At 35.0% G+C, this 57,671-nt stretch carries 35 protein-coding genes and 1 pseudogene (2 of these 36 running past the window's edge); 15 read left to right on the top strand and 21 right to left on the bottom strand.

Annotated features, from left to right (window positions below; genetic code table 11):
- On the bottom strand, positions 1–1,310 hold the beginning of the coding sequence (locus tag ASE21_RS08060) for a SusC/RagA family TonB-linked outer membrane protein (protein ID WP_057122088.1). It extends 1,795 nt beyond the left edge of the window; only the first 1,310 of its 3,105 coding nucleotides appear in the window; the start codon lies at positions 1,308–1,310; the stop codon falls past the left edge of the window.
- Between the two features lie 492 nt (positions 1,311–1,802).
- Between ASE21_RS08060 and ASE21_RS08055 the strand changes: the two genes are divergently transcribed.
- The 5 genes from ASE21_RS08055 to ASE21_RS08035 all read left to right on the top strand — a co-directional run bounded on the left by ASE21_RS08055 (position 1,803) and on the right by ASE21_RS08035 (position 7,446).
- Positions 1,803–2,519 carry an NUDIX hydrolase gene (locus ASE21_RS08055; protein WP_057122087.1) on the top strand — a complete coding sequence of 239 codons (717 nt, stop codon included), beginning with the start codon at positions 1,803–1,805 and terminating at the stop codon, positions 2,517–2,519.
- A gap of 19 nt (positions 2,520–2,538) precedes the next feature.
- A complete protein-coding gene (locus ASE21_RS08050; RefSeq protein WP_057122086.1) occupies positions 2,539–3,276 on the top strand; it encodes an NUDIX hydrolase in 738 nt (245 codons plus the stop codon).
- Between the two features lie 164 nt (positions 3,277–3,440).
- Entirely contained in the window at positions 3,441–5,237 is a 1,797-nt protein-coding gene (gene lepA, locus ASE21_RS08045) for a translation elongation factor 4 (protein ID WP_057122085.1), read from the top strand.
- Between the two features lie 521 nt (positions 5,238–5,758).
- A complete protein-coding gene (locus tag ASE21_RS08040) occupies positions 5,759–6,373 on the top strand; it encodes an outer membrane beta-barrel protein (protein WP_057122084.1) in 615 nt (204 codons plus the stop codon).
- Positions 6,374–6,486: 113 nt separating this feature from the next.
- Positions 6,487–7,446: a helix-turn-helix transcriptional regulator gene (locus ASE21_RS08035; protein WP_057122083.1), complete on the top strand. Its 960-nt coding sequence runs from the start codon at positions 6,487–6,489 to the stop codon at positions 7,444–7,446.
- A gap of 37 nt (positions 7,447–7,483) precedes the next feature.
- Here ASE21_RS08035 and ASE21_RS08030 read toward each other — a convergent pair whose 3' ends face one another.
- Together ASE21_RS08030 and ASE21_RS08025 are read right to left on the bottom strand one after the other, a co-directional pair.
- Positions 7,484–7,981 (bottom strand): DinB family protein, encoded by a 498-nt coding sequence (locus ASE21_RS08030; RefSeq protein WP_057122082.1) that lies wholly within the window; start codon positions 7,979–7,981, stop codon positions 7,484–7,486.
- 52 nt (positions 7,982–8,033) lie between these two features.
- Positions 8,034–8,513, bottom strand: a complete 480-nt coding sequence (locus tag ASE21_RS08025) for a DinB family protein (RefSeq protein WP_057122081.1) — start codon at positions 8,511–8,513, stop codon at positions 8,034–8,036.
- A gap of 358 nt (positions 8,514–8,871) precedes the next feature.
- Here ASE21_RS08025 and thiL point away from each other — a divergent pair, with 358 nt between their 5' ends.
- A complete protein-coding gene (gene thiL, locus ASE21_RS08020; protein WP_057122080.1) occupies positions 8,872–9,918 on the top strand; it encodes a thiamine-phosphate kinase in 1,047 nt (348 codons plus the stop codon).
- Positions 9,919–10,000: 82 nt separating this feature from the next.
- Here the strand turns inward: thiL and ASE21_RS08015 are convergent, their stop codons facing one another.
- From ASE21_RS08015 to ASE21_RS07995, 5 genes are all read right to left on the bottom strand, one after another.
- Positions 10,001–10,699 carry a response regulator gene (locus tag ASE21_RS08015; RefSeq protein WP_057122079.1) on the bottom strand — a complete coding sequence of 233 codons (699 nt, stop codon included), beginning with the start codon at positions 10,697–10,699 and terminating at the stop codon, positions 10,001–10,003.
- Entirely contained in the window at positions 10,689–12,746 is a 2,058-nt protein-coding gene (locus ASE21_RS08010) for a tetratricopeptide repeat-containing sensor histidine kinase (protein WP_057122361.1), read from the bottom strand. Before ASE21_RS08010 ends, ASE21_RS08015 begins: the two co-directional genes overlap by 11 nt.
- A 93-nt stretch (positions 12,747–12,839) precedes the next feature.
- Entirely contained in the window at positions 12,840–13,115 is a 276-nt protein-coding gene (locus tag ASE21_RS08005; protein WP_057122078.1) for a hypothetical protein, read from the bottom strand.
- Positions 13,116–13,291: 176 nt separating this feature from the next.
- Positions 13,292–14,149 carry a LytR/AlgR family response regulator transcription factor gene (locus ASE21_RS08000; protein WP_057122077.1) on the bottom strand — a complete coding sequence of 286 codons (858 nt, stop codon included), beginning with the start codon at positions 14,147–14,149 and terminating at the stop codon, positions 13,292–13,294.
- Positions 14,150–14,403: 254 nt separating this feature from the next.
- The gene (locus ASE21_RS07995) at positions 14,404–15,942 is read right to left on the bottom strand and encodes a glycine--tRNA ligase (protein WP_057122076.1); all 1,539 of its coding nucleotides are present in this window, start codon (positions 15,940–15,942) and stop codon (positions 14,404–14,406) included.
- 227 nt (positions 15,943–16,169) lie between these two features.
- On the opposite strand from ASE21_RS07995, the gene ASE21_RS07990 reads away from it, so the two are divergent.
- From ASE21_RS07990 to ASE21_RS07980, 3 genes are all read left to right on the top strand, one after another.
- Positions 16,170–17,408, top strand: a complete 1,239-nt coding sequence (locus tag ASE21_RS07990; RefSeq protein WP_057122075.1) for a hypothetical protein — start codon at positions 16,170–16,172, stop codon at positions 17,406–17,408.
- A 33-nt stretch (positions 17,409–17,441) separates the two neighbouring features.
- On the top strand, positions 17,442–18,509 hold the full coding sequence (locus ASE21_RS07985; protein ID WP_057122074.1) for a trypsin-like peptidase domain-containing protein: 1,068 nt from the start codon (positions 17,442–17,444) through the stop codon (positions 18,507–18,509).
- A 66-nt stretch (positions 18,510–18,575) separates the two neighbouring features.
- Entirely contained in the window at positions 18,576–19,259 is a 684-nt protein-coding gene (locus ASE21_RS07980; RefSeq protein WP_057122073.1) for a ComF family protein, read from the top strand.
- Positions 19,260–19,374: 115 nt separating this feature from the next.
- Here the strand turns inward: ASE21_RS07980 and ASE21_RS07975 are convergent, their stop codons facing one another.
- Entirely contained in the window at positions 19,375–22,041 is a 2,667-nt protein-coding gene (locus tag ASE21_RS07975) for a reprolysin-like metallopeptidase (protein WP_057122072.1), read from the bottom strand.
- 198 nt (positions 22,042–22,239) lie between these two features.
- Here ASE21_RS07975 and ASE21_RS07970 point away from each other — a divergent pair, with 198 nt between their 5' ends.
- The 4 genes from ASE21_RS07970 to ASE21_RS07955 all read left to right on the top strand — a co-directional run bounded on the left by ASE21_RS07970 (position 22,240) and on the right by ASE21_RS07955 (position 25,939).
- Positions 22,240–23,178 carry a bifunctional riboflavin kinase/FAD synthetase gene (locus ASE21_RS07970; RefSeq protein WP_057122071.1) on the top strand — a complete coding sequence of 313 codons (939 nt, stop codon included), beginning with the start codon at positions 22,240–22,242 and terminating at the stop codon, positions 23,176–23,178.
- Between the two features lie 113 nt (positions 23,179–23,291).
- On the top strand, positions 23,292–23,729 hold the full coding sequence (locus ASE21_RS07965) for a hypothetical protein (RefSeq protein WP_057122070.1): 438 nt from the start codon (positions 23,292–23,294) through the stop codon (positions 23,727–23,729).
- A 173-nt stretch (positions 23,730–23,902) separates the two neighbouring features.
- Entirely contained in the window at positions 23,903–24,991 is a 1,089-nt protein-coding gene (gene bioB, locus ASE21_RS07960) for a biotin synthase BioB (RefSeq protein WP_057122069.1), read from the top strand.
- Between the two features lie 81 nt (positions 24,992–25,072).
- The gene (locus ASE21_RS07955; protein WP_057122068.1) at positions 25,073–25,939 is read left to right on the top strand and encodes a cupin-like domain-containing protein; all 867 of its coding nucleotides are present in this window, start codon (positions 25,073–25,075) and stop codon (positions 25,937–25,939) included.
- A gap of 62 nt (positions 25,940–26,001) precedes the next feature.
- Here the strand turns inward: ASE21_RS07955 and ASE21_RS21740 are convergent, their stop codons facing one another.
- The 5 genes from ASE21_RS21740 to ASE21_RS07925 form a co-directional block, all read right to left on the bottom strand.
- Positions 26,002–30,660, bottom strand: coding sequence for a T9SS sorting signal type C domain-containing protein (locus ASE21_RS21740; protein ID WP_128414671.1), 4,659 nt, complete (start codon positions 30,658–30,660; stop codon positions 26,002–26,004).
- Positions 30,661–31,145: 485 nt separating this feature from the next.
- The gene (locus ASE21_RS07945; protein WP_242410237.1) at positions 31,146–34,955 is read right to left on the bottom strand and encodes a T9SS sorting signal type C domain-containing protein; all 3,810 of its coding nucleotides are present in this window, start codon (positions 34,953–34,955) and stop codon (positions 31,146–31,148) included.
- A gap of 208 nt (positions 34,956–35,163) precedes the next feature.
- Positions 35,164–38,217: a T9SS sorting signal type C domain-containing protein gene (locus tag ASE21_RS07940; protein ID WP_082603448.1), complete on the bottom strand. Its 3,054-nt coding sequence runs from the start codon at positions 38,215–38,217 to the stop codon at positions 35,164–35,166.
- 149 nt (positions 38,218–38,366) lie between these two features.
- Positions 38,367–42,935, bottom strand: a complete 4,569-nt coding sequence (locus ASE21_RS07935) for a T9SS sorting signal type C domain-containing protein (RefSeq protein WP_057122064.1) — start codon at positions 42,933–42,935, stop codon at positions 38,367–38,369.
- A 401-nt stretch (positions 42,936–43,336) separates the two neighbouring features.
- Positions 43,337–43,816: a regulatory protein RecX gene (locus ASE21_RS07925; protein ID WP_057122062.1), complete on the bottom strand. Its 480-nt coding sequence runs from the start codon at positions 43,814–43,816 to the stop codon at positions 43,337–43,339.
- Between the two features lie 276 nt (positions 43,817–44,092).
- Between ASE21_RS07925 and ASE21_RS22455 the strand changes: the two are divergent.
- Positions 44,093–47,843, top strand: a pseudogene (locus ASE21_RS22455) (beta strand repeat-containing protein); the annotation flags it as partial.
- A 2,070-nt stretch (positions 47,844–49,913) separates the two neighbouring features.
- Positions 49,914–51,065, top strand: a complete 1,152-nt coding sequence (locus ASE21_RS22450) for a T9SS sorting signal type C domain-containing protein (RefSeq protein ID WP_410503562.1) — start codon at positions 49,914–49,916, stop codon at positions 51,063–51,065.
- A 70-nt stretch (positions 51,066–51,135) separates the two neighbouring features.
- On the opposite strand, the gene ASE21_RS07905 is transcribed toward ASE21_RS22450, so the two are convergent.
- The 7 genes from ASE21_RS07905 to ASE21_RS07875 form a co-directional block, all read right to left on the bottom strand.
- Entirely contained in the window at positions 51,136–52,305 is a 1,170-nt protein-coding gene (locus ASE21_RS07905; protein ID WP_057122058.1) for a beta-ketoacyl synthase N-terminal-like domain-containing protein, read from the bottom strand.
- Positions 52,306–52,429: 124 nt separating this feature from the next.
- Complete coding sequence (gene bioA, locus ASE21_RS07900) at positions 52,430–53,701, bottom strand: adenosylmethionine--8-amino-7-oxononanoate transaminase (protein ID WP_057122057.1); 1,272 nt, start codon at positions 53,699–53,701, stop codon at positions 52,430–52,432.
- A gap of 20 nt (positions 53,702–53,721) precedes the next feature.
- Positions 53,722–54,354, bottom strand: coding sequence for a dethiobiotin synthase (gene bioD, locus ASE21_RS07895; RefSeq protein ID WP_057122056.1), 633 nt, complete (start codon positions 54,352–54,354; stop codon positions 53,722–53,724).
- 135 nt (positions 54,355–54,489) lie between these two features.
- Positions 54,490–55,353 (bottom strand): TraB/GumN family protein, encoded by an 864-nt coding sequence (locus ASE21_RS07890; RefSeq protein ID WP_057122055.1) that lies wholly within the window; start codon positions 55,351–55,353, stop codon positions 54,490–54,492.
- Between the two features lie 135 nt (positions 55,354–55,488).
- Entirely contained in the window at positions 55,489–55,896 is a 408-nt protein-coding gene (locus ASE21_RS07885; protein ID WP_057122054.1) for a putative signal transducing protein, read from the bottom strand.
- Position 55,897: 1 nt separating this feature from the next.
- Positions 55,898–57,037 carry an aminotransferase class I/II-fold pyridoxal phosphate-dependent enzyme gene (locus ASE21_RS07880; RefSeq protein WP_057122053.1) on the bottom strand — a complete coding sequence of 380 codons (1,140 nt, stop codon included), beginning with the start codon at positions 57,035–57,037 and terminating at the stop codon, positions 55,898–55,900.
- 75 nt (positions 57,038–57,112) lie between these two features.
- Positions 57,113–57,671, bottom strand: partial view of an NAD(P)-dependent oxidoreductase gene (locus tag ASE21_RS07875; protein WP_057122052.1) — the 3' portion only. The gene runs 80 nt beyond the window's last position; the window shows 559 of its 639 coding nt (coding positions 81–639); its start codon lies off the right edge, out of view; the stop codon is at positions 57,113–57,115.

The raw sequence follows: 57,671 nt of genomic DNA, 5'->3' as shown, positions 1-57,671 counted from the left end.
TTAGTCTGATTGAAGTTGTTATAGTATAATGATCCAACCGGATTGCTGATATCTGCTGAAATAACAGAATGGGCAAAATCTCCGTTTGCATCATACGCTGCATCGATTGGTGCTGCGTTTAAAAAGCTTCTGATTCCGTTGCTGTAAATTCCGTCATCAGCAATTCCGCTGCTTTTTACATTTGCAAAAGTGAAGTTTTCTCCAATTTTCAAATGATTTTCAATAACTTCCGAAGTTGAATTTACACTAAAAGTAATACGGTCATATTGCGATTGATTGGCAACTCCGCCAATCATTCCTTCTTGTCCGTAGTAAGATAATCCGGTTGCAATTGTCGATTTTTTATCGCCTCCGGTAATCAAAAGAGAATGGTTTTGTTTGATTGCTCCTTCATTGAACAAATCGTCCTGCCAGTCATGATTAGGAAATGCCGCGATTTGTGCCTGAGTATATAATGGTGCATAACCAGAATTTACACGTGCTTCGTTTGCAATTGTGGTATATTCCTGAGTATTCATTAAATCAAGTTTTTTAGCAACCTGCTGAAAACCTGTATAAGAATTAAACGAAACATTCATTTTTCCGTCTTTCCCTTTTTTGGTTGTCACCAAAATAACTCCGTTTGCCGCTCTTGCACCGTAAATAGAAGCTGCCGAAGCATCTTTAAGAACATCGACCCTTTCTATAACCGATGGATCAAGATACCCGATTCCGTTATCTACCACAACACCATCAACCACATACAGCGGATCGCTGTTCCCTGCTGTTCCGGCACCACGAATGTTTACCACCATATTTGCTCCCGGCTGACCAGAAGAAGAAGTAACAGAAACTCCCGAAGCCTGACCTTGTAAAGCATTTACAACATCAAGACTGGCGACCTGCTGGATATCTTTTCCTGAAACTAATGAAGTTGCGGCAGTATTTACCTTTTTCTTTTGCGTTCCGTACCCAATAACGACAATTTCCTTTAGTTCTGCTGTTTCTTCCTGCATCGTAACATTTATAGTTTTTTGAGTTCCTACAGTTACTTTCTGCGTTTTAAATCCGATAAAAGTAAAAACCAGAACGTCTCCGGCTTTTGCTTCTATTTTATAGTTTCCATCAAAATCGGTTGCGGCACCAATTTTAGTTCCTTCAACTGCAACTGTTGCTCCGGGAACTCCCATGCCGTCAACAGCCGATGTTACAATTCCGCTTACAGTTCTGGATTGTGCCTGGGCAAAAGCCGGCGGCATCATAAATAAGCTAAACAACAGTGTCGTACAAAACGAGAGCATTGCTGTTTTAATACAATATTTGCTTTTCATAGTAAAAAGAGTTGGTTTAAATTAAGTTAGTTACAGTTATATAATCAAAGTCTAAGTTTCGTCTGAAAGTTTTCTGATTCAAAAACATTTAAATTTTAAAATATTTCTGAGTTCATTATTACCTGTAAATCGTTCTCGTTAAAACTTATAGTCATCTTGAACTTATCTTATGGTAAATTTGACTACAAGTGTAAAACTTTTTTTCTATTTTAGCAAAATATTAAGGTTATTTTTTTTCAATTCGGATTTATGAGGTTTCATTTTTATCAATCTAATAAGAAGAGCATTAAAATCAGGAAAAAAAATATTGAATAAACTATGCTATAGCATTTTGACAATCAATCATTTAAAAAAATTTATTTTGAAATTGATTTTCCATCTTAATTTCAACGAACTGATTATCAATTTTTTGCTTTGTTAAAAAAATATTAAGTAATCAAAAAAGACAGTTGTGCATTTTATTTGTTTAATTTGTCAAAATTTATTTCGCATATGGATAAAAAAGTAGATGCCGGCTCTGTTGCAAAAAGCGAACAAAATGCAATGAATGCAATCACTATTGACTGCGTTGTTTTTGGTTTTGACGAAGGAAGTCTGGAAGTACTTTTGGTCCAGCATGCAGAAGGTATCAGTAAAGGAAAATGGGGGCTTCCCGGCGGATGGATTTATAAAAAAGAAAGTACCGATGATGCAGCACATCGTTTATTAAATGAACTTACAGGTCTTGACAATATTTACCTGGAGCAGTTAAAAGCCTTTGGAGATCCGGATCGTTTCCCCCTCCGACGTGTTATAACTATAGGATATTATGCACTGGTAAAAAGAGAAGATTACAACATTAAAGCCGGTTTTACCGCTTCTGATGCTAAATGGTATAAAATCAACAGTATTCCGGATTTGATTTACGACCATAATGAAATTTTATCTTACAGCATACAAAATCTTCGTAACCGCGTTCGTCAGGCACCCATCGGATTTAATCTTTTACCGGAAAAATTTACTTTACTGCAGTTGATGCATCTGTATGAAGAAATTCTCGGAATTGAAATGGATAAATCTAATTTTCGCAGAAAAATTCTTCACATGAAATTACTGGTTGTTTTAGATGAAAAACAGCAGGATGTTTCGCATCGCGCTGCCAAATTATACAAATTCGATCCGGACATTTATAAAAAACTAACCGAAAAAGGTTTCAATTTTGAATTTTAAAAAAACGCATAAAGGCTAAATGGCAACAGTATCTTCTAAAAAAACTTCTAAAACCGAAAGCAAATCTGCTTCTAATACTACTACATCTGCAGTTGAAGGAATTACAATTGACTGTGTTATTTTTGGTTTTAAAAAAGAAAGCCTTGAAGTGCTTTTGGTGCAGCATGCTGAAGGCGAAAGTGAAGGAAGCTGGGGTTTATTAGGAGGCTGGCTGAAAAGAGAAGAAAGTGCCGATGCCGCCGCACAGCGAATTTTGTACGAACTTACAAGTCTGGACAATATTTATCTGGAGCAGTTAAAAGCTTTTACAAACCCAAATCGTGTTCTGGACCGACGTGTAGTAACTATTGGATATTATACGCTTGTTAATCAGGAAGATTATAATGTTAAAGCAAGTTTGGCCGTTCGCGAAGCAAAATGGTGTAAAATTAATGAGATCCCAAATTTAATTTTTGACCATAATGAGATTTTAGATTTTAGTTTGATGCAGCTTAGAAATCGCGTGCGTCAGGCTCCTATTGGGTTTAATCTGCTGCCGGAAAAATTTACCTTACTGCAGTTAATGCATCTTTATGAAGAAATTCTTGGTGTTGAACTGGATAAATCTAATTTTCGCAGAAAAATTCTTCATATGAAACTGCTTTTGGAACTCGATGAGAAGCAGAAAGATGTTTCGCACAGAGCGGCAAAACTCTATAAATTTGATGCCGAAATCTACAAGAAACTGACTGAAAAAGGTTTTAATTTTGAATTTTAACAAAAAAAATTAAATTCCGCCTTTTAACTATCAGTCGCACATCATTCCAGAATCCAAAACTTTGCGCTATCTTTGCCCCTTAATAAGCAGCTATGAAACAATTGTTATAGCGCAATTTACATCCAAAAAATACTTAAACTCGTTAGAGAACTGATATATTTAAAATGAAGAAGATTCGTAATTTTTGCATTATTGCACACATTGACCACGGTAAAAGTACATTGGCAGACCGCTTATTGGGTGCTACACAAACGGTTACAGCTCGTGAAGAAAAAGCACAATTGCTTGACAACATGGACCTGGAGCGTGAGCGTGGAATTACTATAAAAAGTCACGCCATACAAATGGAATACACTTACAAAGGTGAAGAATATATCCTGAACTTAATCGATACTCCCGGTCACGTAGATTTTTCATACGAAGTTTCAAGATCGATTGCTGCCTGCGAAGGTGCACTTTTGATCGTTGACGCCGCACAGAGTATTCAGGCGCAGACTATTTCTAACTTGTATCTGGCTTTAGAAAATGACCTGGAAATTATTCCGGTTTTAAATAAAGTTGATTTACCTAGTGCTAACCCTGAAGAAGTTAGCGATGACATTATTGATTTACTTGGATGTAAATTAGAAGATATTATTCACGCTTCCGGAAAAACCGGTTTTGGTGTTGAAAATATTTTAGCAGCAATTATCGAAAAAATACCGGCTCCAAAAGGAAATCCGGAAGAACCATTACAAGCTTTGATTTTTGACTCGGTTTACAATCCGTTTCGTGGAATCGAAGTTATCTTTAGAGTTGTAAATGGTGAAATCAAAAAAGGTCAGAAAATTAAATTCATGGCTACGGACAATGAATATTTTGCTGACGAAATTGGAACTTTAAAATTAAATCAGGTTCCTAAAAATGTAGTTTCTGCAGGAGATGTTGGATATTTGATTTCTGGAATTAAAGAAGCACGCGAAGTAAAAGTTGGTGATACAATTACAGATGCTAAAGTTCCTACCACCAATATGATTACTGGTTTTGAAGACGTAAAACCAATGGTATTTGCGGGAATTTATCCTGTTGATACCGAAGATTATGAAGATTTACGTTCTTCTATGGAGAAACTTCAATTGAATGATGCTTCGCTGGTATTTGCTCCGGAAAGTTCTGCGGCTTTAGGTTTTGGTTTCCGATGCGGATTCTTAGGAATGCTTCACATGGAAATTATTCAGGAGCGTTTAGAACGTGAGTTCGATATGACTGTAATTACTACAGTACCAAACGTTTCGTATTTGGCTTACACCAAAAAACATCCGGAAGCGGCATTGGTAGTAAACAATCCATCTGATTTACCGGAACCTTCAAAACTAGACAGAGTTGAAGAACCCTATATTAAAGCTACGATTATTACAAAATCTGATTTCGTTGGAAACGTAATGAGTTTATGTATTGAAAAACGTGGTTTAATTACCAATCAGACTTATTTAACAACAGAACGTGTTGAGTTGAATTTTGACATGCCTCTTGCTGAAATTGTATTCGATTTTTATGATCGTTTAAAAACAGTTTCTAAAGGTTATGCTTCTTTTGATTATTCTCCAATCGGAATGAGAACTTCGAAATTAGTTAAACTTGACGTTCTTTTAAATGCACAGACTGTTGATGCACTTTCTGCTTTGATTCACGAAGATAACGCTTATAACATCGGTAAAAAAATGACCGAGAAATTACGCGAGTTGATTCCGAGACAACAATTCGACATTCCGATTCAGGCTGCAATTGGAGCAAAAATTATCGCTCGTGAAACTATTAAAGCACTTCGTAAAGACGTTACCGCAAAATGTTACGGTGGAGATATTTCGCGTAAGCGTAAATTGCTGGAAAAACAGAAAAAAGGTAAAAAACGTATGAGACAAGTAGGAAACGTTGAGATTCCGCAAGAAGCGTTTATGGCTGTTTTGAAATTGAATGATTAAGTTTTTTTAGAAAATAGACGAAAGAATCAAGAATATAGATTAAACCCGATAGCATAATGTTATCGGGTTTTTTGTTTATGCTGAAGGCTGATTAAGACCGCCGTCCAAAATTAAATTTTGAATAAATCTATCATTTTCAAAACCATTAAAGTACTGAGGAGTTAAGATCCATGCTATTAATTCGGACTTAGACTTACTGGACGCAGACGCAATGCGGTGCGTCTCTACAGACAAATATTGTGGAAAGATATTTCGTATTTTATTCCGTTATCGAGATCGAATTATAAAAAAACTTTTCCTTCCGTTCCGTTATCGACGCAGAATTGTAGAGACGCACCGCAGTGCGTCTACGAATAGTATTTCCACCACTGAATTAAAATTCAAAATTTTACAAGATAAAACCTACCAAAAACTATAAATATTAACTTGATAACTTAACTTTTAACGCATTTAGTCGGAGATAAAGTTAATTTTACGATAAAAACATAACTTTAATCTTACAACAAATTAAATGTAAGATTATGAAAACTAAATTTTCGGTTATTTTAGCGCTATTTACTTTTTATTTCGCAAGCGCACAACAAATGGATGCAGATTCTGAAATGAATTCAGCAAAAGGTGTTACGTTCTCAAACGGAGATATGTTTCTTGAAGGTTCTATTAAAATTAGTACTGGCGGAGAAGAAGATTATTATGGATTTAGTCCAAAGTTTGGTTATTTCCTAAATGATAAATTTGCTGTCGGGGCAAAAGTAGATTATGCGAGTATCAAACAAGAGACGCCTTATGAAAAAACAACTGTTTTTGGCGCTGGTGCATTTGCCCGTTACTATTTCTTAGAATTAGACAAAAAACGTTTTAAAGCTTATGCTGAAGCCGGTTTAGGTTTTGGAAGAAATAAATACGAAAGTGATGTTCTTGATGACACAACAAATAGTATAACCGCCGATATTAATGTTGGTTTAAACTATTTTATAACTAAAAATGTCGCTGTAACTTTTGTATTGGCAAATATGCTGTCATACAATAGTGTTTCTCCTGAAAATGGTCCTTCGTCTGATACTTTTCAGTTAAACATTAACTTGTTTGAAAATATATTCGATCAGCCGCAATTTGGTTTATTGTACCGATTCTAAATTCGCTTTACGATTTTCACATAGAAAGCTGTCTCAATTTGGGACAGCTTTTTTTATTTTTATAAATATTAACCTTATTATCTTAGCAGCTCAAAATAGTAGAAATTTAAAAAATGCTCGACGAAAGCCCAAAACGATTTGACCGAATTGTTGCCATTCTGATTCAATTACAATCTAAAAAAATTGTAAAAGCTCAGGAATTGGCAGATCGTTTTGATTGCAGTCTGCGAACTATTTACAGAGATATTCGAACGCTTGAAGCTTCCGGAGTTCCTATTTACAGCGAAGCGGGAGTTGGTTATGCTTTGATGGAAGGTTACCGGCTTCCACCAGTTATGTTTACGCGAGAAGAAGTGAGCAGTTTTATTGCGGCAGAAAAATTAATGCAGAAATTTACTGATCCGTCTTTGGGTACATATTATGTATCGGCGATGTATAAACTGAAATCTGTTTTAAGAAGTAATGATAAAGATTATCTTTCGAACATTGAATCCAGAATTCTGATGCATACAGCAGAGCCAATGTTCAACGATAATTCCCCAAATACTTTGGCAATTCTTTTTGAAGGAATTGCCGAAAAAAAGCAAATTCTTTTAACCTATAAAACTTTTGATAAAGACGAAACTACGCAGCGAAATTTAGAACCTGTTGGGGTGTTTCATGATAATAACAATTGGTATTTTTTAGGCTATTGCCACCTTAGAAAAGATTATAGACAATTTAGAACCGACAGAATTCAGGGTATTAAAAAAACTGATTTAGATTTTACAATCGAACATGATTCTCTGGAAACATATCTCGTCAAAGACAAAACTATCCTGACAACAAAAGTGCGTATTCTGGTTGAAAAGAAAATTACCAAGTATTTAGTTTTTGACAGGAAATATCATGGTTTTGTTTCAGAAAAACAAATTGGAGACGAAATCGAAATGACATTTATGTGCCGTGATCTTAATAATGGTTTTGCGCGATGGTTTTTGATGTTTGGTGATTATGCTAAAATCCTGGAACCGGAAAACTTAAAAACCCGAGTTTTAGAATTACTGGAAATTAACAAGCAAAGACTTTTATAAAAAAACTCCCGGGAGATTCTCTTCGGGAGTTTTTTATTTATTTCTGTTTTATAACATTATAGAAGTTATAATCTGTATTTGAGGCATCTGTAATTCCTATATTCCGCCCCATGGTTACAATCTGGCCTCTGTGATAAGTTCCGTGATTAATAACCTGAATAAGATATTCAGAAACCGGAAGTTCGCACTCAAACCACGGATTACTAATTTCCACTTCTTTAACTAAATCTTCTTCTGTCAATGAGTTAATAAGATGTTTCAATTTTGCAGATGAATTTAACAAACCCGCGAAGATTTCCTCTTTTGATAATTCAGTTTCAGGTTTCTTTTCTGAAAGATCAGTTTCAGAAATAACAGAAAACCAATATTCTTCTGTAGACCAAATATGATCGAGTGTTTTTATAATAGTTGAAAAACTCGAAGGCACCTCGGCATACAGCAGCGCATCGGATTTCGGCGAAAGCCAATTCACGAATTGCTGGTTTACCCATAAATTATAATCTGCATAATTGGACATTATCTTTTTTAAACTCATAGCCGTTAGTTTTAGGTTAGTTTTATAAAGTTATAATTTTAAACCCAGAGTATTATCTTTCCCAGAAAAAAGGCGGCTCGATATTTAAAGCTCTTAAATACACATATGCCTGTCCGCGGTGATGAATTTCATTGTCAATAAAATACAGGATATTTTGAATAACAGGAAACTCATATTGTCCAAAAAGATTAAAGGTTTCGCTGAAATCTTCAATAGACAATTGTTCCCAATATTTATTGATTTCTGCTGTCGCTTCGTCCCATTTTTCAAGATACTGTGCTTTAAAAATCAGTTTTTCTGTTCCTTCAGAAAATGGTGCGGTTTCTTTAGTTACAATTCCTTTCAAACCCGGAACCGCAATTGCCAAAAGTTCGTCAACTAATTTTGCAAAAGGACGCATTCTTCCAATTGAAAATTCGAAAAAATCTTTCTCCGGAAATAATTCAATTAAACGACGTGTAAGTGCGCGGTGGCCTTGCCAGTGTTTTAATAAATCTTCTGAAGTAATTACTTGTGCTTCTAACGTTTTCATAATTTTAAAGTTTTAAATTTTCTATACTTCAAAAGTAAAATGGGCTGGTGACAACAGTTTGTCAGCAGGAAAAAATAAATTTAAATATTTTTTTTTCGGTGTAAAAACGGATTGCAAAAATGCCATGTTTATTTGTAGAGAAGCACTGTAGAGGCGTACCACAGTGCGTCTACACAAAGAGAATCGACAAAGAAAAATTTACACTATTGAAATATGTGGCGTAGACGTACTGCGGTGCGTCTCTACAGATATACATGACGTCTATAAAAACCTCAGAACCCTAGCATCTCAGAATCTTAGCATCTTTAAAAAAATCCTTTGTACCTTTGCACCTTAAAAACCTTTGCACTCTAAAAAAATGATCGAAGATAAAAATCCGCAGCGTACCAGTTTAGCACAATTAGGCGAGTTTGGCTTAATTGACCATTTAACCCGAAATTTTGATATTACTCAGGAATCAACTTTAAAAAGTATTGGCGATGATGCCGCTGTTCTTGATTTTAAAGATAAAAAGGCCGTTGTTTCAACCGATTTATTAATTGAAGGCGTACATTTTGACCTGGCTTATATGCCATTGAAGCATTTAGGCTACAAAGCAGTCGTAGTAAATCTGTCTGACATTTGTGCCATGAATGCGAAACCAACTCAAATTACGGTTTCTGTAGCCGTTTCTAACCGTTTTCCGTTAGAAGCATTAGAAGAACTATTTGAAGGCATTACACACGCCGCAAAAGAATATAAAGTTGATGTTATTGGCGGTGATACAACCTCATCTCAAAAAGGATTAATTATCAGCATAACCGCTATTGGTGAAGCAGATGAAAATGAAATCGTTTACAGAAACGGGGCCAAACAAACTGATCTGCTTGTGGTAACCGGAGATATTGGCGCTGCTTATATGGGATTACAGGTTTTAGAACGCGAAAAACAGGTTTTTCAGGTAAACCCAAACAGCCAGCCAGATTTAGATCCATATACTTATCTAGTCGAAAGGCAATTGAAACCAGAAGCCAGAACAGATGTTCGTACACTTTTACATGCACTTGAAATAAAACCAACTTCCATGATTGATATTTCTGACGGATTATCTTCAGAAATTATTCATTTGTGCAAACAATCAAAAGTGGGTTGTAATTTGTATGAAGACAAACTTCCGTTGGATCCGCAGTTTATCTCAACTTGCGAAGAATTTAATATCGACAGCACAACGGTTGCCATTAACGGCGGAGAAGATTATGAACTTCTTTTTACAATTGATATTAATGATTTTGATAAAATAAAAGGAAATCCGAATTTCTCCATTATTGGCCACATGGCAGATGAAAGTGAAGGAATTCATATCGTAACCCGCGCTAACACAAAAATTGCTTTAAAAGCCCGTGGTTGGGATGCTCTTTATGAATAAGGTTTTAAAATTCTAAATAAAAAATTCCAAATTCCAAAACTGATATCGTTGGAATTTGGAATTTTTATTTTGGGATTAGCTTTTAAAAAAGTCCCTTACTCTTGGCTTCTCTTACCAAATCATCGTCAGAGCCTGAGCGTATTTTGAGTAATTCTTTAAGGCTGATTCTGCGTTTTTCAATTTCGGTTAAAGAAATTGGTATGTATTGCGGCATTTCGCTTAGTTCTGTTCCTTTTGAAAGGTGAAACAAAATCTGTTTATCAAATTCATCAATTTCTATTGAATTATGTGGTGCCTGATTCAGCATTTTGACAACCGACTGACTGTAATATTTTTCGCTTTTCATTACTTTATCAAATGCAAACAGCAATTCATCAAAAGTCAGGTCGTTTTTAATAATTAAACCGTTTGGGTTAATTGTTCTTATGATTGTTTTTATTTTCAGCAATTCTGTATACATTGTCAATAAAACAATTTTACAGTAGGGCATTTTCTTTAAAATCAATTTGGCAAGATCCTCACCGGAATACAGATTTTTTTCTTCATAAGCCGGCATGCTGATGTCTAAAAAAGCGATTTCAAACTGTGGTGTATTTTCATCTTCGAGCAAATCGTAAGCAGACTTACAATCGTGCGCCTGTGCAATTATAAAATCGTATTCTTTTGGATTATACCGGGTTATGGCATTTTTATATCCTTCGATAATAAAAGGATGATCATCAACAATTAAGATGTTAAGCTGTACTAATTCCGAATTTGGGGCTTTGAAATTAAGTGTCATTTGTTTGCAGATTTATTTTTTGATCAATCGGAACTTTAACAACCAGAAGTGTTCCTTCTCCTTTAGCAGATTTTATAGCAACGGTGCCTTTACATTCTGCAGCTCGGTATTCAATATTATGCAGTCCAATTCCGTTTTTTGTTCGTTTGGGATTAAATCCAATTCCGTCATCAAAGACAGACAAAACCAAATGGTCGATTTCACTTTTAAACTCCACCTTAATTGTACTTGCCTTTGCGTATTTATTGCAATTTTGAAGGGCTTCCTGAACAATTCGGTACAAATTAATTTTGACCACATTGTTTACAAGCTCCCATTTTATATGAGAATCAAAAGAAGTAATCAGCTTTGCCGGATACGTATTTCTCTGATTATCAAATAGTTTTTTTAAAATTACGACAAAGTTATTTATTAATTCTGATTTTTCTCTATTTAAGTCGTGGGAAATTTCGCGAATATCCTCTTCAATATGTTTTAATTCAGCAAGATATTTTTTGCGCTTTGCTGCGGCTTGTTCTTCATCCATTTTATCCAGACTATCCAGACTTATCCTGATTCCAAACATTCGTCCTAAAACGCCGTCGTGTAATTCCTGCGCAACTTTTTTCTTTTCTTTAATTCGGGTTGATTCAATTTCATTTTGCTGCGAAATCATCAAATTATAAATATCTTCATTTGCAATCTGCTGCTGCTGCTTAAAAATTAATTCCCGGTTTTTAGCCTGCTGCGTTTTATAAACATAGAAAAACAAACCTAACAATGTACAAATACTGAAAACATAAACAAGCGTTTTGTTTTTCTCCTGCAAATTCGAGTTTTGATCTTTTATTTCATTGGTTTCATATTCTATGCGGGAGAATTTTTCGCCCATTTTGCGTTCTGACTTTAACATTTTATCATTTAGCAAAATATATTCTTTAGAATATTTAGAAGCATTTTTAGGATCAACAGTTGCCAATTGTTTCAGGGCTTCCAGTGTATTTCTTAATTTATTGGATTTTTTAGAAAGATTCAAAGCCTGCTTAGAAAATTGAATGGCCCGAAAAGTATCGTTTTTAACCGCATAAAATTCAGATAAATGTATTTTATTTAAAATGATTCCCGACGTCAAATTCAAACTGTCCCTAATTTTTAAAGACCTGTAAAACTGTTCCGGAATATCTTTAAACTCATTTAATTTAAATTTTGAGTACGCCAGATTATCCAGCAGCATTGCGTACAATGACGTGCTTTCCTGAAATAAGTTTTTTTGTTTGAGACCTTCATTAAAATTTATTTTTGATTTTTTATAATCTTTCATGCTCAAATAAACAAAACCAATATTATTAAAGGAAGTTGCTTTAAGCTGAAGGTCTGACGGAATTGACTTGTCTTTCAGAATATTTAGTGCTTTATTATGAAACTCCAAAGCCTTATTGTATTCTTCACGCTCATTGTATAATATGCCTAACAAATTATAACAATGGTACAGCAGATCGCTCACATTTTCCTGATCTTTAAGTATTTTAAGCGTTTTAAAAATTGTAATTTCACTTTCAAACAAATCACTTTCCTTAAACTGAAGATCGGCCTTACTTAAATATGTTTTAGCCAAATTTGTTTTATCGTTAATTTGTTTATACAGTTTTTCTGCTTTAAAGTAAACTAAAAAAGCGCTGTCTGAAATAGACTGACTGCTGTAATAATCTCCAAGATAAGTGTATGCTTTTGCTAAATTGACCGAATCATTGCTGCTTTGTGATCTTGATATGATTAATTTAGAGATACGTCCATATGATTTTAAGTCATTCATATTATAGTATCTGTTGGCAACTTTAAATAAATTTACTTTATTTAAGGAATCATCTTTTTCATTTAAAATAATAGATAAAGCTTTTTCATTATACTGCTGTTTAAATTTATACGGCAGGTTAATATCATTGGCCAGCGATAAATAAACCGGCAGGCTATCTTTTGAAGAATTTACATTTTCATAAAAGCTGCTTTTCTTGGTACAACCAAATAAAATTAAGAGTAAAAGCAATAATATTTGGCTGTATTTTTTCAATATATTCTGATTTTCATCAAAAATAGGAAAAGTATGCATACAAAAAAAGGCTATCAACAATTGATAGCCTTTTCTTATATTTTTACTTTTTAATTAATCCATTTTACGGGTTGATGTAGTAAATTGAGAATCAGATCCAAATCCTCCTGCATTTGTATAATCTTGTTTTCTGTCTGTACCTGTTTTTTGTCCTCCATCGATCGACTGTATAACATCTTGTTTTCTATCAGTACCAGTTTTTTGTCCTCCATCAATTCCAAGCTCTGTTACTATTCCTTTTGAGTTTGATTTACCATTTTCGTGGTTTGCAAATGAAGTTGCTACTACTACTAAAGAAAATAATCCGATTGTTAAAGCTGTCTTTTTCATAACTTAATGTGTTTAATTTAGATTTTTTTATTTGGGGTTTTCGATTGCTTTGGTCTGCTAATCTGGGTGTAAAACTACTACCGTAATCCAAAAAATCTATATAAAAAAATAGCTTCGTGGTAAAACATACCCAATTGATAGTCAATGGGCATCAAATCTATGTAAAAGCCTAATTACTAGACTTCTAAATAATTTCCTGCAGAAAAATCAGAGATGATAAAATCAACGTTTGATTTGTAGGTTTTTGAAAAAGGAATCTTTTTCGTGGAGTTTTTTATGTAACAAACTGAGTTTCCGTTATGAATTCTCGCAATGTAGTTTCTATTGATAATATAACTGTTGTGAATTCGAACAAAAGGATAATTTAAAACCTGTTCAAAATGTTTCAGCGTTTTAAATGCTGTGATCATATCACCATTGTTCAAAAAGATATCTGTAGAATTGTTATCAGCCTGAAAATAGCAGATATCATCTGCATTTATGTAACGATGGTCACCATAAGATTTAATACAAATTGTAAGTGGTTTTGGAGCCTGAGGCTGTATTTTTTGATCTGTAATGATTACCGGAACATTTTCTTCCCTTAAAAAGGTAATTTCGGGAATATTAACTGGGTCTAAATTTGTTTCACTGCATCGTTTCTCTTTTGGTTCTAATAATGATTTTTCGAACTTTAAAAGAGTTTTTTGTAAATCGATATGCGTTAAAGGCTTTATAATATAATCCAAAACGCTGTATTGAATAGCTTCAAAAGCCAATTCCTTTTTTGTAGTGGTTATAATGATTTTTGGGAGAACAGATAAATAGCGGTATAATTCGCCAATAAATGAAAGAGATAAATTACTTGCTGAATCCTGTGGATCTATTTCTAAAAAAACAAAAGAAGGACGGTGTTCTAATACCAAATGAAGTCCCTGAGTATAATTCGCAGCAGAAGCGATAAAAGCTAATTCCGAAAAACCTTCAGCTGCGATTCTGGTTTTCAAAATACTTTCTGCGTCGTTATCAACAATGATGTACGAATATTTTTTCAATTTCTCTTTTATTGATTTCAGGATTTCGCGATATTAACCGCTTCATCGTATTTTAAATTTACTTTTTTAATTCAAAATCCCACTTAAAATTACGGATTTCAATTATCCAATCATTTCATTGTTAATAGTTTCCGGCTAAATGTTAACACATCTGGATAAAATGCCCAAATATTCGACAAAATACATTAAATTTTAAATTAAAAAAATCCCAAACTCTATAAGAATTTGGGATTTATATGATGTGAATTTAAAAATTACATTTTCATAAGCCAGTTTTTCATCGAAACTTCGTTTTCAATAATACCTCTTAATTCAGCTATTTTTACACGATCTTGTTTCATTGTATCTCTATGACGAATGGTTACCGTTTCGTCTTCAAGCGTTTGATGATCTACTGTAATACAAAATGGAGTTCCAAGAGCATCTTGTCTTCTGTAACGGCGACCAACAGCATCTTTTTCATCATACGCCACATTGAAATCCCATTTTAAATCTTCAATGATTTTTCTTGAAATTTCCGGTAAACCGTCTCTTTTAATTAATGGTAAAACTGCTGCTTTTGTTGGTGCTAAAACTGCCGGTAATTTTAGAACTGTTCTTTCAGAACCATCTTCTAAAGTTTCTTCCTGCAGCGATGTTGCAAAAACAGCTAAAAACATACGATCCAAACCAACAGAAGTTTCGACTACGTATGGCACATAGTTTTCATTTAGTTCAGGATCAAAATATTGTAATTTTCTTCCTGAATACTCTTCGTGAGCTTTTAAATCGAAGTCTGTACGAGAGTGAATTCCTTCTAATTCTTTGAAACCAAAAGGGAAATTAAACTCAATATCTGCAGCTGCATTTGCGTAGTGTGCTAATTTTTCGTGATCGTGAAAACGGTAGTTTTCTTTTCCTAATCCTAAAGACAAGTGCCATTTCAAACGTGTCTCTTTCCAGTGGTGGTACCATTTCATTTCTTCTCCAGGACGCACAAAAAACTGCATTTCCATTTGTTCGAATTCACGCATACGGAAAATAAATTGTCTCGCAACAATTTCGTTTCTGAACGCTTTACCCGTTTGAGCAATTCCAAAAGGAACTTTCATACGACCAGATTTCTGAACGTTTAAGAAGTTTACAAAGATACCCTGCGCTGTTTCCGGACGTAAATATAAATCCATAGCAGATTCTGCAGAAGCTCCCAGTTTTGTTCCGAACATTAGGTTGAACTGCTTAACATCTGTCCAGTTTTTAGAACCAGTTTCAGGATCAGCAATTCCTAATTCTTCAATTAAGGCTTTTACATCCTGAAGATCATCTGTCATTCCTTTTGCAAGTCTTGCTAAAATTTCTTCTTTTTTTGAAAGATATTCAACAACACGAGCGTTTGTAGTAACAAATTCTTCTCTATTGAATGCATCACCAAAACGAGCCTTTGCTTTTTCGATTTCTTTTTCTGCCTTTTGATTTAACTTTTCAGCATAATCTTCAACTAAAGTATCTGCTCTATATCTTTTTTTCGAATCTTTATTATCAATTAATGGGTCGTTAAAAGCATCAACGTGGCCAGAAGCTTTCCAGGTTGTTGGATGCATCAATATTGCAGCGTCAAGGCCGACAATATTTTCATTCATCTGAACCATTGATTTCCACCAGTATTCGCGGATATTCTTTTTTAATTCGACACCGTTTTGTGCATAATCATAAACTGCACTTAAACCATCGTAAACTTCGCTTGACGGAAAAATAAATCCGTACTCTTTTGCGTGCGAAACCACATTCTTAAATATATCTTCTTGTTTTGCCATAGTGATGCAAAAATATAAAAAGTGTATTAAATTTTTGTATTTAATTAAACTTTTACTTCTTTAAATTTTAATTCATTAGAAATAAATATATTATTGAAAAAGCTTTATTCAGCATTCTGTTTTTTTGAAAATCTTAAAATCTTATTTAGCAATAAGTTAAAATTATTAAATAGCTTTTTTATAAGAAAAAAGTGATTATTTTTGCACTAAAAAATAATATTATTCTTATGAAAAAAAGCATTTCTTATTATTCTCCTATAAACTCAAGTTTATATAAGGAGCTTAATATTTCTGCATGGAATTCTTGTGTAGATAACTATGAAAAAGAAAACTATCAACAATCATTAGTAGATTTTCTAAACTATCTGGATCCAAATATTTACGAACATTATTCAAATCCCGAAAAAACGATTTTTACAATTCCTCACGGATCTTCAATTATAATCTTAAAAGTCGAAAACAACCATCTTTTTATAGAAGCTCCGTTTATTAAACTACCTGAAGCTAAATTTATTCCTATTTTAAGAAAATGCAGTGAAATTAATTTTTCTTACATGACACTGCCTAACATCAAACTTTTGGATAACGAAATGAAGTTTGTGTATGATATGCCTTTAGAGTTATGCAACCCTTGGAAAATATATGACATTTTGCAAAATGTTACTTTCAATGCCGACAAGTATGACGATGAATTTGTTACAAAATTTAATGCTGAACGAATGGTTGAACCAATGGTTACCAATTATGAAAGCGATAAATTGGCAGAATACTTAAAAGTATGTAAAGAAATTGCATCAGAAAGAGTAGAAAACATCCAACATTTTGAAACAAAAAGAAATCTGAATAATGCGATTGACAGCATTTTTATCGGAATAAGCCAAATTCGTTTGTACTGCAACCCGACAGGCATTCTTTTAAACAAAATGGATGAAACAATCGATACGCTGTATGACCGAAACATCAATATGATTGACAAATTGAAAGCCGGAAAAGTGTTTTTCAAATTTGTGGAAGAAATTGATATGGCAGATTTTAGTGATTACTGTAATATCACTTTCAACCTAATCTCAAACAAACGAAATACAAACAGAACGCAGCTTGAAAACTGGGTCGAAGATTATCTTGGAAATTCGGAAGAAGCTTATAGTGTGGAGAATTATATCGAGTCTGCTTTTAACAGCTATTATGCTTTATACTATGCTTTGTCTTATTTTAATATTGAAAGCCGTGATGAAAAGGTAATTTTATACGGGCTTAAGGAAGCTGCCCAAAAAGACTGGCAGGAAGCTGCTGAAATTCTAATTGAAGTTCTTGATTTCTTTTATCAAAATACGGGAAAAGATTTTGTGTATAAAAACACAAATCATACTAACAAACAAGCAGATGATGCTGGAGAAAGCATTCATGACTATATGAAACAATATAAAAATATACTTTCTGGATTTCTATCAGGATTTGGCAAATAAAGAATAACAGAATTACATCAAAGCTTAATTAAAATGAAACAACAATCAATATTTAAAATAAGAACTGCTGCCGGTTCTGGAACTGCATTCTATTTATCTAATATCAATGCATTGATTACCAACCATCATGTAGTTGAAGGTCATAAAAAAGTATGTGTAGAAACATGTGATAAAAACAGTTATGAAGGAACTGTTGTAATGATCAGCCAGTCTGAAGACATTGCGATAATAAAAGTAAATGAGGATTTTTCGAATTTACCTGAATTAATTTTATCCGATATTTCAACATTAAAATCAAGAGATGAAGTGTATGCATTAGGATATCCATATGGTTTACCGTATACGGAAACCAAAGGAATCATTTCTGCTCCTGACCAGCTTTTTCAAGGAAAAAAGTACATTCAGACAGATGCTCCTATAAATCCGGGAAATTCAGGAGGACCGCTAATTAACAACGCAGGAGAAATAGTTGGAATCAATACTTCTAAATTTACAGATGCTGACAATATTGGTTTTACAGTTCCTGTTGACCGCCTTTTAACTATCATAAATATTTATAAAAAAGAAAATCCACAGCGCTTTTCTGTGATCTGTAACAGCTGCAGCTGCTGTATAGAAGAGGAAACAGAATACTGTGATAATTGCGGTGTCGAAATAGATAAAAATCTGTTTAGTGAAAACGAAATCACAGCATTGGCTCAAAAAATCGAAAGCGGAATGATTGCAAAAGGCATTAACCCGATTTTAGCACGAGATGGATATGAGTACTGGCAGTTTTATCAAGGAAGTACATTAATCAGAATTTACATTTACAATACAAATTTTGTTTGCGCAAATTCTCCAATCAACGAACTTCCGGCAGGAAATCTTGAGCCAATTATGAGGTATATTTTATCTAATGAAAACTTTCCGTATAATCTTGGAACCTGGGAGAAAAACATTTTTATAACATACAGAACACATTATACAGATCTTTTTAATAAAAAATACGGACAGCAGGAATTAGACAAATTAATTGGACTTGCAGAAAAAGCCGATTTTATGGATAATTACTTAAATGAAACTTATGGATGTGAATTTGCAAGTACAGCCAAATTGTAAATAGACCAAGCATTTAGAAACCCTAACAGAAATATCTGTTAGGGTTTTAATATAATTCCAAACTGAATGTATAAATTTTTAATTGATCTCTTTTTTCCTAAAGTTTGTTCCGGATGCCGTTCTGTTTTAATGACAAATGAAACCGTTTTGTGCACCAATTGTCGTCATGAATTGCCTCTTACCCAATATTATTTAGATTCAAACAATCAGGCCGTGAAAAAGTTTTATGGCAAAATTGAAACTGAACATGTTTCTGCTTTCGTTTATTTCAATAAAAAAGGGATTGTGCAGGAACTTATTCATAATCTCAAATATAAAGGCCACGAAGAAATTGGCACCGTTTTAGGAAACTGGTATGTTGAAGATTTAAAAGAACTAAAACTCAAAACTCCTTTTGACGCTGTAATTCCGGTTCCCTTACATCCAAGAAAATTTAGAGAACGTGGTTATAATCAGGTTACTACTTTTGGTAAAGCTTTAGCCGAAGGTTTAAAAATCCCTTATAATGATTCGATTTTGTATCGAAAGAAATATTCTAAAACACAATCTAAAAAAAATCTTTTAGGAAGATCAGAAAATATAGAAGACATCTTTGATTCGGTTTTCACAGAAGAAAGCAGCAACAAACATTTTTTGATTGTTGACGATGTTCTCACTACCGGAGCAACGCTCGAGGCTTGTTCAAGAGCCTTGTTAAAAATTCCCGGAGCAAAAATCAGTATTGTCTGCATGGCAATGGCTAATTCTTAAAAAAGAAAAATTCCAATATTTAAATTCCAAATTCCAATCTCAGATTTCAATAAAAAAATTCCAAATTACAATTGATGTTTTGAATTTGGAATTTAAATATTGGAATTTGTAAACGCTAGTTAACTATTATTTTCTTCACCGTTCTTCTGTTTCCGTCTACAACGGTTACTAAATAAATCCCTGCCGAAACATTTGGCAGCTGAATAGTTTGGCTAAAATCTCCCGAAGCTTCAAAAGTCTGGGCATAAACACTTTTCCCTAAAATATCATGAACAAAAACCTTGACAGCATTTGATTCACTTGCAAACTGAATTGTAAAACTGCCTTTATTTGGGTTAGGATACAATGCAAAATCGATATTCTCAAAGTCATCTGTCCCTAAAGTGAAGGTCTGCGTACAAATGTTTACAGAAGCTGAATTTATGGTTCCAAACATTCCTGAAACAGCATCGCGAACTCTAAAAGTCCATGTTCCCCCTGGATTTTGACCATTAAAAGCAATTAAATCTTCTGCCGGAATAACGATTTGTTCTGTAGTTTTACTACAATCCAAAGCACTTCCGGAATCATCAAATTGTAATGCCAAAGTAGAACTTGTACCACCGCAGGATTTGGTAAATAAACGTACGATTGTTCCCTGAGGATTTACGATTTGAATTTCTAAATCGGATAATCTTGTATGCGTAACATTTACGGCAACATTTACATCTGAAATATTTCCTGCAGAAGATGGAACGCTAACCGTTTTTGAAGTATAACTTGTAGAATAAGGAATACTAAATGCGTTTCCAAAGCTATACGAATTACAAGTTGTTGCTGATGTATATCCTATCGCAAATGATTTACCATTTAAGGCATAATATATATTGGCTGTCGGCTCAATCAAAATCCTGCAGTTTGTTGAAGATTGTATACTTGTTGGAAGTGTGATCACTTCTGAACCATCATTTGCAGTATTTGCTGCTAAAGTTGTTGGAAATGTCAAGCCTCCATCTGTAGACAATTTAATATTTACTGTTGATGAACCCTGCAGAGCATTGGTATTATTTACATTCCAGCTGACTGTTTGGGCTGTTCCCTGCTGCCAGCTTACATCATTACTATTGTGAGATGAAACCGTAAATGGTCCGGCTGTCGTAACAACATTAACTGCCATAGCATCTGTGTTGGTTTGCGCAGTGCCTAATGCAGCATTATCTCTTCCTGTTAAGGTAAAATTTAAATTTCTTGCAACAGAAGAAACAGACTCCCAGGTTGTGGTAAGTTTATTTTGAAGAACAGAATTAAAATCTGGCATATAACGAATTGGCGAGCTGTTTGGAACTACAGATCGGAACAAAGGCCCGTCTGGTTTTGTAGGATATGCAACACTATTACCCCCGGCTGTTGTAGTTGCATTGTCATATTCTTCCCAGTTATAAGTAATAACGTCACCTTCCGGATCTGAGCCGCTTCCTTTTAAAACAAATGGTGTACTAAACGGAATTGTATAATCAATACCGGCATTTATTACTGGCGGATTATTGGTTAAGTTTACACTAACCGGGCACGTTTTTCCTGCAAGTGTATTCTGAATCTGCAAAATACTGGCATAAGCAAAATAATCATCAGAATTATTTTGGATATCATAATCGCTAGTCACCCCTGCATAGCCCATTATGGTAGAACCACTTCCCGGCTCAACATTTACTGAAGTTCTTTCTCCTGAATCATAAGAAAAAGTATGGTTTGCACCTAATTGATGTCCAAATTCATGAATTACAAAATCAATATCAAAAGTATCACCTTCCGGTCTTCCGTCAGATGGAGAAGTATATCCGCTTCCTTTTGCTAAAGGATCTCCAGTTGTTGGATTTGTACAAATACAGCCAATACAACCTGCATTTCCACCACCGCCGGAAGCGCCAAACAAGTGACCGATATCATAATTATTATTTCCAATTGTATTTGTCAAGGCAGTCTGTACTTCCTGATTCCAGGCCCCATCTGCGCCTTCTGCAGCATTAGAATAAGGATCTGTTGAAGCATTCGTGTAAATTACAGCATCATTATTGGCAATTAAAACCAGTTTTATGGCTAAATCTTTATTAAAAACCCCATTTACTCTTGTCAGCGTAGCATTCATTCCTGCTAATGCCCCGGCTTTTGTTCCGCCAAAATAAGATGTATATTCTCCTGTACAGGACAAAGCTAAACGCAAGGTTTTAAAAACTTTGTTATTGGAAGCTGTTTTGGCTGTTTTGGACATCTTATTATCTAAAACTTCATCTAAAGTTTTACATTCTAATTTTAGTTTTGAAGCTGCATCTTTTGAAGAAAACAAAATGTATTCTGATTTATTTTCAGGGTTTTCTTCGATAAATTCAGTGGATTTACCGGCTCTGAAAACCATAGTCTGAATTCCCCTTGGAGAAAGGCTAAAATGTATTTTTGCCGATTTATCGTCTAAACCGCTTCCTTCATAAGCTCTGATTTCGGGATATTTAGCCTGCAGTTCCGGATCAAAATTGGATGATTCCCAAACCTGATATCTTTCTAAAACCCCTTCTGTATTTGGTATAGTAATTTCGACAGTACTTAATGCCGATTTTTCTGTTGTTTGAGAAAGTTTTGCCGTTAAGGATCCCGCATTTAATTTATAATATAGTTTTTCTGAATCAGATACTGCTGATTTTTTACTGAGACCTGAAACAGAATTAACTTTTTGCCATAAGTCATCGCTTTGGGCATGAATTTTTACAAATGAAAAGATAATCAGAAAATAAAGTAGTTGTTTCTTCATGCTGCATGATATTTTTACAGAATCAAATTTAGGCGAATTAAATCAAATTCTTACATGTAAACGACATTTAACGTTTTTTACTCGACGAATTCGTTTATTTTTCGACAAATGAAGCATAATATTCCTAAAAAATCAATTACACTTCATACAAAATTTAAAATAGATAGTATAAATTTGCAGCATCTTAAATAATTTGTTTTGAAGCTCTTTCATTCTATAAACGATTTCCATTCGACCAAGAAAACAATTTTGACTCTTGGTACTTTTGATGGCGTACATATTGGTCATAAAAAAATTCTGGAAAGAATTACTCAAAACACGGAAAATGGCAAATATGAAAGCTTAGTTCTTACATTTTTTCCGCATCCGAGAATGGTTTTACAGGAAAAATCAGAAATCAAACTTCTCAATACTATTTCTGAAAAAACAAAACTTTTAGAAGCAAGCGGAATTGAAAATTTAGTTATTCATCCGTTTAATGAAAGTTTCTCGAGATTAACTGCCGAGGAATTTGTGCGCACTATTCTAGTAGAACAGTTCCATATCCAAAAAATAATTATTGGTCACGATCATCGTTTTGGAAGAAACAGAACGGCTAATATAGATCATCTGATTGCTTTTGGTATTGAATATGGTTTTGAAGTGGAACAAATTTCTGCAGAAGAAATACAAGATGTTTCGGTTAGTTCTACCAAAATCAGAAAAGCTTTAACAGAAGGAAATATGGAACTGGCCAATGAATTTTTAGGCTATGATTATTTCCTGAGCGGCGAAATTGTAAAAGGAAAACAATTAGGAAGAACAATTGGTTTTCCTACAGCCAACATTCAAATAGAAGAAGATTACAAATTAATTCCAAAAAATGGTGTTTATGTTGTAAAAACTTTTATTGATGATCTGGAAGTTTTCGGGATGATGAATATCGGGTTTAACCCAACTGTAAATGGACAAAAACAAACTATCGAAGTAAATCTTTTTGACTTTGATGCTGATATTTACGGAAAGAAAATGGAGGTTTCATTACTTCAATATCTTAGGGAAGAGCAAAAATTTGGTTCTGTAGATTTACTGAAAGCCCAGTTAAATCAGGACAAACAAAATGCTTTGGATTTTGTCAGCAAACTTCAATCACATTAAAGAATAGTTTTAGCTCTTTTCAGAACATCGTAGTTATTTTTTTAGTAAATTTGATAGAACATAGAACACTGTTTATCAAACATATACTATTAACTTCTTTAAAAATAACCACTATGAAATTACCTAAAGAAATAACAAACGGGTTTTTAATATTCCTAGGAATCGGCCTTTATTTTTTATTGATGAATGTATTAGGTTTAGCAGATTTGTTTTACCTGCGTACACTTAACGTATTTTTTATATTTTACGGTGTAAATAAAACCATGCAGATGAACCTTCAGGAAGGAGAAACCAGTTTTGTATCCAATGCGGTTTCGGCAATGACAACTTCTGTAGTTGGTGTAGCACTAAGTGTTTTTGGCCTTTTAGTTTACAGTTATGCAAGAGGCGGCGACGCTTATGTCGAAACGTTATCGCAGACTTTTATGTTTGGAGGAAATCCGTCTGTACCAACTTATTGTATCTGCTTACTTTTTGAAGGACTTGCTTCGTCTGTAATCGTTACTTTAATGACAATGTTATATTGGAACAATAAATATGCGGCTGATTAAATTATTCAGAATAAAAACAATTATTTGACCACTCAAAAATCATAAAAACACACATTTATATGATTTTTGAGTGGTTCTTTTTTTAAAACAACTGTTAAATATTCAATTACAACAATGCATGTTGTTGGTTACTACAATTTAATTACTTTTAAACTTCAAAAAAAATTGTATCCATGAGCATAACAAAACACAATTGGACAAAAGACGAAATAATTGCAATATACAATAAACCTATGATGGATCTTCTTTACGAAGCGGCAACGATCCACAGGCAAAAACACGACCCAAATGTTGTGCAGGTTTCTACCCTATTATCCATAAAAACAGGCGGATGTCCTGAAGATTGTGGTTATTGCCCTCAGGCTGCAAGGTACAATACAGGAGTTGAAGGAAATGACCTTATGACTGTAAGCCAGGTTAAAGCTCAGGCATTGAGAGCAAAATCCAGCGGTTCTTCACGTGTTTGTATGGGAGCGGCCTGGAGAAATGTAAAAGATGGTGAAGAATTTGATCAGGTTTTAGAAATGGTCCGCACGATCAATAAACTGGATATGGAAGTTTGCTGCACTTTGGGAATGCTTACAGAAAATCAGGCACAGCGTCTGGCAGAAGCAGGTTTATATGCTTACAATCACAATTTAGATACTTCTGAAGAATATTATAAAGATGTAATTTCAACCCGTGGTTTTGAAGACCGTTTACAGACTATTGAAAATGTTCGTAAAACAAATGTGACGGTTTGCAGCGGCGGAATTATTGGAATGGGGGAAAGTATCGAAGACAGAGCCGGAATGCTTGTTGCACTTTCAACTTTAAACCCTCAGCCGGAATCCGTTCCTATCAACGCTTTGGTTGCTGTAGAAGGAACTCCGATGGAAGAAGAAAAACCAGTTGAAATTTGGGAAATGATTCGTATGGTTGCCACTACCAGAATTGTTATGCCTGAAACACAAGTGCGCTTATCTGCAGGAAGAACCAATATGACACGCGAAGGTCAGGCAATGTGCTTTTTTGCAGGAGCAAACTCTATTTTTGCCGGCGATAAACTGCTTACTACCCCAAATCCGGATGTTAATGAAGACATGAAAATGTTTGAAATGCTGGGATTGATTCCGCAAAAGGCTTTTACAAAAGTTTCGCAGCCAAAAACGGTCGAAGCTGCTGATTCTCAATTCAATTCATTAGGAGAAAAACCAAAATGGTCAAGACCCGGACATACTATTGAAAGAAACGTTGAAGCTTCGATCAAATCAAAAATTTAAGTAAAAGAGTTAATAAATCTCGATAAATATTTTTAAATTGCTTATGACACAGAGTTATAAGCAATTTTTTTATTTATAAAAATGAAATTAAAAGAAATAGAAAGGGTTAAAAAAATTTCCAAAGAGGATTTTATTTCCCAATATGTAAAAAAACAAATCCCGGTTGTTGTTGAAGAACTAACCGAAGACTGGCCGGCTTATCATAAATGGAAATTATCTTATATAAATGATATTGCAGGCAATATTACCGTTCCATTATATGACGATCGTCCCGTAAACCACGAAGAAGGCTTTAATGAAGCTCATATGACAATGAAGATGAGCGAGTATATTAATCTTTTGGAATCAAAACCAACCAATTACCGCATCTTTCTTTATAATTTAATGAAAGAAGTGCCAAGGCTTAAAAATGACTTTTTATGGCCGGATATAGGATTAAAATTAGTCAAGCAGCTGCCTATGCTGTTCTTTGGAGGCGAAAAAGCAAGAGTATTTATGCATTATGATATTGATTACTCTAATATTCTGCATTTTCATTTTCATGGAGAAAAACAGTGTATGCTTTTTGCTCCAGACCAATCCAAATATATGTATAAGGTTCCGCATGCGTTGATTTCAAGGGAAGATATTGATTTTGATAATCCGGATTATGAAAAATTTCCCGCGCTCAAAAATGCAGAAGGATATATTACGAATCTAAAACATGGAGAAATGTTGTATATGCCTGAAGGATACTGGCATTACATGAAATATCTTACTCCGGGATTTTCAATGAGTCTCCGTTCTTTCCCTAAAAGCATAAGTAACTTATCAAAAGCAGCGTATAACATTTTAATCATGCGTCATTTTGATATTATGATGCGGAAATTTAAAGGTCAAAAATGGATTGATTATAAAAACGAAAAAGCAATTCAGAACACAAATCAAAATTTACGAAAGAGTGCTTAAAAAATTAAAAACCGACTGCATTATAAATTGCAGTCGGTTTTTTAATTATAATTCATTATTATTTAATGAAAAGTGATTTTTCTGGTGGTAATTTTTTCATTTTCCAAAGTCACTTTTACAATCAAAACCTGATTTCCCGACTGAAGATTTGGAATCTGCAATTCTGTATTTTGAATTTCATTGTTTTTATAAATTAATTTTCCTGAGATATCAAAAATCGATACTTCTTTTATAAAATCATTTTCAGAGTATACTTTTATGTTTTTATTTTTTACAGAAATTAAAACGTTATTTCCTTTGTTTTCAAAATCATCAACTCCTAAAGATGTTGAAGTATATTTCAAAACAAAACGATCTAAAAACGTTCCTGTAGAAGTAGTAAAAGTATAATTGCCTGTTTGCAGATTATGTGTTGTATTCGTCCATTTGTCTTCTAAATAAATTGGATGAGTAAGTAAATCTCCATCAGCACGATCAATTGCGATTGAAAATTCTCCGTCAATAGCAGATTTATATCCTAAAGGGACAACATCTGATTCTGTAAAAGGTAATGCACGACCCTGAACTGTTAATTTTCTTCCTTCATTTATGCTGTAAAAATCTAAGTAAATATTACCGTTTATAGTTACACCATCATAATTATTGTCCCATGTATTGGTTGCCCCCTCTACATACCCAATCAGTAACTGTTTAAAAGCTCCTTGTGTATTTGTCATATTAAGCCAGACTCTGTGTTTTTCGGTATCAGCTTTATTAGCTTCGGCTGTTTTAAAGAACTGACTGTTATTACCCGGAACTCTCATTGAATTGGTAAAGACTGCATTTGAAACATTTCTTGCTTTTACAAAAAATGCCTGACCCGCTGCTATATAACCTAAAGGCGCACTTTGGTTGCCGGGCGTGCCTGCTCCTTGTCCACTCAGATTTCCAACATTTGTGCTTCCGGTTAAATTATAAATGGCGTAATCATCACTGTTATAATTGAATTGGGCATCACCGGGAACAGAACTGGTTGGCGATGAATTGTGCGTCCAAAAATATAGTGTACCATATAAATTAACAGCATTGTCAAAAATAAACTGATCCGCATATATCGCTGACGGATATGGATTTCCTAATAAATGTGATTTTTCTGCCGCGATTAATGGAACTGAAATGGTTCCGTTGTTAGGAACTCCTTCTAAAAATGAACCGTATACAGCAGGAGAATTAATGTCGAAGTTTTGAGGCGCTCTTACAATATAACCATAACCCGGTTTCATTTCCTGAGTTCCGTTATAATTTATTATCCATCCAGTAATAGCGCTGTGAGCATAATATTTATCGGCCAGTGTATTTGGTGATAAATCATGCAGTGTAAAAGGAGGCGTACGAACAATTGGAGAAGACCAATAGGTAAAATCGTATCTTCTGACCGGAGTGGTGTTTCGTTTGTAGATAATATTTCCGGTATTTACAACATCGTTAATCTGCAGAAGACTTGCATTGTTTTCGAATGTCAGCAAACCGCCATTGTTACTCACAGAATTTGTAATTGTTAATGTATGATTTGAATTTACGGTAACATTTGCTCCCGGATCAACCACACACGAACAACCGCTTAAATCTCCTGTTGTTGAGTAATTTCCTGAAAACCGAACTGCATCTGCAGCAATAGGCGGACTTCCTTTTGACCAGCTGGTACCATTCCAAATATTAGTAACCGGAGCTTTTATCTCCAAATTAATTGTTGGTAAAGATGGACAAACAGATACGTTATGTATTGTAAAAGTATAATTTCCGGGAGCCAGATTGGTTATGGTATAAGTTGTTCCTGAGGAATTATAGGTTTGAGAAACAGTTCCGTTTTGAGTAATTGTCCAATTTGGTGATGCCAATAATCCGCTGAGTTGTACACTGCCTGTTGGAGTAACGCACGTGGGCTGCGTAATAACTGCAAATATTGGTGTCGATGGTTTTGGTTCAACATCAATTCTGGTTTCTATAGCAAATTCTTCCGGACAAGTCCCGTTTTTAACTACAGCCCTATAACTTGTACTTGTTGTTAAAATTCCCGGCTGATATGTGTTTGAAGTATTCGCAAAAGGCTGCCAAACGTAAGGTATCGCCTCAGCAAATTCCCATCTTACAATTGTTCCGGTATAATCTGTCAATGTTAATAATGGACTTGGATCTCCGGCACAAATATGTGTTCCTCCATGAACTGCCCCACGTTCTGTTTTTGTGACTGTGGTTGTATTGGCAGCGTTTACACTTGAGGGACATCCAATTGAAGAATAACCAACAGTTACTGTTTTACTTCCAATTGTCAGCCACTGCAGCGTTACTGAATTACTAGCACTTGATAATCCACCTGATGTAATAATATAATCTGTATTAAGAACTCCCGGAACATTCCACACATAATTTGATTGTCCAGCCTGAGTTGTATAAGTAACATCGGTATTAACGCAAACAGATGCTGCGGGCTGTACTGTAAATGTTGGTGCTGGAGTTGGATTAATGGTAATAGATGCCGAGCCTCCTGTGAAACCAGAACTTCTTACACAAGTATTGGCTCCTGTTACGGATACTAAAGTATACGTTGTCGTTGTGGTAACCGGAGTTGTAAAAGTGGCAAATGGAGTTCCGCTGACAACTCCAGTCGCAGTTCGGTCTGCTCCGCCATTTTCTTTATATACAACAGTATAAGGACCCGTTCCTGCCGTTGCCGTAAAAGTAAGCTGACCGGCACCTGTGACACAAAATGGTCCATTCGCTGTTAAACTTCCCTGAGGCAATGGGTTTACTGTAATTGCAGCTGAATTTCCTGTGAAACCAGAACTTCTCACACAAGTATTGGATCCCGTTACGGATACTAAAGTATACGTTGTCGTTGTGGTAACCGGGGTTGTAAAAGTGGCAAAAGGTGTTCCGCTGACCACTCCCGTAGCCGTTTGGTCTGCTCCGCCATTTTCTTTATACACTACAGTATAAGGGCCTGTTCCTGCCGTTGCCGTAAAAGTAAGCTGACCGGCACCTGTGACACAAAACGGTCCATTCGCTGTTAAACTTCCCTGTGGCAATGGGTTTACTGTGATTGTAGCTGAATTTGCTGTAAAACCAGAACTCCTCACACAGGTATTGGCACCTGTAACGGATACTAAAGTATACGTTGTCGTTGTAGTAACCGGAGTTGTAAAAGTCGCAAAAGGTGTTCCGCTGACCACTCCAGTCGCAGTTCGGTCTGCTCCGCCGTTTTCTTTATACACTACGGTATAAGGACCCGTTCCTGCCGTTGCCGTAAAAGTAAGCTGACCGGCACCTGTGACACAAAATGGTCCATTCGCTGTTAAACTTCCCTGAGGTAGTGGATTAACTGTCACAGTAGTCGCTGCAGAATTTGCTGTTGTACAAACTCCATTTTGTACAACAGCCCTAAACTGAGTTGTTTGTGTAAGCGGTCCTGAAGTATATGTATTTGTTGTATTTGTAATATCTGTCCAGGTTGAAAATGGAGATACTGAATATTGCCATTTTTGAATTGTTCCTGTTTGTCCTGTTAACGATAAGGCAGCACTTGTTGCTCCCGCACAAATTGTTGTTCCTCCAGAAACTGTTCCCCCAACTGAGGCTGCAAAAATTGTAACTGTTGTAACATTGGAAGCAGAGATAGCCGAAGAACAAACTCCGGACGTTAAATTTGTTACTGTTATGTTGCTTGTTCCGATAGTGTTTAATCCCACCGCTGTAAAAGTTCCCGTTCCGGCTGTAGTTACAGTCATTGTTGCTGTAAGCCCAGTTGCACTTGGGCTGCTTCGATTGTAAGTTACTGTATAAGTCCCTGTTGGTAAAGATGCTGCAGATCCTGTCAATGTTACGGTTGATGTTGTACCAATACTATTACAAACATTTACTGCTGAAATTCCGGTAATACTATAAACAGGGCAGGTATAAATTACTATAACCTGACCATTTGCACCTGATCCGCCGGGCTGAGCAGCAGCAAGAGCAGAACTCATTGCACCACTCCCTCCACCTCCTGGCGGGCTGCCATTATTTCCTACTGCAGTACCAAGAACTACACTTGGCACAGAAGCACCACCAGCTCCACCGGATGGGTTTGCCCCATTTCCTCCTTTTCCAGAGCTTAACAAAAGTGCTGCTAAAACATTTCCGCCAGAACCTCCGGCTTCACCTGCCGTTTTTGTCGTACCAAATGAACTTGCTGTAGATCCGCCAGCACCGCCAGCAGGTGATCCTCCTGCATTATTTGCAAGACCTCCGCCCCCGCCTGCGGCATATATTACACTTTCATATCCTGTAATAGTCGAAGCCCCACCTGCAGTACCATTATTTACTGTTCCTGCAGTCTGGGCTGCTACTACAACATTTAGGGTATTACTAGCCGTTACATTAATATTGCTTCTGGCATAGGCACCTCCGCCTCCGCCTCCGCCGCTTCTTCCTTCAACCAAACCAGATCCGCCGGCACCACCGCCGGCACCTCCTCCTCCCCAAGCCTGTACATCCATTATAGTTACTCCCGCAGGAACTACTATTGTACCATTACTTGTAAGTGTGTGAGTCTGCTGCGCCCAAAGTGAAAAACAAATGCATGAAAATAAGAGTGAAAGGCGAATTTTTTTTGATGGAAAATTCTTTGAGAATTCATTGGATAAAGAAAAACAACGAATAAAAAATGGAGGTAAGATTAGAAAGATTGGTAATTTTTTTTTCATCGCACTATTTTTTAATTAAAAGAAAAAGGCTTTAGTCAAATAGGATCTGACTTCATTTTATTTCTAAATACCTAAAAAATAACATTGACCTCTGAAAATGATTTAGAAGTCAAAAGCAAAAACAGTAGTAAATGTTGCTTTTTAGTGGTATTTAAACAAGCATTCCATATTGTCTGGCAGATAAAAAAATAGCGCATTTTGTTTGAGGGGATTTACAAAATGCATATAACGGCTTTTACTTAATTGTGTCGAACGACTATAATAACAAGGTACGATTTTTTTTACAGAAGAATCAAATGTTTTACGTTAAATATTTGCATTTTAACACTTTTAAACTGATAATTTGAAAAAAAATCAAAATTATGACTATTTTATAAGTACCTGATATTTTATTATTTACGATTAAATTATAGAAAATAATAAAAAGTCCTTAACATTTAATACGGCCGTAGATTAGAAAGTAGATTGAAAAATTAAAGTATAGTTTAAAAAGTAATTTTCCTTGTTGCAACTGAGCCATCTTCTAAAGTAATTTTCACTAACAAAATCTGCTGGGATGCTTTTAAATTTGAGATTTGTATTTCAAATTCGTTTAGTTTTCTTTCTTCGTAAAGTAGTTGTCCATTAATGTCGTATAACAAAACATTTTGGAGTTTTTGCTTTGTCGATTTTACCTGAATTACTTTATTTTTTAATGAAACCAGAACATCATTTTTCGCATTCTCAAAATTATCAACATTTAAATTTTTATCCGTAAAATGAAGTACAAATCGGTCTGAAAAGGATCCTATTTCAGTTTGAAAAGTATAATCTTTTAAAGTAAGATCAGAAATAGTATTTGCTAATTTGTCTTCCAGGAAAATATTCTGTTCTGCTAAATCTCCGTCAGCATGATCTATTTCAATTTTAAAAATATCCGTAACTGCCGTTTTATATCCTAAATTGATTTCATCAGAATTTTGAAAGGGTAAAGCTCTTCCCTGAATAACTAATTTTTTACTATCACTGATACTGTAAAAATCAACATACTGATTTCCGTTTAAACTCTCGGCATCATAATTTAAATCAAAAGAATTGGTTGCTCCTTTAAGATATCCAATTAAAATTTGTTTAAATGCCCCTTTTTCACTTTTAAAATTCAACCATATACGATGCTTTTCAACATCAGATTTGGTTTGTTTTTCTTCTTTTTTTGAGGGTTTAAAAAAGCCGTTATTCTTTTCGGGTATTCTCATACTGTCATTAAACTCTAATAATGCAACCTGATTGCTTTTAACGAAAAATCCCTGTCCAGACGCGATTTTGCCGTTAGGAATTGTTTCGTTTATTCCGTTAGAAATGGCTTTAGTCCCTACTCCGCCAACTAAATTATAAACCGCATAATCATTAGATGTGTATTCACCATTTGCTATTGGTGTATTATGTGTCCAGAAATATAATGCGCCTTTAGTTTTAAATTCATTTGTGCTCAAAAAGATATCCGCATCAATTGCTGATGGATAAGGATTTCCAATTAAATGAAACCGGTTGGCTTCTTCTAACTTAACTTCAATTTTTCCGTTATTTGGAATTCCTTTAAAAACTCCTTCATACAAAGTTCTCTCCACCGCAGAAAATTCCTGAGGACTTCTAACAGAATACCCTTTTCCTAAAATCATATTATTATCAGGATTTTCAATTTTCCATGTATTCAAACTTGGATTATAGGACATATATTTATCTGAGAGCGTATTTGGCGAAAGACCAATCAGCGTTTGTTTTTCTACCGGAGAAGACCAATAGGTATAATCAAATTTTAAAACTGGTTTTGTTTTTCTCTTTATCTCAACAATTCCTGTGTTAACAATATCGTCATCATACTGATACAAACCTGCTGAATCGTCCAGAATTAAAGTTCCCAAACCTGAGTAGGAAAACTCAATTCCTAATGTATTACCACTCAAAAGGGTTACTTTTTTCCCGGCATCAATAGTGCAGCTGCAGACATTCGATGAAATCAAATCCGGAAAATCTTCTTTAAAAAATACTTCTTTTCCTCCGGACGGATATCCATTTGACCACGAAGACCCGTTCCAGACAGTCGATCCCAGACACAATTTCAGACGGGAAATTCTGTGTTTGGTAATACCTGAAACAGAGTTAAAATTTCCACCAATTAAAAGTTTATAATCTGCGGTTATGGCTAATGCAAAGAGTTTATTATTGAGACGCGCACCAAAAGACGAATCAAAATCTCCTGTATTTAGTAATCTGACCAATCTTAAAGAAGCTTTATTTTTATACGTTCCCGAGAAAGTTCCACCCACTATAATTCGGTCGTCCGGCTGTACTATAATAGCACGAACATCTCCTTTGTTAAATCCAATTCCGGAATCAAAACCTGTATCCAGACTTCCGTTTGTGTTTAAACGAAGGATTCTTTTTTGGGGGACTTTATTATAGTTTAAAAAAGAACCGCCAACAATTATTTTACCATCTGACTGTAATGCCAGCGAGTAAACATTTTTGTCAAAGCCATCACCAATATTAAAACTTGTATCAATACTTCCGTCTGTGTTTAAACGAACCAAGCGTGAAAAAGTCTGCCCGTTAAACGTTGAAAATCTACCTCCAGCCAAAATTTTGCCATCGGTCTGAATTACAATGTCATCAATAATCGCATCTGCACCAAGACCAGGATTAAAAGTGAGGTCTCTTGAACCATCCGGCATCAATCGTATAATTCTTATTATAGACGATTCATTATTATAACGTGTAAAATTTCCTGCAATAATGCTTTTATTATCTGATTGTAATGCCATTGCATAAATCTGGCTATTAAATCCTGAACCAATATTAAAACTGTTGTCTATTGATCCGTCTGGAAATATTCGAACAATACGGTTGTAAGGCTGCCCATTGTAAGCAGTAAAATTACCTCCTAAAATCATTTTTCCATCTGATTGCAGAAGTGCAGTTTTAATCAAATTATTCGCCCCTGTTTGTTTTGAATTAAAATCAGCATCAAAAGAACCATCTTCTAAAAGTCTGGCAATTCTAAAAGCAGGATTATTATTAAATTTTGTAAAGCTTCCAAACACCATTGCTTTCTTATTCTCTAACGGAATTATTTTTAATACTGAATTATCAAAACCAATTCCGGATGCGAGATATCCGGTATCCGCTTCTCCTTCAACGTTAACTTTGGCCAGTCTTCCCTGATTTTGACCATCAAAAACAGAAAATGATCCTCCAATAAACCAAGATCCTTCTGAATCATTTGCAAGAGCTAAAACTGATGCTGTTGCCGGTCCAGTGCCCATATCAAAATCCGAATTTACAGTTCCATCCGAATTTAACAAAACGACTCTGTTAACATCAGTGCTATTATAAGTGTCATTATAAGTGCCATTAAAAGATCCGCCAGCCATAATATTCCCGGAATTATCTGTTTTGATAACCTGAACACTGCCATTACTAAAACCCAAACCTAAAAAACTATAATCGCGGGAACCATCCTCATTTAGCCTGATAATCCTGTTTGCCGCAATTCCATTAAACTGAGTAAAATTTCCGCCTATTATTATTTTACCATCAGACTGCTGGCAGATTGCATTTACATCATCATTAAAGCCTGTTCCGATATTAAAAGTTGTATTTATTGTTCCGTCAGTATTTAATTTGACTATTCGATTGGTGAGGACGCCATTAAATGATGTAAAATTTCCGGCTGCTAAAATTTTTCCATCAGGTAAAACTTTAATAGTGGTAATATTTACTGAGGATCCAATACCTGTTGAAAAAGAAGTATCTAAAGAACCGTTTGGAAGAATGCGGGCAATTCTGTTTATTGTTGTGTTATTATATTTTGTAAAACTGCCGACAATTATAATTTTCCCGTCAGACTGGACAGCAATATCATAAATAATACCTGTTGGCGCCGCGATTGAGGTATTGAAAGATGAATCGTATGTGCCATCATGGTTTAACCGAATAAGTCTTCCTGCATTTGTCCCGTTATAATTTGTAAAACTTCCTCCGATAATTATTCTGCCATCGGGCTGGATCGCAGAAGAATATATTTTACCATTAAAACCTGTTCCGGTATTAAAGTCTTCATCTATTGTTCCGTCTGGTTTTAAACGAGTTAAGTAAGGAGAAGAAATTCCGTTAAGACTCAAATAATCTCCACCAACAATCAAATTTTCATCTGATTGTAAAAATAAAGTCCGAACCGCATTATCAAAACCATCACCTTTTGAGCCATCGTCCAGAGTATTGAAGGTATTATCAATTTTTCCTTGCTGGGCAAACAAAATTGGTTTTGAGGTAAAAACAAAAAGAATTATGACACAGAATATATTTTTTATCAAAGCTGAAAATAATCAATTAATACTTTTTATAAGAAGTAACCGAAATTAAAGCGCTTGATTAAAAACCGCAATACCCACTTTTAGTGATTTTTTGTAAAATAAAAAATCCATTTGCCTAAGGTGGCAAATGGATTATATTGGAGTAGTTATTTTAATTAATTATAATTTTTCGTGCTGTTGTAAAATTATTTTCAAGAGTAACTTTTACCAGTAAAACCTGATTAGCAGTTTGTAAATTTGAAATTGATAATTCTGCAGCTCCTACTTTCTTTTTGTTATATAAAAGTTTTCCTGAAATATCATATACATTGACTTCTTTAATATTTTCTTTTGAAGAAATCACTTTTATGACCTTATCTTTTACAGCAACCAAAAGACCGTCTTTTACATTTTCGAAATCTCCTGTCCCTAATGTTTTATTGGTATATTTTAATTGAAAACGATCTGTAAAAGTTCCAATTTCCGTATTAAACTTATAATCGCCTGCTTTTAAATCATGTATGATATTGTTTGTTTTATCTTCCAGATAAACAGCCTGATTGTTTAACAAACCATCTGTATGATCGATCGAAATCGTAAATTCTCCTGCTACTGTTGTTTTATATCCAAGCGGAATTACGTCTGTATCTTCAAAAGGAATTGCACGTCCCTGAATGGTTAATTTCTTAGCTTCGTTAATACTGTAAAAGTCAATATAGGTATTTCCGCTAAGTGTTGCCGCATCATAATTTTGGTCCCAGCTGTTTGTAGCACCGTCAATATAACCAATCAAAGCTTGTTTAAATGCTCCTTCCGCATTTGCAAAATTCAGCCATAAACGATTTTTTTCTACCTCTTTTGTTGCAGCAGTTTTAAAGAATTGGCTGTTGTTTCCTCCAACTCTCATACTGTTTGTAAAAACAATATTGCCTGCGGAACTGGCTTTAAAGAAAAATCCCTGACCTGCAGCAATTTTTCCTAACATTACCGCGGCACCGCTTGAAGTTCCTGTGCTTCCGGTTAAAGTATAAACCGCATAATCTGAAACGGTATAATTGTATTTGGCATCGCCGACTACACTTCCGTTTGGAGGTGAATTATGAGTCCAGAAATACAATGCCCCGACTCCGGTATTTGTTATCAGTATATCTGCATCAATTGCAGACGGATATGGATTTCCGAGTAAATTCCATTTTGTCGCAACCGGCGTAAAAGAAATATTGCCATTATTAGGAACACCTGTGAAAGAAGCTGAATAAACAGCCGAAGTATTAATATCAAATTCCTGAGGCGCTCTTATAATATATCCCTTTCCTGCAGTCATAACTGAGCTTCCGTTATAATCGATAACCCAACCTGTTAAAGGATTATAACTGTAATATTTATCGGCAAGAGTTGTTGGCGATACATTATGAAGTGTAACTCCTGATACCGGACTTGACCAATAAGTAAAATCGTAACGACGAACCAATTGTGTATTTCTTTTATACGTGATATTTCCGCTGTTTACTGCATTTGCAGTTTGCACTAAACTTGCATTATTATCAAACGTTAATGAAGCACCGGAGTTGACTGTTACTGCATTTGTAACTGTTAATGTCCGGCCGGCCGGAACTGTTAGATTAACTCCGCTGTTGATTGTGCAGGAACAAGCACTTAAATCTGCAGTTATTGAAAAAGCTCCTGAAAAAACAGCTCTTTTTGTTGCAGTCGGCGTTCCGTTTGACCAAGCCGTTCCGTTCCATGTTGTCGAAGACTGATCTGTAACAGTTCCCCCAAGACTAGATGGTGATTTGCAGCCAGTACTATTTATTACTCTAAAGGTATAGGTATTGGCAGCCAGTCCGGTAATAGTTGTACTGGTTCCCGAGCCTGTATATGTTGCAGATCCCGGACTTCTTTCAATTGTCCAGGTTCCTGTTGATGGCAGATTATTTAAAACGATACTTCCTAAACCTGCACACGAAACATCGTTTATTGCACCAATAGTCGGCGGTGGCAATAAATCTATTGATGTTGAAATATTGTCTGCATAAGTTTGTCCTGAAATATCTTCGACGACATTTAAAGATGGATCAGTTCCCGTAACTTTAGCTGAGTTAATTACTCTTCCCAAATTTACATCTGCAGCAGTAATAGTATACGTTCCTGTTAATGTAGCAGTTGCTCCGGCAGCTAAACTGGCAATTGGATTTCCAGTTATGGTTATTCCGGGCATTGGATCGGTTACACGAATATCTGTAATTGGAACTTCTCCTGTATTCTTTATATTGAAAGTATAATTAATTACATCTCCAACTTTTCCACAAGATGGCATTGAAGCTGTTTTAATAAGACTTAATTCTGCGATTTTTAATGAATTTGTATTGAAAGCAATAAAGGCGCAATCTGAACTTCCTGAAAAAGTTACCACAAAACGGTCAACCTGAGAAGCATTGGCAGATGTTATCCCGAATTGGCCGGTTTCAATTGCAAGCATTCTTATATCTCTTGTTGATGCCGCAGCAAAGCCCAGCGTTCCATCCATTTTAAATAAATCAAGGCTATACGTACCAATTGCCGTTACGGCATCAAATTTTATAGACAATTCAGTTCCAACTGTATTTCCTAATGCATCAATAAATTTAAAAGTATCCGGCGTTCCTCCGGGATCTGCAACCTGAGTTACAATTAAATCGGGAATTCCGTCACCAATACCTGCAAGATTTAAGTTATTTGTACCCACTTTAAATTCGGCAGTTCCGGCTTTTATATTCGCCACACCTGTTCCAATTGATAATCCATTTATACCATCTGTTAATCTTGATGCTAATTCAGCACCAGTTGCAGTAGAACTCGCTAAAGCTGGAATTAAAGTTGCACCAGTAGGTGATTCGTCGATCATTGATCCTTGCAGAAAATAAGAACTTGTTGTCGAGCCTAGAGACTGGATTTTTAACGCTCTGAATTTTTGCGTGTTATAGGCTACCGAGTGCGACGTAAGCACAGCGTTACCAACTCCTGTCGAATAGGTTGTCCCATTCCACGTAAAAGCTAATAAGTTATTTTCTCTATCCGGGCGGTTACCAACTCCGGTAGTAGAATTTGAAGTCCAATATCCATTCCAATCAGTATAAATTCTTGAAACTGCTGTCAGCTGTGCTGAGGCATTTAAAGAAATCAAAAGGAATGCAAATACTATTTTATTTAATATTGAACGTCTTAACAAAAGTAATTTTTGGGGCATACAATTTGTGTTTTGGTTTGATTTTGATTTGTTAATGATTTAATTTTTAAATTCTTAATCTATCTTATTTCATTTTTTTATTAGTAACATTATTACACGTAAAAATCCGGCAGCTTTCACTGTCGGATTTTTATTATATTTTATTTTAATTAATTGAAAATGATTTTCCTTGTTGTTACAGATTCATTTTCAAGTGTAACTTTCACCAGTAAAACCTGATTGGCTGACTGCAGGTTTGAAATGGACCATTCTGTTGTGCCTATTTTGTTTTTACTATATAAAAGTCTTCCTGTAATATCGTATATATTTACTTCTTTAATATTTTCATTAGAAGATGATGCCTTTATAACCTTATCTTTTACAGCAACAAAAAGACCGTCTTTTATATTTTCAAAATCTCCGGTGCCTAATGTTTTATTGGTATATTTTAATTGAAAGCGATCTGTAAAAGTTCCAATTTCAGTATTAAACTTATAATCGCCGGCTTTTAAATCATAAACCGTGTTTGTCATTTTATCTTCCAGATATACTTTCTGATTATCAAATAAACCATCTGTATGATCGATCGAAATTGTAAATTCTCCGGCAACTGTTGTTTTATATCCAAGGGGAATTACATCTGTATCCTCAAAAGGTGCTGCACGTCCCTGAATAGTTAATTTCTTAGCCTCATTAATACTGTAAAAATCGATATACGTATTACCATTTAGCGTTGCCGCATCATAATTTTGATCCCAGCTGTTTGTTGCTCCGTCAATATATCCAATTAAGGCTTGTTTAAATCCTCCTTCGGCATTTGTAAAATTCAGCCATATTCGGTTTGTCGCAACAGGAATTTCAGAAGTTTTAAAGAACTGACTGTTATTACCCACAATTCTCATACTGTTTGTAAAAACAATATTGCTTCCTGTGCTTGCCTTAAAGAAAAATCCCTGACCTGCAGCAATTTTACCAGAATGAACAGCTGCACCGCTTGAAGTTCCGGTACTTCCTGTTAAAGTATACACTGCATAATCTGAAACAGAATAATTATATTTTGCATCTCCCGTTACAGTTCCGCTTGGCGGAGAATTATGTGTCCAGAAATATAACGCTCCAACTCCTGTATCGTTTATTAATTTATTTGCATCGATAGCAGATGGATATGGATTTCCAATTAAATTCCATTTTGTGGCAACTGGTGTAACTGTAATATTACCATTATTTGGAACTCCAACAAATGAAGCATGATATATAGCAGAACTATTAATGTCAAATTCCTGAGGTGCTCTTACAATATATCCTTGTCCGGCAGCCATTGTTAAAGTGCCATTATAGTTGATTGTCCATCCTGTAGTTGGGTTATAACTGTAATATTTATCTGCCAATGTTGTTGGTGATAAATCATGAAGCTTAACTCCTGATACAGGTGCTGACCAATATGTAAAATCATAACGGCGAATCAGCTGAGTGTCTCTCTGCATTTCAAATGAATTTGCTGCTCCCTGATATGCATTTGCGCTTGTACTGTTTTGTAATAATGAACCTCCGTTTTTAACCAAAAGTTTTCCTCCCGCTCCTACAGTTGTAGTTTCATCTACCGTTAAAGTTCTGTTTGCCGGTATCGTCAATGTAACTCCCGGATTAATAGTACAGGAACAAACCTGAAGATCTGAGTTTAATGTCGTATTAGCATTTATTGTAATTGCTGATCCGCTGGCTGGAGTTGTTGATCCGTCATAAACGGTTGGAACAGCTATAAGATTTACTGCCATTTTTGCATCTCCGGCATCTTCTCTCAGTCTGACTTCTATTTTTGAATTTTTGTTTAATGTATAAATCTGACCCGTTTTTACTAAAACCGGCGCGCCAATATTTTGTCCTGCAGTATATTCTAAAACATCATTTACATAAATTCTCATATCATCGTCGCAGTTTACCACCTGAATTTGATAATTACCACAAGGAAAACCCTGACGTTTGTATGTTGTTGTAAAGTAATCAATTGGCATTGGGGCACCTTGCCATGTAGTGACAGCAGAAGGTGATTTATCAGCTGCCCATGAAGTAGTTGTGTTGATATTTAAATTTGAATCTACAAAAGTTCCCGCATAAACCGTTTGAGTCAGGTCGAAGTTGTTTTTTGTAAACCCATAAACATTCCAGACATTATCTCCGTAAGGTAAATTAACATTATCACCTTTAATTAAACCGTATGAAAAATTAGTACGAGCCGAACCTCCATTTTCATAATATTCTAAAACAAAATCATGAGAACCCGCTGTCAATGTATACAAAGCAGCATCTAAGATAAAACTATGATCATTCCATCTGTTTAAAACTAATGTACCATCGATATACAATCTTATTCCGTCATCTCCTCCAAGAGAAATATTATAAGTTCCAGCAGCTGTTGTTGTTCTCATTTTGTAACGAACAAAAAAGTTATCTGCCGGAGCGCTTCCGCAAATGTTTGTCACCACTCCTCTTACCGTTCCGGCTCCAACATTTCGGTCAAAAATCATTGGCTCTGTTACGTTTCCGATATAAACATTAGTTGCAGTCGCAGGTGAAGCGGCTAAAGCAGGATTCGGAGTAGTTGTATTCCATTTGTAAACATATCCAATCCATGAATCGATACCAAAAGTTGTCTGATCTCCTTGCTCACAAATAATAATTTCGTCTGCTCCCATATCTGGGACTGTCGTACTTCTTGTTTCACTATCAATATCTGTAGTAAAACCAGTTATTGGCGTTCCTTTTGCATGAATTCCGGAATTTGTTGTGTTCTGAACTAAGTGAAAATCTGTTGTTGAAATAAATTTTGGTTCTACTACAATAGAATTTTGCTCTTTTGCAGTTGCAGTCTGCCAGGCAGCCAATGTTGTATAATCTGCATTATCCTGGAGTCTGGAGTTAAAATGTGAAGCATATTTAACTATATATTGATCATTATTACTCAATGAAGTAAATACTGATGAGGCGACTCTTGTAAAAATTGCATATTGACTTCCTGTGGTCTGGCTGTTATAAAATATATTATTTCGGACATCAAGCGAAGAACCTCCGGCAATAAATAAACAAGATGATTTTCCTCCCGTCACAGCAGCATCCATCGAAACAGTATTGAAATAAACTTTATTAGAGGCACCGCTATTGATATAAATTCCGTGACCTTTATAAGTGAAATTAGAATTATTATCATCAGTATTATTACTGCGAATATTATTTATAAAATTGTTATAAATAATATTATTCCCGCTATCCACATAAATTCCAGCACAATAAGACATCGCGTTACCTGTCGCATCATACACATCACTGATTTTATTGCTAAAAATACTTCCGTTACTTGTTCCGTAAACTGAAATACCAGAATGGTGAGTCGTTGTATTTTGTCCGGAATCTGCTTTATAAACACCTGTGATAGTATTTTGAGATACTTCGTAATCCTTAGCATTATTCAATCTGATAGCAATATGCGGTTTATTAGTATTTGTAGTTCCGCCAATTATATTGCTCTGAATTTTCCAGCCTGTAGATAATGAACTTGCAAGTCCGTTTAAATATACCGCTTGTCCTACACCTGTAAAAGTATTATTGCTTATGATATTAGAAGAGTTCGCTGTTTCTGCTGCACTTGATGAACTGCTTGTTCCTCCGCCGTAAACACCTATCGAAAAATCATACGTACCTCGTGCATATTGCTGTAAAATTAAATTCTTAACTTCATTATTATTTGCACCATTTGTACTGTTTTGGCTTGCAATCCAAATAACAGATCGGTCATTATTCGACTGGTTATTGTTATAAATTGTCATGTTTTTGGTTGTGCCGTTTGTGGTGTTACTACCATCAAAAACAACATTGTCAACCCCATTTAATTTAAAAACAGCTTCAGTATTTTTGGAAGTATTACTAGATTCAATAGTTACTGTCCTGTTCGTATTAGGTTTAAAAGTTACTTTATAAGAAGTATTTCCTGTATAAGGATTAATTACAAGAGGAAAAATTTCGTTTGTTGAAACGTTATAGGCCGTATTATCAAGCAAAAATGTTACGGCAGCAGAAACACCAACATTATTAAGCGTATTTACTGCAGATGTAAGTGTACTGAAATCAGAAGTAGCAGCGCTTCCAACAACATAAGGTCCAGCTAAAGGCGTCATTAGTTTACCTGTAAACTTTAAAGTGTTGGCTAAAATCTGCCATTTGATATTGTTATAATCCGACCCTTTTGTATAAAGACGAATTATTAATTTTTGATTTGAATTTAAAGATTCATTAATCTTAATACTCTTTGACGGATTTCCTGAAATGGATTCTTCTGCGACTAAATTACTGGCAGTATTGTAGAAATCAAATGTCGAAGGAACAGTCCCGTTTTGCGAAATGTAATATTTGGCAATGTAAGTAGATGGTCCTGGTGTACCACCACTTGGAATACTTGCCTGTTGAAAAACTAAATTTGAAATCCAGATAATATTGCCTGCTGTAGGTGCAATCGAAACTTCAATGTAACGATAATGTACAAACGCATTGTTATTCCATCCCGTAACTAATGCTCCGGTACTTCCATAAGCAATTGGATTTTCACTAGTTGTAAAAGTACTAGACTGAACATAACTCTGTTTGGTTGTAATATTGCCATTTGCTGTTAAAGCCCAGGAAGCTAAATCAACAGTTTGTGCAATTCCAAAAAAAGGTAAAAACAAAAATAAAAGTAGAGTTCTAATCATGTTAAATGTTTTCTATCAGATTGTTATGCTGGCATAATAACATTACACCCGCGCAAATATAGATACATCTACGTGTTTGATTTTCCTGAGGTTTTTAGAATGGGCATATTCTCGATAAACTGGTAAAATAATCGATGAAATGCATAGTGAAAAAGAGGAATTTATGGAAATTCCTATAAAACAAGCTTGTTAAAAATAGGAAAAATCTTTAAGGATTGCCGTATTTCAATTCCAATTTTAAAAAAATAATCGAAAAAACGTCGTGTTTTATAAAAAATCCTCAGAAAGGCACTATTTTACAACCAACAGTTATTTTTTATTCCGTAAGGAATTTAAGATGTTTTCACGAAGGTTATAAAAAAAATTCGCAAGAGGTAAAAAATAAGATTTTAAATACGATTTTAAGAATCTGAATTTTGCTCTAATTCTTTAACTTTTTCATAAACCAAATTACTTTCATAACCTCTTCGAAGAAGATAGTCGCAAAACTTTTTTCTCTTTTTTAAAATGTTATTTTCTGAAATAGAATTCCAGCATCTTTCTGATAGATTTTCAAAAGTTTGAAAATATTCCTCTGCTGAAATTTCCTTAAGAGCGATATTAATATTTGTTGAAGAAATATTTCTTAGTTTAAGTTCATTTGTAATCCTGATTTTGCCCCAATTTTTAATTCTGTGTTTCCCTCTTGCGAAACTGCAGGCAAATCTTGTTTCATTTAAAAAATTGTTTTCAATTAACTGAACAACAATGGAATCTATCTCATCCGAAGTCATTTTCAAGCTGTAAAGTTTTGAAACCACCTCATCATGACAACGTTCCTGATAAGCACAATAACGTTCTAATTTCTGTAAAGCTTCTTTTGGAGTACAAATTGAATTCATGAGTATTTTCTTTCTTTTTAACTGTAAATGGTAAAAATAATCATTTAAATGTTAAATTATAATGTGTTTATTCGATTTTTCACAAAAGACTTTCAAAAATCTATTGTGTATATCAGGATTAATAATAATTTTGGGTCTAAAATCTGTTTGTTAAATTACCTTATTTCTTAAACAGTTATTAATAAGAATTTCATTTCAAAATTAGTCTTCGTACATAACGGAATTTGAAATTTTTTATTTGAATTAGTGCCAAAACAATTTAATACCACGCCTGCTATGATCCGAAAACTACTTTTGACTGCCCGTTCTTTATTTTTGTTATTCCCAAATTCTTCCAAAGAAAAGTCTTTCGCTATTAGTTTAAGATTCATTTGTCTGGGGATGTTTTTTGTTGTTTCTGCTGCGAATGCAGTAAATTATTATTCTAAATCAACCGGAAACCTTAATTTAACTTCAAGTTGGGGTATAAATACAGATGGAAGCGGAACTGCTCCCGCTAATTTTACAACTGCAGGAAATATTTTTTATATAAGAAATAATACTGCACCTACAGTTGGTGCAGACTGGACAGTTTCTGGTACAGGATCAAAAATTGTATTGGGTGATGGAACTACGGCTATTAACTTTTCCGTGGGAAGCAATTATGTCATAAATGGAACTATGGATATTTTAGCTTCAGGAACTCTTACATTGACTACTACTGGTACGACAGCAATTGTTTTTGGAACATTATCATCAAATAGTACTGTTAACTATGGAGAACTTGGTAATCAATCAATTTTAGCAGGAGGTTACGGCAATCTAGTTCTTTCTGGAAGCGGAACCAAAACTTTTCCAGCATCAGGAGTTACTATTGCAACCAATCTTACCTTAAGCGGAGCTGTTACTTCAACTACAGCAGCAAATTTAACAGTAGGTGGAAATTTAGCAATAAATACAGGAACAACATTTACAACAGGATCTAACTTCACTCTGGGAGTTACAGGTACTACATCAGTTTCAGGAACATTAACTCTGGCAAATACTGGTACAAAAACTTTTACAGGAGATGCAACAATTAATTCTGGAGGAATCTGGAATGAAACTGGTATAGCTGCAATAGGTTTTGCTGGTAATTTGCAAAATAACGGAACATATACCTCTACAGCTAATACAGGTACTCATACTTTTAGTGGAACAGCAAAAACAATTAGCGGTTCTTCAACAATAACAATTCCAAATGTTGCTGTTTCTGGAACATATACAAACAATAATGTTTTATCAATATCAACAGGTTTATCCGGATCAGGGGCATTAACAAATTCATCTGGAAGCACTTTAACAATTGGCGGAACGTCTTCACTTTCCACTATAAATAATTCCGGAACCGCGAACATAAATGGCTCTGGAAATATTACTACAGCAACATTTAACAATACTGGAACACTTAACCTAAATGGTTCTGGCACTATAACTTCGATTAATAACAGCTCAGCAACAAGTCAATTAAACATTACATCATCACCTGTGCCAACAATTACAACTTTGACAGCAACTGCAGCTGGAAATACTGTAAATTATAATGGAACTGCGCAAACAATAAAAGCTACAACATATTCAAACTTAACAGTTTCGAATTCTGGAACTAAAACCCTTGGTGGAGCTGCAATTGTTACTTCAGACTTAAATATTGCCAATACTGTAACTTTAGCAACAAATAATAATAATTTAACAATTGGTGGAAATTTCACTAGTAACGGCACATTTACTCCTGGAACTGGAACTGTAACATTTAATGGAGTCAATCAATCTTTTAATGTCCCTAATTTTTATGCTCTTACTCTTTCTGGAAGCGGTATAAAAACATTTGCTTCTACTGGAGCTACTGCAATTTCAAATGCATTGATGATAAATTCTGGAGTTAATGCAAACTTAGGTACTCAAACTCATACTGCCAATACATTAACTTTAGGTTCTTCTCAAGTTCTTCCGGGTTCTTGGGGTAGTTCAAGTTCAGCAGCTACTAATAAGAGTGATGCCTATTTTACTGCAACAACTGGCCAGATAAATGTATCTTCCAGTACTTGTGCTAATTTCTCTACAGTACTTCAAATTACAAATGTGAGCTTAAACACATTGTCAAAAACAAGTACAGGAATAACGGGTTACGAAGATTTTACAGCAGATACCCCAACTAAAATTACTCAGGGAAAAAGTTATGCTTTAACTGTAAAAGGAAATACAGGCGGAGATCAAAATGTTTATTATTCGGCATTTTTTGACTGGAATAACGATGGTGATTTTGATGATTCTGGCGAATATTTTCAAATTGGAACTATCCGAAATTCAACTGGAACAACAGGAGCTGCATCCGTTTACATAACTGTTCCAAGTATTGCTACAGGCGATATAAAAATGAGGATTATTGGTCGTTTGACCGGTTATAACAATACTCCTTGTGCAATAAGTTCAAGCAGCGGACAAATGGAAGATTATAAAGTAACGGTACAATCTGGTTGTACTGGAACGGCAGGAGCTCCTGTAAGCAGTGCTTCAACAGTATGTCCAAATGTTCCGTTTACAATTTCTCTGCCAAGCAGTACATTGACTGATGGGGCTACGTATGTGTGGCAGACTTCTCCTGATAATGCGGCATGGACAAATGCAACTCCAGCTCCAATAACATTTTTTGGTCTGGAAACTTTTAATTCATTACCAGCAAATACAAACATTTACGGAAGTGCTGCTGTAACTGGAAATCAGTTATTATTAACACCGGCAACTAACAGCTTAAATGGAGCTTTTGTAATTCAAAATACTCCTGGTACAAATATGGATGCTTTTACTGTAAATTTTGATTATCAAGCTTATGGCGGAAGCGGAGCTGATGGTTTTAGTTTAAGTTATGCGGGCGACATAACAAGTGATGCTGCAGGAGGAGAGAGCGGTCAGGGATCAGGAATTATAATTCAATTTGATACTTATGATAATGAAGGAGTAGCAACTGGAAGCCGTGTCAGAGTATTATATGCTGGAAATGTACTTTTTAATTCGGCAATTGATGTTCCTGCATTAAGACCAACCACAGGAAATACACCGGTAGTTTTGACGGTTGATTCCAAAGGAAGATTATCTTTGAGAGTAAATGGCTCATATGTTGTTTCAGATTTAGCACTTCCGGCAGCTTATCTTTCAGCCAATAAATCTGCATGGAAATATAAGTTTGCTGCAAGAACTGGAGGTTCGAATGACAATCACATTATTGATAATTTATTAATAAGATACCAAGATGTAGCCAGCTCAAATTCAACTTTTTCAACAACTCAAACCACTAAAACATATTATCGTGTACAAGTAACTTGTGGAACAACTACAACTACAACATCAGTATTAGTTGATATAAGTACAGCAGCAATTACTACACAGCCAACTGCACCTACAGCAGTATGTTCTGGTACTGGTGTACGTACTATTTCTGTTGCTGCAACAGGATCTGGTTTAACTTATTCCTGGAGATTAAATGGAACACCAGTAGTTAATGGTGGTGTAATCTCTGGACAAGGAACAAATACTCTTACTTTAACAAATCCTACAGCTGCAAATGCTGGAAGTTATACTGTAATTATTGGCGATGCCTGTTCTACAAGCGTAACATCAAACGCAGTAGCACTTACTATAAACCCCACACCTACTTTAACAGGAGCAACTCAATCTGCTACGGTATGTGCTGGAACTTCTGCCACGATAAATTTGGCCGGATTATTGGCTAATAGTACTTCCACTGTTTCTTATTCTATTAATAGTATTGCTCAGACTCCTGTAACAGGAGTAATAGCAACAGCAGGCGGAACAGCTAGTTTTACAACGCCTGCATTAACAGCTGCAAATAATGGTCAGACTTTACAGATTACAGGAATTACAACAACTAGTAATACTCCAAGTTGTAGCCAGTCATTTACAACAAACGTAACTTTAGCTGTAAATCCAACTCCAACTTTATCTGGAGCAACTCAATCTGCTAACGTATGCGTAGGTTCTTCTGCAACAGNAGTCATTTACAACAAACGTAACTTTAGCTGTAAATCCAACTCCAACTTTATCTGGAGCAACTCAATCTGCTAACGTATGCGTAGGTTCTTCTGCAACAATAAACTTATCGGGATTATTGGCAAACAGCACTTCTACTATTTCATATACAATTAACGGCGCTGCTCAGACTCCTGTAACAGGAGTAACAGCAACAGCAGGCGGTACAGCTAGTTTTACAACGCCTGTATTAACAGCCGCAAATAATGGTCAGATTTTACAGATTACAGGAATTACCAGAACAAGCAGTACTCCTAACTGTAGCCAGTCATTTACAACAAACGTAACTTTAGCTGTAAATCCAACTCCAACTTTATCTGGAGCAACTCAATCTGCTAACGTATGCGTAGGTTCTTCTGCAACANAGTCATTTACAACAAACGTAACTTTAGCTGTAAATCCAACTCCAACTTTATCTGGAGCAACTCAATCTGCTAACGTATGCGTAGGTTCTTCTGCAACAGTAAACTTATCGGGATTATTGGCAAGCAGCACTTCTACTATTTCATATACAATTAATGGCGCTGCTCAGACTCCTGTAACAGGAATAACAGCATCAGCAGGCGGAACAGCTAGTTTTACAACTCCTGCATTAACAGCTGCAAATAATGGTCAGACTTTACAAATAACAGGAATTACAACAACTAGTAATACTCCAAGTTGTAGTCAGGCATTTACAACAAATGTAACTTTAGCTGTAAATCCAACCCCAACTTTATCTGGAGCAACTCAACCTTCGGCAGTATGTGCAGGATCATCTGCTACAATAAATTTATCAGGATTATTACCAGGCAGCACTTCTACTGTTTCATATACTATAAACAATGTTGTTCAAACCCCTATAACTGGAGTAACAGCAACATCTGGCGGAACAGCAAGTTTTACAACGCCTGCATTAACAGCAGCGAATAATGGCCAAACTTTACAAATAACAGGAATTACAACAACTAGTAATACTCCAAGTTGTAGTCAGGCATTTACAACAAATGTAACTTTAGCTGTTAACGCCTTACCGGTAATTACAACACATCCACAAACAATTTCAGTATGTGAAGGCAGAAACCACTCGTTTACTGTAGCCACTTCTGCAGGAAGTCCAACATATCAATGGCAGTATTCGCCAGATAATGCAGCCTGGGCAAACACAAATGGAGCCGGAGGCGTAACTGGCCATACAACTGCGTCATTAAATATTACAAACATTCCATTGTCCTATTCTGGATATTATGTTCGTTGTATCATTACATCCGGAACATGTACAAGCACTTCAAATTCTGCTTTACTAACAGTAAATCCAACGCCAGCCGCACCAACTGCATCTGTAACAACTCCGCTGACCTGTGCCGTAACAACCGCAACGATAACGGTTTCTAGTCCGGCACCTGCTGCAGGAATTACGTATAGTGTTGATGGAACAACTTTTACCAATACAACTGGTATATTTTCAGGATTAGCAGCTGGGGCGTATAACGTTACTACTAAAAATAGTTCAGGATGCGAATCTCCAGTTACAGTTGTAACAGTAAACCCTTACGTTGGAAAAACATGGAACGGAAGCGTTAGTACAAATTGGAATACTGCCGGAAACTGGACACCAAACGGAGTTCCAACAGCTGCAGATTGTGTAGTAATTCCAGATTTAACCGCTATAACAAACAAACCGCAAATAACCGGAACAAATAATGTATTTCAGGGACATACTCTTAACTTAAATAATAATAGTTCGCTTGTTGTTCAAAGTACAAATACATTGACTATTACAAATGCCGTGACAGTTAATACGGGAAGTACTCTGACTTTTGAAAACAATGCAAGTTTAGTACAAACTACAAATGCTGTTAACAGTGGAAATATTATCTATAAGAGAAATACAGAACCAGTTCGTCGTTACGATTTTACGTATTGGTCAGCACCAGTAACAGCAACACCAGCGTTCACGCTTTATGATTTATCTCCAACAACGCTTGCTGATAAATACTACAGCTATAATGCAAACACAGGATGGGTTATCGATTATAACGGAAGTTTACCAATGGTTGCTGCAAAAGGATATATCGTAAGAGCACCTCAGGGATTTGACATTAACATTCCGGCTGTTTATTCAGCTGTTTTTACCGGTGTGCCAAATAATGGTGATATTAGTTTTACACCGATTGCCACAAAATGGAATTTACTTGGAAATCCATATCCATCAGCTATTGATGCCGATATGCTTATCAATAATACCGGAGTTGGTGCATTGTATTTCTGGACTCATAATTCTCCTCCAAACGGAAGTGTTGTTGGTGATGCCAAATACAATTATACTGCTGCAGATTATGCGGTTTATACTTTAACAGGAAGTACCGGAACTTCAAGCGGTGCTGCGGTGATGCTAGGAAAAATTGCTGCAGGTCAGGGATTCTTCTTTAAGGCAAGTACAGGAAGCAATATTGTTTTCACAAACAGTATGAGAGTAGTGGGTAATAATAGCCAGTTCTTTAAAACTGCTGAAACAAAAGGCATTGAAAAAAATCGTTTATGGCTGAATTTTGCAAATGCTGAAGGAGCTTTTAAACAAGCCTTGATTGGATATATTGAAGGAGCAACAAACAGCTGGGACCAAAATTATGATGCGGCAACACTTAACGGAAATACTTATGTAGACTTTTACAGTATTAGTGAAGCTAAAAAATTAGCCATTCAGGGGCGTGCAATACCTTTTGAAGATACCGATGTAATTCCGCTTGGATATAAAACAACAGTTGCCGGAGAATTTACAATTGCTATCGATCATACAGATGGTTTATTTGACAATCAGAAAGTATATCTGGAAGATAAAACGACAAACACAGTTTATGATTTAAAAGCAGGCGATTACAAATTCACCACTGAAATTGGAACTTTTACAGATCGTTTCCAATTAAAATATACCAATAAAACATTAGGAACCGGAGATTTCGAAAATGTAAAAGATGGTGTTTTAGTTGCCGTAAAAGACAAAGTCATCAACATAATTTCTACTAAAGAAAACATTAAAGATGTTTCTGTTTTTGATATCAACGGAAGACTTATATACAATAAAAAGAAAGTTAATTCATTAGAATTATCAATTTCAAACTTACAGGCTGCTGAACAAGTTTTACTGGTAAAAGTAACGCTTGAAAACAAAGCCGAAGTAACCAGAAAAATCATATTCAAATAAAAATCCTTCTTCCAAAAAAAAATCCATTTGTTTACAGCAAATGGATTTTTTTATTTAAGATAAGTTACAACTATGCTTTTTCAATCAAAATACTGACTGCATTTCCTCCAAAGCCAACGGCATTTACTAATATCCTTTTAATTGGTTTATCGTATTTTTCAGATCCTGAAAAAGGCGTCGCAATAAATGTATTATGCTCCATCATAAGAAGTGCCAGCTCCAAACTCAATATTCCTGATGCTCCAAAAGTGTGTCCAACTTTCCATTTGTTGGTAGTGAGCAATGGCAGCCTGGAACCGAAAACTTTTTCGACCGCGCGCAATTCGGTTAAATCTCCTTTTATTGTGCCGGGCGCATGCATTACAATGGCATCAACACTTTCTAAATCAATATTATTTAAAGCCATTTTCATAGATTTTTGAAAACAGTCTGCTTCTGCAGAAATTGAAATATTATGTTCTAAGATTTCAGTAGCATAGCCCGAACCAATAACATAAGCAATTGCTTTTTCTTTTTCTCCAGCTTCTAAACAACAGATTGCTGCACCTTCACCTAAAATCATGGTGTTTTGTGTTTTTTTGAAATCAAAAGCCAAATTGGGCCATAAATCGGTATCCTGATCGATGCGTGAATAAATTTTCAAAGCCCGCATTTGTCCAATTGTAAAATCGGTTAAAGGAGCTTCACTTCCTCCCACTAAAAATTTATCTGCCATTCCGGACTTTAGCCAGGCAATACCATTTAAAAGTGCATGTAAAGCTGTTGAACAAGTAATAGAATGTGAAATTTCCGGTCCTATACTTCGCAAATCATGTGCAATCCAGGACGAAATATTTCCTAATGTAGTAGTTGGCGAAGCAAGAGTCTGTGCTTTTCCGGTTTCAAGATATTCTTTATAATGTTTTTCGAATAAATCTGTTGCGCCTCTTGAAGAACCAATATTAATTCCAAAAACAGCATCTGATTTCCATCCTGCATTCTGAACTGCTTTTCGTGAAGCGGCCAGAGCAAATAAAACAGAATCATCAAGAAATTTATATTTACTGTCTGATTCCCGAATTTCTTCTATAATTTTCTTCGATTCAGGATCTAATACTGCAGCGGAAGTTTCCTGCTGATCTAAAAATTGCTTGGTAAAACAATGCTTTTTGTCCAGATATTTTTTCCAAACCTGATCGGCATTATTTCCTAAAGGAGAAATAGAAGAAAAAGCGGTTATGGCAATTTTTGGTGTATTCACAATAGTTTATTTTATTCAAAGGTCTGTAAAAAAATGGCAAACTGATGATACGGGCTGAACGGATTTACACAGATTGATTATTTTTCTTAGTGTAAATTCGTTTGATCTGTTAAATCTGTGGGCACTAAACCATTTCAATAGCTTCCTCAATTGTAGTATATACTTTTTGAAGCTGTTCATCAGTCATAATATATGGAGGAAGAATGTAAACAATATTTCCAACCGGACGCAGAACAACTCCTTTTTCAATAAAGAAATTATACAGTTTGTTGCGCATAGATCCGTAGTAACTTTCTTCAGAATCCGATTTTATTTCAACAGCAAAAATAACTCCCAAAGTTCTGGCAGTAATTACTTTTGGATGCTTTTCAATTTTCTTTTGAAAGTTTAAATGACTTGCATTTATTCTTTCAATATTCTGCTGCATTTCCTTAGTCTGCAATAAATCTATACTTGCCAGTGCGGCTGCGCAGCCTGTAGGATTCGCCGTAAAAGTATGACCATGAAATAAGGCTTTATTAATATCATCATCATAAAATGCATCAAAAATATCCTGGGTAAAAGTCGTAATTGCCATTGGAATTGTGCCTCCGGTCAATGCTTTCGAAAGACAAATCATATCCGGTTCTTCAGAAACATAATCCATTGCGAAGGTTTTTCCGGTTTTACCAAAACCCGTCATAACTTCATCGGCAATAGTCAGGACTTTATTTTCTTTACAAATCCCAATTAATTTTGATAAAGCTTCCGGTTCATACATCACCATTCCGGCCGCGCCTTGTACTAAAGGTTCGAAAATAAATCCGGCGCAGTTATTATTTTTTATTGCATTTTCTAAAGCATCAAAACTCGTTTGCTCCTGCCCTTTTACCGGAACCGGAATTCTGACCACATCAATAAACATTCCCTGAAAAGCTTGGGTATAAAAGGATATGCCGCTCGCTGCCATTGCCGCAAAAGTATCTCCGTGAAAAGCGTTTTCAAAAGCGATAATGGTGGTCCGTTTTTTATTTTTATTGAAGAAATATTGAAGTGCTGCTTTTATTGCTACTTCAACAGCCGTTGATCCATTATCTGAAAAGAAAATTTTCTGCTGGTTTTTGGGCAGAATTTCCATTAACCTTTCAGCTATTTTTACTGCCGGTTCATGAGTAAAACCTCCAAACAAAACATGCTCCAAAGTGGTCAATTGTTTGTAAATAGCATCTGCAATAAATTTATTACTATGTCCAAACGGATTTACCCACCACGAAGCAATGGCGTCAATATATTGTTTATTATTTTCATCCCAAAGCAATGCACCTTCTGCCCGCGTAATTGCAATGGGTGTTTGCGATGTTTTATGCTGTGTATAGGGATGCCACAAATATTGGCTGTCTTTTTCTGTTAAGCTCATTTGATTTTAGATTGTAGAATTTAGATTTTAGATTTTTCCAAAGCAAATAGGTTATCTCTAAATAAATCAGCGTATTCTTTTATTACATTTTGATCGAAATACGGTTCTTCGTCAATTCTTCCGATACAGTTGATTTTTGTTTTATTTAAAATCAAACTTTCGGTTGATTTGTTTTCGCTTCCGCTGAAGATAATTCCCGATACGTTAAATCCTCTATTCTGAATAGCTTCAATCGTTAATAAAGTATGATTGATACTTCCTAAATAATGTCTTGAGACGATAACAATTTTATAATCGGGTTGTATTAAATCGATAATTGTTTCTTCTTCATTTAACGGAACAAAAATTCCACCGGCACCTTCAATAACTAAATTATTCTTCGTTTTTGGTTCCTGAATTTGATTTAACTCTATTTTAATTCCGTCAATTTCTGCTGCCAAATGCGGACTTGCCGGCGTATTTAACTTATAGCTGTTCTCAAATATTTGAGTTTTTGTATTAGAAATTCGGGACTGAATTTTGTGACTGTCAGAATTATCTAAATCCCCAGCCTGAATAGGTTTCCAATAATCAGCTTCTAAAGCCTCAACGATAATCGAAGAAGCAATTGTTTTACCAACATCTGTTGAAATTCCTGTTACGAATATTTTCATAATTATATTGACCGCGGATTTTATTTTTTAATTAGTCTTGACTTAATAATCAGTGCAAACCTGTTACATCTGTTTTATCAGTGGGTCATAGACAGAATCGATTCAAAAATTCTTATTTTCTTATTTAAAAATCTTTTAATTCAAAATTGGTTTTACATTATAACCTGCTTTTCTTAATAAATTAATAACTCCAATTTCTCCTGCTAAATGTCCGGATCCAACAGCAAAAAATACACTTTGTTTTTTCATTAGTTCGGGCATATTTTTTACCCAGTTTAAATTTCTTTCGTCAAGAATAATCTTTTTTGTTTTTTCACTTGTAAACTTTTTGTCGGTTGTAAAATCATACAACAAATCAATATTTTCTTGTTTATAAGTCGAAACTAATTTAGCCGATTCTTCAGGCGTTGACTCTTCCAGCATCGCAATCATTTCTTCATTTGAATACGCATTTTCAAGTATACCGAATTGTTCTTTGACCGTTTCTAGTCCGCCAATTTCAACGTTTCTGTTTTTAGCCTGCCCGATAAATTCCATTTCGTAGAATTTCAAATCTGTGCAGCCAAAACTTTTCATAGAGATTAAACTCATTACAGTCAATAAACTAAAACTATCGACTTGCTGTACCGTCATTCCGGTAGTCTTTTTCAGAATTTCATTTAATTTGGACAATTGTTCCGGATTCAGTTTTTTGCTTAAAGGCTCTTTTCCCATTGCTAATTGCTGCATTTCAGACATTTCTTTCGGATCAGAAAAATTGACTTCTAAAACCAGTTTTTCAGAAGTTTCTAAAGCTTTCTTGGTTTTATCTGTCAGAAAATAATCCGAAGAACAAATCATGTGAATTGTTCCGTACAAATAAGAAGGTTTAGAAAGTCCGTTTCCGGAAACTTCCCATAAAAGAGAATTTTCTAATTTAGGAGATGCAGTTTGGGCCTTTATTGTTGTTCCAAAAATAATAGTTATGAATGCTATAAATAAGTTTACTATTTTTTTCATTTTGAAATTGATTATGTTAATGCCAAATTTGTTGTGTAATTACGGCATGTGAGTATTAGAATTGTCAAAACATTAAAAAAACATTTGTTACAAAATTTAAAGTGAATACATTGAGAATGAATTATAGCTTAAAAGTTAATCAAACTCAAAACGACATTTAGAGCATTTGTATTTATGTTTCGAATAAAGAGGCATCATTGCAAGTAGCAATAACAATATAAAAGCTAACATTGTTTTTACATCTTTTATAGAAGTAACCATTTCTGTTTCTTCGGCACCACACTTTGGACATTTGAGTAATTTATGATCTTCATCTAATGAAAATTGACTAACTTCTGAAAGAACTTTATTTGCTTTTTCATAATCTTCAGCTCTAACAAAAAGTTTAACGCCGCCAATTGCATTACTCAATAACGGATTTGAGTTAATCGTATTTATATCTCTTGAAAAAACCTCAATTCCTTCCGATTCAAGTTTTCCCTGAAAAATAAGCGCTTCTGAAGAATACTGATAACGCTTGACTAATTTAAAATCTGCAGCCATATTATTTAAAAAACAAGTCGTGTAATAATTCTAAAACCTGTTTAATTTCGTCCTGAGAATTATAACTGTGAATACAAAATCGTAATCGTTCCTGACCCTCAGGAACTGTTGGAGAAAGTATAGGTTTTACATCAAAACCTTTATCTTGTAACTGCTGTGCCAGTTTCTTGACGTTTTCATTGCCCTGAACAATAGCAGACTGAATTGCCGATTTACTTCGGACAAACATTGGTTTTAAACCAAGCAAGTTTTTCTGCTGATTAAAAAATACGATATTCTGACGCAGTTTTTCTATTGCTTCTGTTTCTATTTCCAGTTGTTGATAGGCCGTTAAAATCGTAGCGACAGCATGTGGAGATAACCCCGTGGTGTAAATAAAACTTCTGGCAAAATTTATCAGATATTCTTTTAGTTGAGGACTTCCAAGAACTACTGCGCCATGGCAGCCTAAACCTTTTCCGAAAGTCATAATTCTGGCAAAAATTCTATTATGCAAATTTAAATATTGAGTAAGTCCTTCCCCTTTATCTCCAAATACACCCAAAGTGTGTGCTTCATCAACTATGAGATAACAATTGTGTTTTTCACAAAGCTGTACCAACTCTTCTAAGTTTGGACTGTCGCCATCCATAGAAAAAACAGTTTCTGTAACAATGTAAAGGTTCGTTTTTGAAAATTTCAGTATCAGATGTTCTAAATCTTCAAAATCGTTGTGATTAAATTTATATGATTTTGCGTTTGACATTGAAATTCCATCCCGAATGGAAGCATGACTTAATTCATCATACAAAATAATATCATTTCTTTGCGGTACAGCGCTAAAAAATCCAACATTGGCATCATAACCCGAATTAAAAATTAAAGCCGATTCTGCGTCATGAAATTGCGAAATATAATTTTCGCTGATTTGATATAAAGAATGATTGCCTGAAATTAATCTCGAACCAGTTGCTCCGTTTTGGAAAATTTCGTTTTCAAGCAAATAAGCATGAGTCAGTTTAAAGATTGATTCTGATTTTGAAAATCCAATATAATCATTAGAAGATAAATCGACCAAATTGTTAAATACAGGAAGTTTCCGAATCGAATTATTTTCTTTTCGTTTTTCGAGTTTCTGATTAAGGTTTTCAGGTAATTTCATAAAAACAAAGTTATGAAATTGAAATTTGATAAAACAAACAGCGGGTTTTCATGTTCCCGCTGTTTTTTAATTATTTTAAATGGCACTAATAAAAGGCGATTGCCTGCTGTAATTAGATTTGGTCATTTCATTAACCATAAACCCGGCAATATCAAACGCACTAATTTTATCTCCTAAACAATCTTCGAGATTTACTGCTATTTCATAACTATGATCTGTAAATTCAATAAACGGAACACGAACCTGAGTCCAGTTTATTTCACTTTCAACTAAAAGATCATAGGCTTTTTGACGATCTTCCTGAATTAACGGAAAATTAGTTTTCATCCAGTCTGTTGCCATAATTGTTTTGGGGCTTTTTTTATCGAATGGTGTATCGATGTTAAGACCTGCAAGAAAAACATAACGTTCAATTCCGTAATCTTTCATTCCTTTCAAAACATTTTTTGCAGTTTCTGCTGCAACAAGAGGCTCATCTTTTCTCTGACTAATTGTACTTACAACAGCCTGACAGTCTTTAAGCAATAATTTTATAGCATCAAAATCGAGAACATCGCCTTGGATAATTTCTATATTATGATTTTGAATTTCGAAGTTTTCAGGATTTCTAAGTAAAATTTTTAAACTAAATCCT

The sequence above is a fragment of the Flavobacterium sp. Root901 genome (genome assembly GCF_001429765.1).
Taxonomy (GTDB): domain Bacteria; phylum Bacteroidota; class Bacteroidia; order Flavobacteriales; family Flavobacteriaceae; genus Flavobacterium.
This window is presented reverse-complemented; position numbering and strand designations above follow the sequence as displayed.

Excerpts from the sequence above, each read along its gene's own strand:
- ASE21_RS07890 (WP_057122055.1), bottom strand. The coding sequence starts at position 55,353 with ATGAAAAAAATAGTAAACTTATTTATAGCATTCATAACTATTATTTTT.
- ASE21_RS08035 (WP_057122083.1), top strand. The coding sequence starts at position 6,487 with ATGCTCGACGAAAGCCCAAAACGATTTGACCGAATTGTTGCCATTCTG.
- ASE21_RS07965 (WP_057122070.1), top strand. The coding sequence starts at position 23,292 with ATGAAATTACCTAAAGAAATAACAAACGGGTTTTTAATATTCCTAGGA.
- bioB (WP_057122069.1), top strand. The coding sequence starts at position 23,903 with ATGAGCATAACAAAACACAATTGGACAAAAGACGAAATAATTGCAATA.
- ASE21_RS07935 (WP_057122064.1), bottom strand. The coding sequence starts at position 42,935 with ATGATTAGAACTCTACTTTTATTTTTGTTTTTACCTTTTTTTGGAATT.
- ASE21_RS07975 (WP_057122072.1), bottom strand. The coding sequence starts at position 22,041 with ATGAAGAAACAACTACTTTATTTTCTGATTATCTTTTCATTTGTAAAA.
- ASE21_RS07940 (WP_082603448.1), bottom strand. The coding sequence starts at position 38,217 with ATGCCCCAAAAATTACTTTTGTTAAGACGTTCAATATTAAATAAAATA.
- thiL (WP_057122080.1), top strand. The coding sequence starts at position 8,872 with ATGATCGAAGATAAAAATCCGCAGCGTACCAGTTTAGCACAATTAGGC.
- ASE21_RS08030 (WP_057122082.1), bottom strand. The coding sequence starts at position 7,981 with ATGAGTTTAAAAAAGATAATGTCCAATTATGCAGATTATAATTTATGG.
- ASE21_RS08005 (WP_057122078.1), bottom strand. The coding sequence starts at position 13,115 with ATGAAAAAGACAGCTTTAACAATCGGATTATTTTCTTTAGTAGTAGTA.
- bioD (WP_057122056.1), bottom strand. The coding sequence starts at position 54,354 with ATGAAAATATTCGTAACAGGAATTTCAACAGATGTTGGTAAAACAATT.
- ASE21_RS08050 (WP_057122086.1), top strand. The coding sequence starts at position 2,539 with ATGGCAACAGTATCTTCTAAAAAAACTTCTAAAACCGAAAGCAAATCT.
- ASE21_RS08025 (WP_057122081.1), bottom strand. The coding sequence starts at position 8,513 with ATGAAAACGTTAGAAGCACAAGTAATTACTTCAGAAGATTTATTAAAA.
- ASE21_RS07995 (WP_057122076.1), bottom strand. The coding sequence starts at position 15,942 with ATGGCAAAACAAGAAGATATATTTAAGAATGTGGTTTCGCACGCAAAA.
- ASE21_RS08055 (WP_057122087.1), top strand. The coding sequence starts at position 1,803 with ATGGATAAAAAAGTAGATGCCGGCTCTGTTGCAAAAAGCGAACAAAAT.
- ASE21_RS07980 (WP_057122073.1), top strand. The coding sequence starts at position 18,576 with ATGTATAAATTTTTAATTGATCTCTTTTTTCCTAAAGTTTGTTCCGGA.
- ASE21_RS07885 (WP_057122054.1), bottom strand. The coding sequence starts at position 55,896 with ATGGCTGCAGATTTTAAATTAGTCAAGCGTTATCAGTATTCTTCAGAA.
- ASE21_RS07985 (WP_057122074.1), top strand. The coding sequence starts at position 17,442 with ATGAAACAACAATCAATATTTAAAATAAGAACTGCTGCCGGTTCTGGA.
- ASE21_RS22450 (WP_410503562.1), top strand. The coding sequence starts at position 49,914 with ATGGTTGCTGCAAAAGGATATATCGTAAGAGCACCTCAGGGATTTGAC.
- bioA (WP_057122057.1), bottom strand. The coding sequence starts at position 53,701 with ATGAGCTTAACAGAAAAAGACAGCCAATATTTGTGGCATCCCTATACA.
- ASE21_RS08040 (WP_057122084.1), top strand. The coding sequence starts at position 5,759 with ATGAAAACTAAATTTTCGGTTATTTTAGCGCTATTTACTTTTTATTTC.
- ASE21_RS07990 (WP_057122075.1), top strand. The coding sequence starts at position 16,170 with ATGAAAAAAAGCATTTCTTATTATTCTCCTATAAACTCAAGTTTATAT.
- lepA (WP_057122085.1), top strand. The coding sequence starts at position 3,441 with ATGAAGAAGATTCGTAATTTTTGCATTATTGCACACATTGACCACGGT.
- ASE21_RS07955 (WP_057122068.1), top strand. The coding sequence starts at position 25,073 with ATGAAATTAAAAGAAATAGAAAGGGTTAAAAAAATTTCCAAAGAGGAT.
- ASE21_RS07925 (WP_057122062.1), bottom strand. The coding sequence starts at position 43,816 with ATGAATTCAATTTGTACTCCAAAAGAAGCTTTACAGAAATTAGAACGT.
- ASE21_RS07880 (WP_057122053.1), bottom strand. The coding sequence starts at position 57,037 with ATGAAATTACCTGAAAACCTTAATCAGAAACTCGAAAAACGAAAAGAA.
- ASE21_RS21740 (WP_128414671.1), bottom strand. The coding sequence starts at position 30,660 with ATGAAAAAAAAATTACCAATCTTTCTAATCTTACCTCCATTTTTTATT.
- ASE21_RS08015 (WP_057122079.1), bottom strand. The coding sequence starts at position 10,699 with ATGACACTTAATTTCAAAGCCCCAAATTCGGAATTAGTACAGCTTAAC.